Below are 57,671 nucleotides of genomic sequence, written 5' to 3'. Positions count from 1 at the left end.
CCGGGTGATCATCCGGTTCGCGGGTGACTCGGGCGACGGTATGCAGCTCACGGGTGACCGGTTCACCTCGGAGACGGCGTCGTTCGGAAACGACCTCTCGACCCTGCCGAACTTCCCGGCGGAGATCCGCGCGCCCGCCGGCACCCTGCCCGGAGTGTCGAGCTTCCAGCTCCACTTCGCCGATCACGACATCCTCACACCAGGTGACGCGCCGAACGTGCTGGTGGCGATGAACCCGGCCGCGCTGAAGGCCAACCTCTCCGATGTGCCGCGCGGGGCGGAAATCATCGTCAACACCGACGAGTTCACCAAGCGCCCGATGGCCAAGGTCGGCTATGACCAAAGCCCACTGGAGGACGGCTCGCTGGACGGCTATCACGTCCATCCGGTGCCGCTCACCACACTGACCATCGAGGCGCTGAAGGAATTCGGCCTGTCCCGCAAGGAGGCCGAGCGCAGCAAGAACATGTTCGCGCTCGGGCTGCTGTCGTGGATGTACCACCGGCCGACGGAGGGCACCGAGAAGTTCCTGCGGCAGAAGTTCGCGAAGAAGCCGCAGATCGCCGAGGCGAACGTGGCCGCCTTCCGGGCGGGCTGGAACTTCGGCGAGACCACCGAGGACTTCGCCGTCTCCTACGAGGTGGCCCCGGCCACCAGGGCCTTCCCGACCGGCACCTACCGGAACATCTCCGGAAACCTGGCGCTGTCGTACGGGCTGATCGCGGCCTCCCGCCAGGCGGATCTGCCGCTGTTCCTGGGGTCGTATCCGATCACCCCGGCCTCGGACATCCTGCATGAGCTGTCCAAGCACAAGAACTTCGGTGTGCGCAGCTTCCAGGCCGAGGACGAGATCGCCGGGATCGGCGCCGCGCTGGGCGCGGCCTTCGGCGGCTCCCTCGCCGTGACCACCACCTCCGGCCCGGGCGTGGCGCTGAAGTCGGAGACCATCGGGCTCGCGGTGTCGCTGGAGCTGCCGCTGCTGGTCATCGACATCCAGCGCGGCGGCCCCTCCACCGGGCTGCCCACCAAGACCGAGCAGGCCGATCTGCTGCAGGCCATGTACGGGCGCAACGGCGAGGCCCCGGTGCCGATCGTGGCCCCCAAGACCCCGGCCGACTGCTTCGACGCAGCGCTCGACGCCGCCCGGATCGCCCTGACCTACCGCACTCCGGTGTTCCTGCTGTCGGACGGCTATCTGGCCAACGGCTCGGAGCCCTGGCGGGTGCCGGATGTCGACGAGCTGCCCGACCTCCGCGTCCAGTTCGCGACCGGCACCAACCATGTGATGGCCGACGGCACCGAGGTCTTCTGGCCGTACAAGCGCGACCCCAAGACCCTGGCCCGCCCCTGGGCCGTGCCGGGAACGCCCGGTCTGGAGCACCGGATCGGCGGAATCGAGAAGCAGGACGGCTCGGGGAACATCTCCTACGACCCGGCCAACCACGAGCACATGGTCCGCATCCGCCAGGCCAAGGTGGACGGCATCACGGTGCCGGACATCGAGGTGGACGACCCGACCGGCGACGCCCGCACCCTGGTCCTGGGCTGGGGGTCGACGTACGGCCCGATCACCGCCGCGGTGCGCCGCGTCCGCGGCGCGGGCGACCGCATCGCCCAGGCCCATCTGCGCCATCTCAACCCCTTCCCCGCCAACCTCGGCAAGGTGCTGGAGGGTTACGAGAAGGTGGTGGTGCCGGAGATGAACCTGGGTCAGCTGGCGACGCTGCTGCGCGCCCGCTATCTGGTCGACGCCCGCTCCTTCACCCAGGTCCGCGGGCTGCCCTTCAAGGCCGAACAGCTCGCCACCGCCCTCAAGGAGGCCATCGATGACTGACACCCTCGCCGAGGGCGCGGCATCGGCTCGAAGCGCGCTCTCCCTGGTGCCCAAGAGCGACACCAAGCAGACGATGAAGGACTTCAAGTCCGACCAGGAGGTCCGCTGGTGCCCCGGCTGCGGTGACTACGCGGTCCTCGCCGCCGTCCAGGGCTTCATGCCCGAACTGGGCCTGGCGAAGGAGAACATCGTCTTCGTCTCCGGCATCGGCTGCTCCTCGCGCTTCCCGTACTACATGAACACCTACGGGATGCACTCCATCCACGGCCGCGCCCCGGCCATCGCCACCGGTCTGGCCGCCTCGCGGCAGGATCTGTCGGTGTGGGTCGTCACCGGTGACGGCGACGCGCTGTCGATCGGCGGCAATCACCTGATCCACGCGCTGCGCCGCAATGTGAACCTGAAGATCCTGCTCTTCAACAACCGCATCTACGGCCTGACCAAGGGGCAGTACAGCCCCACCTCCGAGGTCGGCAAGATCACCAAGTCGACCCCGATGGGCTCCCTGGACGCGCCGTTCAACCCGCTGTCGCTCGCGCTCGGCGCCGAGGCGGGCTTCGTGGCCCGCACCATCGACTCCGACCGCAAGCACCTGACCGAGGTGCTGCGGCAGGCGGCGGCCCACCCGGGCACCGCGCTGGTGGAGATCTACCAGAACTGCAACATCTTCAACGACGGCGCCTTCGAGGCCCTGAAGGACAAGGACCAGGCCCAGGAGGCCGTGATCCGGCTGGAGCACGGGCAGCCGATCCGCTTCGGCGTCGACCAGGCCAAGGGCGTCGTCCGCAACCAGAGCACCGGCGACCTCGAAGTGGTCACCGTCACCGCGGAGAACGAGCACCAGGTGCTGGTGCACAACGCCCACGCCACCTCGCCCACCACGGCGTTCGCGCTGACCCGGCTCGCCGACGCCGACACGCTCCACCACACCCCCATCGGGGTGCTGCGCGATGTGGACCGCCCGGTCTACGACACCCTGATGTCCCACCAGCTCGACAACGCCGTGGAGCTGAAGGGCAAGGGCGACCTCGGCGCGCTGCTCGCGGGCGGCGACACCTGGACCGTCGTGGGCTGACCCCCAGCGGGCCCCGCCCCGCCGACGGGCACCTTCGTACAGTCGGCGGGCACATTCGTACATACGGGCACAGGCGGGTGCCCGGCCGGAGCGTCTGACCACGCCCCGGCCGGGCACCCGCTCTGCTATCCGCATGGCCGACCCCGCCGCCCCGATCCAGCCGCCCGACCGCCCCGCCTACCGACTCAAGCGGCGGCTGCTCGGCCCGCCCCTGGTGTCCGAGCGGATCCGGCGCGAGAAGCTGGGCAACCCGGCCGCGCTGGGCGTGCTGGCCTCCGACTGCATCTCGTCGACGGCGTACGGCAGCGAGGAGATGCTGCGGGTGCTGGTGCCGGTCATCGGGGTCGCGGCGTTCACCCTGATCCTCCCGGTGACCGGGGCGATTCTGCTGGTGCTGCTGCTGGTCACGCTCTGCTACAGCGATGTGGTGACGATCTACACCCGGGCGGGCGGCTCGTATGTGGTGGCGCGGGAGAACTTCGGCCCGGACATCGCCCAGATCGCCTCCGTGGCGCTGCTGGTGGACTACATCGTCACCGTCGCGGTCCAGGTTTCGGCGGGCACCAACGCGATCATCTCGTTCGCCCATCTCGTCGGCGGCACCTGGACCGGTATCGACCACCTCCAACTGCCCCTCAGCGCCCTGGTGATCCTGATCCTCGCCTACGGCAATCTGCGCGGACTGCGCGAGGCCGGGCGGGTCTTCATGGTGCCCGCCTACCTGTTCATCGTCGCCATCGGCCTGATGCTGGTCGTCGGCGTGGTCCGCGGGCTCACCGGGCGGCTTCCGCACGCCGATGTACACGCCGCAGGCGCCGTGCCCCTCGGCACCTCGGGCAGCGGCTGGCTCTACGGCGCCTCGCTCTTCATCGTGCTGCGCTCGTTCGCCAACGGCGGCTCCTCGCTGACCGGGCTGGAGGCGATCTCCAACAGCGTCTCGGTCTTCCGTGATCCCAAGGGCCGCAACGCCCGCCGCACGCTGATCACCATGAGCTGCATTCTGGGCACGCTGGTCCTCGGGGTCTCCGCCCTCGCCCACTTCACCCACGCCATCCCGTACCGGGACGGCACCCCGACCGTCCTCGCGCAGGAGGCCCATCTGGTCTTCGGCGGCGGGGTGGTGGGCGCCCTGGGGCTGGCGTTCGTCCAACTGGCGACCGCGCTCATCCTCTACACGGGCGCCAACACGCCGTTCACCGGCTTCCCCTTCCTGGCCAGCTTCGTGGCCGAGGACCGCTTTCTGCCCCGGCAGCTCACCCGGCGCGGCCACCGGCTGGCCTTCTCCAACGGGATCATCGCGCTGGCCGTGGTGGCTTTGGCGCTGCTGGTGGTCACCAAGGCCAATGTGGACCGGCTGGTGGCGCTGTACGCGATCGGAGTGTTCACCGCCTTCACCATGGCCGGGGCCGGGCTGACCGCCTATCACCTGCGGCGCCGGGAGCCGGGCCGCGGCTGGAAGATCGCGGTCAACCTCACCACCGCGGCCGTCTCCGCCACCGTGGTGCTGATCTTCGGGATCACCAAATTCGCCGAGGGCGCCTGGCTGGTCGTGGTGGTCTTCCCCCTCGGGGTCTGGGCGCTGATCCGGATCAACCGCGAGTACCGCGCGGAGGCGGCCGCACTGGAGGCGGTGCCGCGCCCCGGGGACGACGTCCCGCACTGGCGGCGCCATGTCGTCTTCGTCCTGGCGGACAGCATCGACCTCGCGACGGTCAAGGCGCTGCGCTACGCCCATGAGCTGCGGCCCGACGAGGTCCGCGCGGTGCACTTCATGGTGGACGAGAGCCATGCCCGCCGGCTGATGGCGCGGTGGGAGGCCACGGCGGGGGTGACGGTGGCGCTGGAGGTCGTGGCGTGCCCGGACCGGCGGCTGCGCCATGCGGTGATGGAGCTGGCGGCCCGTACCACCGAGGACGGGCAGACCGCGCTGACCCTGCTGGTGCCGCGCCGCACCTATGCCTCCCCGCTGGGCAAGCTGCTGCACCGGGGCACGGCGGAGTCGCTGGCGAAGGCGCTGGAGCAGCTGCCGGGAGTCGCGGTGACGATCCTGCCGTTCGCCGTCAGCCTCGCGGCACGGGAGCGTGAGGCCCCGGAGTGACGCGGTTCCGGCCCCGGACTCCGACTCGGCCCCGGCCCGGACTCGGCCCCGGCCCCGGCCCCGGCCCCGGCCCCGGGATGAACACACTTACTTAACCGGAAGTACCTTTCTATTGGTTAGCGCTTCCCTTAAGGTGGGTGCGCCGGCCCCGAACAGGCCCGAACAGGAGAGAGTCACACCTATGAGCATTGTCGTCACCGGAGCCACCGGCCACCTCGGCCGTCTCGTCGTCGAGGGGCTGCTGGAGAAGGTTCCCGCCGACCAGATCACCGCGGTCGTGCGCGACACCGCGAAGGCCGCCGACTTCGCCGACCGCGGTGTACGGCTGCACGAGGCCGACTACAACCGGCCCGAGACGCTCGCCGGTGCCTTCGCCGCGGGCGACAAGGTGCTGCTGATCTCCGGCAGCGAGGTCGGGCAGCGCGGTCCGCAGCACCAGGCCGTCGTAGACGCCGCCAAGGAGACCGGTGTCGCGCTGCTCGCCTACACCAGCGTTCTGGGCGGCCCCGCCGCCGACTTCACCCTGGCCGACGAGCACAAGGTCACCGAGCAGGCGATCACCGACTCCGGTCTGCCGTACGCCCTGCTGCGCAACGGCTGGTACAACGAGAACTACACCGAGAACCTCGCCCCGGTTCTGGAGCACGGCGCCGTCGTGGGCGCCGCCGGCGAGGGCCGGGTCGCCTCCGCCTCGCGCGCCGACTACGCCGCGGCCGCCGTCGCCGTTCTGACCGGTGAGGGCCACGAGGGCAAGGCGTACGAGCTGTCCGGCGACACCGCCTGGAGCTTCGCCGAGTACGCCGAGGTGGTCGCCGAGCAGACCGGCAAGGAGATCGTCTACGGCGCCGTCTCCCCGGCGGAGTACCAGACCATCCTCACCGGCGCGGGCGTCCCCGAGCCGCTCGCCGCGATCCTCTCCGATGTCGAGGCGGCCATCGAGCGCGGCCGACTGGCCGCCACCCCGGGCGATCTGTCCCGGCTCATCGGCCGCCCGACCACGCCCATCGCGGACTCGGTCGCGGCCGCGCTGAAGGGCTGACCGGCCCCGTACGCACCACGGCCCGCCTGTCATCACCGGCATCCGGCCTGTCATGACCGTCATGCGATACGGGAATGACAGGCGGGCCTCACCAGCGCTACCTTCGGACCCTCGGAACGGGCCCGCCCTGGGCTCGCCATGCCGTCGGGGAGGGTGCCGTGACGCCGCAGGACCAGCAGGAGCGCGCCGATCGCGCCGGTCTCCTCTACGGCTTCGCGGCATACGCCTTCTGGGGGCTGGTGCCGCTCTTCTGGCCGCTGCTGGAGCCCGCCGGCGCGGTGGAGATCCTCGCCCACCGGATGGTGTGGTCGCTGGCGGCCGTCGGTCTGGTGCTGCTGGCGCTGCGCCGCTGGAGCTGGATACGGCCGCTGCTGCGGGAGCCCCGACGGCTGGGCATGATCGCGCTCGCCGCGACCGTGATCTCGATCAACTGGGGCCTGTACATCTGGGGCGTCAACAGCGGCCATGTGGTGGAGGCCGCGCTCGGATACTTCATCAACCCGCTGGTCAGCATCGCCTTCGGGGTGCTGCTGCTGCGTGAGCGGCTGCGGCCCGCGCAGTGGGCGGCGGTCGGCGTCGGGACGGTGGCCGTGGCCGTGCTGGCGGTGGGTTACGGCAAGCTGCCGTGGATCGCGCTCACGCTCGCCTTCAGCTTCGCGACGTACAGCCTGGCCAAGAAGCGGGTCGGGCTGGACGGGCTGGAGTCGCTGGCCGCCGAGACCGCCGTACAGTTCCTGCCCGCGCTGGGCTTCCTGGTCTGGCTCGGGGCGCGTGGCGACAGCACGTTCGCGAGCGAGGGCGCCGGACATGCGGCGCTGCTGGCGAGCTGTGGCTTCGTCACGGCGCTGCCACTCATCTGCTTCGGGGCCTCGGCCGTGCGGCTGCCGCTGTCGACGATCGGGATGCTGCAATACGTGGCGCCGACCTTCCAGTTCGCCCTCGGCATCACCGTCTTCCACGAGACGATGCCACCCGAACGGTGGGCAGGCTTCTCCCTCGTCTGGCTCGCCCTCGCGCTGCTCACCTGGGACGCGCTGCGCACCGCGCGGCGGGCGCGGCGGGAGCTGGCCAACGCCGCCGCGCGGGCGGCCGCGCTGTCGGCGACAGTGGAGGGCGGTGTCGTTCCGGAGGCGGGTGTCCTTCCGGAGGCCGGTCTCGTTCCCGAAGCCGGTCTCGTTCCCGAAGCCGGTCTCGTTCCGGAGACCGTCGTCTCGGATGTCGCCATAGTCGCCACAGCGGATGCCGCTGTATCGGACGTCGCCGTATCGGATGCCGCCGTGCCCGATGCCCGGCCCGGATCGATATCCGGCGGGTGATGTCCGGTTCCCGCCCTTGACGCGGAGTCAGCCGCACCCGGAGCATCAGCCTCGCGTCATCGCCACTTCACCGAACCGCAGGTTTCACCGCTCCATCGCCCCCACGGGCACGTGCACCACACAGCGTCACGTCATTCCGTCCTGTCCCCGTTCGGAACCGGAGCCCCCCATGTCGTCATGCGCTGAACGCCGCCCCCGAAGATCCCTGATACGCCGGACGGCCGCCATGGCCGCCGCCGGTACGGCCGTCGCCGCCCTGGTGTCGGCCGCCCCGGCCACCTCCGCCTCCGCCGCCGCATCGGCCCGGCCCGCGGCGGACGCCCGTACGGCCCTGGCGGTGCCGGACATCTCCGTGGCCAATGTGAAGGCCCATCTGACCCAACTGCAGTCGATCGCCACCGCCAACGGCGGCAACCGCGCCCATGGCCGCCCCGGCTACAAGGCGTCTCTCGACTACATCAAGGGCAAGCTGGACGCCGCCGGTTACACCACCACCGTGCAGCAGTTCACCTCCAGCGGTTCCACCGGCTACAACCTCATCGCCGACTGGCCCGGCGGCGACACCAACAACGTGGTGTTCTCCGGCGCCCATCTCGACTCGGTCACCGCGGGCCCCGGGATCAACGACAACGGCTCGGGCTCCGCCGGAACCCTGGAGACCGCGCTCACCGTCGCCCGCCAGGGGGCGAAGCCCACCAAGCATCTGCGGTTCGCCTGGTGGGGCGCCGAGGAGCTGGGGATGGTCGGCTCGCGCTACTACGTCAACAACCTGCCGTCATCCGAACGGGCGAAGATCGACGGCTATCTCAACTTCGACATGATCGGCTCGCCCAACCCCGGCTACTTCGTCTATGACGACGACCCCGGGATCGAGTCGGTGTTCAAGGCGTTCTTCTCCGCCAAGGGCGTTCCCACCGAGATCGAGACCGAGGGCGACGGGCGCTCCGACCACGCGCCGTTCAAGAACGTGGGCATCCCGGTGGGCGGTCTCTTCAGCGGCGCCGACTACATCAAGACCTCCGCCCAGGCCCAGAAGTGGGGCGGCACCTCCGGTCGGGCGTTCGACAGCTGCTACCACCGCTCCTGCGACACCACCAGCAACATCAACGACACCGCCCTGGACCGCAACAGCGACGCCATCGCCTACGCGGTCTGGACGCTCGGCGGCGCCTGATCCCGGATGACGTGCCGTGTTCGGCTCCGTCCTCGGCTCCAACCGGCTCAGGCCGTGATGTCCTTCGCGGTGAACCGGGCCCAGGCCGCCGAGCCGAACACGGCGACGTACAGCCCCTGCAGCCCCAGATTCTTGACCAGCTCATCCCAGTAGACCGGCTCGCGCAGGAGATCGGCGAAGCTGAGCCAGTAGTGCGGGAAGAGATACGGGTGGATCGCGTGCAGTTGCGGGATGCTGTCGAGGATCTGCGTGGTGACCACCAGCCCCACGGTCGTGGCCATGGCCGCGATCCCGCTGTTGGTGAGGGTCGAGATGAACAGGCCCACCGTCGCGATCCCCACCAGCGACAGGGCCACCAGGGCCGCCACGCCGAGGGCCCGGAGCAGCGCTTCCTCGAACGAGACGGTGATGCCCGAGATCAGCGTGACATCGCCGAGCGGGAACAGCAGCGCCCCCGTCACCAGGCCCGAGAGCGCCACGATCAGGGTCGCGATCAGGCAGAAGGCCATGGACGTGGTGAATTTGGCCAGCAGGAGACGGGTCCGTCCGGCGGGGGCGACCAGCAGATAGCGCAACGTTCCGGCGCCCGCCTCACCGGCGATGGCATCACCGGTGATCACGCCGATCACCATCGGCAGGAAGACGGGCAGCGTCGCCGCCAGTGACGCGAAGACCAGGAAGATCCCGTTGTTGGTGATCTGAGAGAAGAAGGCGGGGCCCTGCCCGTCTCCGCCACGGCCGCCGCCGAGGCCGCCGCCGTCGCTCGTCTCGATCTTCACGGCGACACCGATGAGGATCGGGATCAGCGCGAGCACCCCGAGCAGGGCCAGGGTCCGCCAGCGGCGGAGGGTGGTGGTCAGCTCGGAGCGGAAGAGCGCCAGGGCCCAGAGGGGGTTCGGGCGGGGCGCGTTCGGGGCCTTTCCGTCCGTCACGGTGGCCGGTACGCCGGTGTCAACCGTGTCCGGTGCGCCGAGGTCGACCGCCCCTGGTCCCTCAGCTCGCGACCGCGGCCCCAGTTCCTCAGCCCGCGACATCGAAGCCCTCCCCGGTCAGCGCGACAAAGGCGTCCTCGAGCGAGGCGCGCTCGGCCCCGAAGGCCCGGACCCGCACCCCCGCGCGGACGAGGGCGGCGTTGAGATCGGCCAGCTCCAGCGGTGCGTCATCCGCACCGGGGCCGGGCACCGGCAGCTCGCCGGAGACCCGCTCGTCCAGGATCACCAGATCCGTCACGCCGTACTCCTTCAGGATCCGGACCGCGTCCACCGGGTCCGGGGTGGTGACGACCAGCCTGCCGCGGCTGCCCGCCGCCAGCTCGGCCACCGTGCCCTGGGCGATCAGACGGCCCTGGGCCATCACGGCGGCATGCGTGCACACCTGTTCGATCTCGTCGAGGAGATGCGAGGAGAGGAAGACGGTGGTGCCTTCCTCGGCCAGTTCGCGCACCAGGGAACGGATCTCGCGCATGCCCTGCGGATCGAGGCCGTTGGTCGGCTCGTCCAGGACCAGCAGCTCACGCGGCTGGAGCAGCGCGGCGGCCAGGCCCAGGCGCTGCTTCATGCCGAGCGAGTAGGCGCGGGCCTTCTTCCCGGCCGCGGCGGCCAGCCCGACCCGGTCCAGGGCGGCCTCGACGCGGGGGACGCGGGTGCGGGGGTCGGCCGTGGGGTCCGCGGCGTCGTAGCGCAGCAGATTGTCGCGGCCGGTCAGAAAGGGGTAGAGGGCGGGGCCCTCGATGAGGGCGCCCACCCTGGGCAGCACGCTCCGGGCGGCGCGCGGCATCGGCTCGCCGAGCAGCCTGGCTCTGCCCGAGGTGGGCTCGATCAGGCCCATGAGCATGCGGATCGTCGTCGTCTTCCCCGAGCCGTTGGGCCCGAGGAAGCCGAAGACGCTGCCACGCGGCACGGACAGGTCGAGTGCGTCGACCGCGAGCTGTCCGCCCCGGTAGCGCTTGGTGAGCCCGCGGGTTTCCACCGCGGTGTCGTCCCCCTCGGTGGACCGCTGCTCCACGGGCTCCCCTTCGTTATGCGTCGTGTTCTACGCCGTGCGCGCCCAGCGCCTCACTTGGCCGCGTTGGCGGCCTTGACCAGGGCGTCCTTGTCGACCGCGCCGACGAACACCTTGCCGTCGTCGGTGAGCAGCGCGTTGACCAGACGGGTGCTGACCACCGTGCCGGAGCCGAAGTCGCCCTTGACCTCCTTGCCGAAGCCGCCGAGGAGTCCGGACGCCGCACCCGGGCCGCTGTCGCCGCCGGGGGTCGTGGACGCCGCGCCGCCGGGGGTGTCGAGCCGGGCGACCGAGTCCCAGCCCTTACCGACGACGTTCAGCCCGGACAGGGCGCCCTGGGCGTCCTTGAAGTCCTTGGTGCCGAACTCCTTGTTGCCGAAGTCCTTGGAGCCGAAGTCCTTGGCCTCGGGCCGGCCGGCCTTGGGCTCCTCGGTGACCTTGGCGCCCTTGGGCGGGGTGAAGTCGAAGGTGCCGGCCTTGGGCTTGCCGAAGTCGACCTTGGTGTAGCCGACGTCGATGGCCGCCTTGCCGCCGCTCTTCGGGGAGAGCGTGAACTTCAGCGGGACACCGTTGTCCGCGTCCACCGCGATACGGACGGATCCGATCGTGGAGTCGCTGTTCGCCTTGGGCTTGATCAGCAGGTCGTACGCGTCCCGTCCGGCGACCCGGGAGGTGCCGTCGACCGTCACATCCGTGGTGTCGTCCACGGAGGCGAGCACCGTCTTGGCGATCTCCTGGGGCGTGGCGCCCCGCAGGTCCTTCGGCAGCTCCTGCCGGTGGTCGCCCTTGGCCTTCGCCTCCTTGGGGGCGGTGGCGTGGTAGGCGGAGTTGCTCCCGCTGTCGTACGCCCAGATCTCGTCGCCGTTGTGGATCATGCTGTACTCGGCGGCGTTCTCGACGATCGACACCCGCTGCTTGTCGGGGCCGTCGGTGGCCACCCGCAGGGTGTGGGAGCCGGAGACCAGCTCCATCAGCCGGGAGTCGGGCGAGGCGGACGCCTCGCCGCCCTGCGCCCCGCCGAGGTCGGCGAGGGAGCCGCCGCCGGGGAGCGAGGGGATGCCCAGGTCGGTGGTGATCTTCACCGAACCGGACATCTGCTGGGCGTCCGATGCCGCCATCTTGCTGATCAGCTCTTGTGCCGAGATCTTCGGCAGGTCGGGGTCACCGGTGCTGGCCAGCGCCGGGACCAGCCCTATGGTCGCCGCCGCGATGCCCGCGACCGCGACCGGGGCGGCGTACCGGGCGGCCTTCTTCCCCCGGGATGGCCGCTCGTCATCCCAGAAGCCGTCGTCGGCGACCTGTGTCGGTCGGATCCGTGCCATGTGTGCTCTACCTCCGTCGTCGGCGGCGGTTCGTCAGCTTGCACTCGTCCACCCTCTCGGGCCATTGTCACCCGATCCCGCCATGTGGTGGTCTTTTCATCCCACCAAATCGTGTGACGTGGCGCGTCAGCCCGCAGGATCACCTAGGTGTACTGCTCGGGGATGACGCCGCTCCCCCGGGAGTCAGGGTCGGCTCCCCCGGAGCCGGGTGGTGGTCGGGGCGGAGCGGGCGCCGGGCGGGCGTCAGCCGACCCGATGGGCGGGGCTGGGCGGGGGCGTCAGCCGGCCGGTGGGCGGGGGCTCGGCGGGGGCCAGCCGGCCGGTGGGCGGGGCGTCAGCCGGCCCGGTGGACCACCGCGTCGCACAGCCCCTCGAGGGCCGCCTTCGCCGGGCCCTCGGGCAGCGGCGCCAGCATCGAACGGGCCTCCGCCGCATAGCGGACCGTGACCCGGCGGGCCTGCTCCAGCGCCGGATGGGCGCGCAGCCGCCGCAACACCTCGGCATGGCGCGCGTCATCGGTGAGGTCCCCCGCGAGCAGCTCGCACAGCTCGCGGTCCTCGGCCGAAGCGGTCGCCTCGGCCCGCTCCCGCACATAGAGCACGGGCAGGGTGGCCACGCCCTCGCGCAGATCGGTGCCGGGGGTCTTGCCGGACTCATGGCTGTCGCTGGCGATGTCCAGCACATCGTCGGCGAGCTGGAAGGCCATGCCGAGCCGCTCGCCGTACTGGGTGAGGATGCTGACGATGGACTCGTCGGCGCCCGACATCATCGCGCCGAACCGGCCGGAGACGGCGATCAGCGAGCCCGTCTTGCCGGCCAGCACATCCAGATAGTGCTCGACCGGGTCACGGCCGTCGCGGGGGCCCGCCGTCTCCAGGATCTGGCCGGTGACCAGCCGCTCGAACGCCTCGGCCTGGATCCGCACCGCCTCGGGGCCGAGATCGGCCAGGATGTGCGAGGCCCGGGCGAAGAGGAAGTCGCCGGTGAGGACCGCCACCGAGTTGCCCCAGCGGACGTTGGCGCTGGAGACGCCGCGCCGCACCTCCGCCTCGTCCATCACATCGTCGTGGTACAGCGTCGCCAGATGGGTGAGCTCGACGACCACGGCCGAGGGCACCACTCCGGGTGCGTGGGGATCGCCGAACTGCGCGGCCAGCAGCACCAGCAGGGGCCGGAACCGCTTCCCACCGGCCCGCACCAGATGCTGGGCGGCCTCGGTGATGAAGGGCACTTCGCTCTTGGTGGCCTCCAGCAGGCCCTCTTCGACCGCCGTCAGCCCGGCCTGGGTGTCGGCTTCCAGAGTCCGGTCCCGCACGCTCAGCCCCAAGGGCCCGACGAAGCTCACGGGGTACTCCTGTCTGCCTACGAATGGCGCGAATGTCGATGTGTCGCTGCCTCCACCAACAGGCAGCGTATCCGGTCGGGTATCGATCACTGTGGGCGCCTTCCCGCCTTGTGCGCCTCTCACCGTTCTCTCCCGAACCGGCTACTTCACATCGCAGTACCGCGATCGCAGCAGATCATTCACCCCCCGGCCCCCGACAAGTCAGCCAACCCGACCCGCTGACGGGCCGGCCGACCCGGCCTGCCGACCGGTCAACCGACCCGAGCAGGGGCCGATCAACCGGGCCGACCCACCAACCGGTCACCCGGGCCGACCCGCCGCCCGGGCAGCCGACCCGGGCACGGGCCGGGGCAGCCAACCCGACCCGCCAACCGGTCAACCAGCCCGGCACGCCAACCGGGCAGGCGACCCGTCCCGCCGACCGGTCAGCCGACCCGGCCACGGGCCGGTCAGCCAACCCAGCCCACCGACCGGTCGACTGAGCCCCGCCCGCCGACTGGTCAGCCGACCCGGCCACGGACCGGGGCAGCCAACCGGGCACGCCAACCCGGCACGCCGACCCGGCACGCCGACCAGGCAGCCGACCCGGCCACGGGCCGGTCAGCCAACCCAGCCCACCGACCGGTCGACTGAGCCCCGCCCGCCGACTGATCAGCCGAGCCGGCCCGCCAACCCGTCAACGGGCCCGGCCACAGTCCGATCAGCCGACCCGACCCCCGCCCGGTCAGCCAACGCCGCTACGGGCCGGGGCAGCCCACGAGCCGGGGACAGCCACGAGCCGGGGACGGCCATCAGTCGAGGCGGGCCATCGGCCGGGACGGGCCATCTGCCAGGGCGGGCCATCGGCCGGGACGGGCCACCGGCCGGGATGGGCCAGGAGCCAGGAGCCAGGAGCCAGGGCAGGCCATCAGCCGGGGCGGCCATCGGCCGGGGCAGGCCGATGGCCGTTGGCTCGGCAGCCGCTCATCCGCGCGCGGCGGCCACCGCCTTCGCCAGCCGTGGCGACGCGTACTCCGTGCCGCAGACGAACCGCATCACCGGACCGAAACTCGCCGCCGCGGGCAGCCCGGTGAAGTAGAGCCCCGGGACCGAGGAGCCGTACCCGGCGTCGAGCCAGGGTCCCCCGGCGCCGGTGACCAACTCGGAGCGGAGCGCGGGCCCGAGGAAGTCCAGCGCGGCGACGCTCATCCGGTAGCCCGTCGCGGCCATCACATGGTCGGCGGCCAGCTCACCGACCCGGCCGCTCCCGTGCAGGCTGAGCACCGGCCGGCCGTCGGCCCGTACGGTGACCCGGCTGATCCGCCGCCCCTGGGTGACCCGCACCCGCCCGGCGAACCGATCCCTCAGCCACCAGGCGCCCTTGGGCCCCAGCACCCTGCGGACCAGATACTCCCGGGTCGGTGCGGGCAGCCGCCGGAAGCCCACGGCGTGGTACGACAGCGCGTACAGCGACCAGGCGCGGCCGAACGGCGACTCGGGCCGCAGCCTGGGCTGGTGGTCCGGCGGGGAGCCGAAGGCGACCGCGCGCGGTCCGCGGGCCACCACCCGCACGGCGGCGCCCGCCTCGGCCAGCAGCACCGCGCTCTCCAGCGCCGACTGCCCGGCCCCGACGACCACCACCTCACGCCCCTGGAAACGCCCCAGGTCGCGGTGTTGCGAACTGTGCGAGACGGGGCCGCCGGGAGCAGGCCCGTCCGGTACGGCGGCGGCCAGCTCATGGGGAAGGTGGGCGAGCCCGCTGAGCCCGCTGGCGACGACGACGGCGCGCGCCGTGAACTGCTCCCCCGAGTCCAGCTTCAGCTCGAACCGGCCGCCCCGCCGGTCGACCGAGACCACCCGCACCCGCTCCAGCTCCGGCACCAGCCGCTCCTGGAACCACAGTCCATAGGCCGAGAAGGTCTCGACGGGGATGAGGTCCCAGTCCGACTCATAGCGCGGGCCGCCCATCGCATGGCAGAAGTCCAGCAGGGTGTGCCCCGGCTGCGGCGCGTCGATGTTCGAGGCGACCGGTGTGGACTTGAGCAGCATGCCCGCGGGCATCCGCTCGCGCCAGCTCACCATCGGATCCCCGAAGACGCGGACCGGCAGCCCGCGGGCGCGCAGATGAGCCGCGGTCGACAGACCGTACGGACCGGCCCCGATGACCACTACCGGATCGTTCATGAATCCCCCCAAGGTGTTCAGCCAAGGTGTTCAGCGTTCACTTGGCGCGCCACAGCCGGTACAGCTGGGCCGCGCCGGGCCGCAGCGAGCGGGCCAGCATGGTGAAGAACGGCTTCATGTCGTCCCGAGCGGCCCAGGCGAGCTCGGTCCCGCTCGCCCTCGCCGGGGCGTGCGGGGTGGTGTATCCACTGCGGCGATAGGCGAGCAGTGCGGGCAGGTCGATGTTCTCGACCGTGAACCGGCGGTCCGGCCGCTGCCCGGCCCCGGGGACCGCGCGCCCCGTCAGATCGAGATGCTGGGCCCGGACGACATCGATCCCCGCGGCGCTCTCGAAGAGCCGGAACTGGGCGCCCATCCGCGGATTGAAGTCCAGCAGCTTGTACCGTCCGTCGCGCCGGTCGAAGCGCCAGTCCAGGTCGACGATGCCGCTGAAGCCGATCCGCTGGACGAACTGGGCCGCCATCCGCGCCAGCTCCTCGTTCTCCACTACATAGGCGCATGCCGTCATCCCCGCGTGCGGCGGCCAGGACCGCACCTTGACCCCGGTGAACATCGCCAGCGGTGTGCTCCGGGAGTCGAAGTACCCATGCACGATCCAGTCCTCGGCGTCCTCGCGCGGCAGATACTCCTGCAGGACCACCCCGGGCCGCGGCCCCCACCGCCGCGCCAGCTCCATCAGCTCTCGCGGGCCCTCGATCCGGGTGGTGCCGCCCACCGCGGGCTTCTTCCGCCGCTCGAACGCCTCCCGGTTCTTGGCGACCACCGGAAACCGCGCGCTCGCCGCGAACGCCTTGACGTCGGCGTAGGTGTCCGGGAAGGCGCCCTCGGGCGTGGGCACCCCGTGCTTGACGCACAGCTCGTGCAGCCCCTGCTTGCTCGCCAGCCGCCTGGGCAACTCGGGCTCGGCGCGCGGGAAGAGGAAGCCGCCCTCCCCGGCGAGCCGATCCGCGTGCTCGGCGATCAGCACCGCCGCTTCCTCGTCCGTGGGCAGCAGAACCGTCGGCCGGCCGATCGCCCGGCCTATCCGCAGCAGCCCCTCCACCAGCCGCTCCGGCCGCTCGCTGCCGGTGGTCGGCCAGACGAAGGCCCTCGCCAGATAGCGTGAGAGCGCCGCCGGGGTCCAGCGGTCCTCGGTGACCGCGTACATGGGGACGCCGAGACGCCCCAGGGACCGGATGGCGCCGACGCCACCGTGATGCAGTGGATAGTGGCCGATCTTCACGACCAGAGCGGGTACGGAACGGTCCACCGCGAATGGCACGGCACTGCTCGCCACGAGCCCCCCTCGGTCACCGCAGCGCAGTGGCCCCCCCACTGTGCGTGACCCCGAAGAAGGACGCTACTTCGGAATCGCCGCCTCCAGCAAGGATTTTCCGGACATTGCCATCTCTTTAGGGAGTAGCCGACACGGTGCCACCTTCCTTTCTTCCCCGCACTCCCCTCGCCTTAGGGTGTGCTGCACCCCCAGCAGTGACCAGGAGAAGGCGAGGCAGCCCCGATGCCGCAGCGATCCCCGCTGGACCTGCCCGAAGGCGACCCCTTCGGCCCGCACAACCTCCCCTATGGCGTCTTCACCACGCCGCACGCTCCTCATCTGCGGAAAATCGGGGTGCGCTACGGAAACCATGTGCTGGACGCCGGCGCCGCCGCGGCCGCGGCCGCCTCTCCGCACGCCGAACAGCTCGGCGCCGACACCCTCAACCCGCTGATGGCCGCGGGCCGCCCGGTCTGGCAGGCCGTCCGCGCCGAGGTGCTCGACTGGCTCACCGACCCGGCGCACCGGTCGACCATCGAGCCGCTGATGCACCCCCTCCCCACCGTCGCGCTCCATCTCCCCTTCGAGGTGGCCGACTACGCCGACTTCTATGCGAGCGAGCACCACGCGACCAACGCGGGCAGGGTCTTCCGCCCCGACGGCGACGCGCTCACCCCCAACTGGAAGCACATGCCGATCGGCTACCACGGCCGGGCCGGCACCATCCTCGTCTCGGGCACGCCCATCGTCCGCCCGCAGGGCCAGCATCTGCCCCCGGCCGATACCTCCGCACCACACGCTTCCTCCCCCACTCCGGTCTTCGGCCCCTCCCTGCGCCTCGACTTCGAAGCGGAGGTGGCCTTCGTCGTCGGCGCCCCTTCCACTGTTAATACACCGGTGCCCCTCTCCGGGTTCCACGACCACGTCTTCGGCGTCTGTCTGCTCAACGACTGGTCCGCACGCGACATCCAGGCATGGGAGTACCGCCCGCTCGGCCCCTTCCTCGGCAAGTCCTTCGCCACCTCCCTCGCCGCGTGGGTCACCCCGCTGGAAGCCCTCACCGCCGCCCGTACCAGCCCGCCCGTCCGCGACGTCCCGCTCCTCCCCTACCTGGACGACAGCGCGGCCGAGCCCGGCGGGCTCGATCTGCGCCTCGAGGTCGCCCTCAACGGCCACACGGTCTCCCGCCCGCCCTTCTCCGCCATGTACTGGACCGCGGCCCAGCAGCTCGCGCATCTGACGGTGAACGGCGCCTCGCTGCGCACCGGCGACGTCTTCGCCTCCGGCACGGTCAGCGGCCCCCGCCCGGACGAGCTCGGCTGTCTCCTCGAACTCACCTGGGGAGGCCGCCGGCCCCTGCGTCTCCCCGACTCCACCCGGACGTTCCTGGAGGACGGTGACGAGGTGACCATCACGGCCTGGGCACCGGGCCCGCAGGGGGTCCGTATCGGCCTGGGCGAGGTGACCGGCCAGGTCGTCCCGGCCACGCCCTGACACGGCTGCTAATTTGTCGTGCTCCCGCCCTGACGATCGAGGAGAGACACGTGAACAAGGCAGTGGGCATCGCCGGCACGGTGGCGGCGGCCGCCCTGCTACTGACCGCATGTGGCAGTGACGGAGGCGACGACAAGAAGGACACCTCCAAGGACCCCTCCTCCGCGTCGAGCGCCCCGGCGGAGGGGGGCGCGGACGCGAAGGTCTCCGGCACCTATGTGGCGAAGTCCGGTGACGAGGCCGTCATCCTGTCCATCAGCGGCAAGCAGGCCGTCCTGATGGCCGGCAAGCACATCTGCAACGGCGAATACGCCGACATGGGCGGGAAGATGCTCATGCTCAAGTGCGCCGACGGCAACACCGAGCGCAGCGCGGGCAAGGTCGCCCTGGGCGCGGACGGCAAGACCCTCACGGTCGACTGGGACGCGCTCGCCAAGAACGACACCTTCGTCAAGGCGACCTCGCCCAGCGACCTTCCCTCGGGCCTGCCGACGTCGCTCCCCTCCGGCATCCCGACCGATCTGCCGAGCGGCATCCCGACCGACCTCCCGACCGGCTGAAGCACGGCTCAGGACTTCGTCCGGCGCCCCGGGCCCCCGGCGCACCACCGCGCCGGGGGCCCGCCGCGCACAGTGGCGGATCTTGCCGCCCCTGCGACGAAACCGCAGGCGGCAGCGGTACGAAAGCCACCGTCAGGTGGCGCAACACTTCGGCAACACCATCGGCCCGGCCCCGTCGGTATGGTCCCCGTACGACCCCGCCGACCAGCAAACCCCGGAGCCGGCCGATGCCAGCCGAACGCCCCCGCGAGCACGCCCCGCCGGTCGCCGCCGCGCGCCGCCGGCGGCTCCGCGCCGACCGGGCACGGCAACTCGCCGATCTCCTCCGCCACCAGGTCCTCACCGGTGGCTTCCCCGGAGGCGTTCTCCCCCTGGAGGACGCGCTCGGCCAGGACTACGGTGCCTCCCGCAACACCGTGCGCCAGGCGCTCGACCTGCTGCGCGCCGAGCGCCTGGTGGAGCGGCAGCCCGGGGTGGGCACGGTCGTCGTCGCCGAGAAGTACCCGCACGGCCTCGACCGGCTGATGGGCCTGGCCGAGACCCTTCATGAACACGGCCGGGTCACCAATGAGGTGCGCACCGTCGGCCCCGTCCCCGCGCCCGCCTGCGTCGCCGACCGGCTGCGCGTCCCCGCCCGTACCGATGTCCTCTACGTCGAGCGGCTGCGCAGGCTCGGCGGACTCCCGCTCTCCCTCGACCTCACCTACCTCCCGATGGACATCGGCGCCGACCTGATCGGCGCCGACCTGGAGAACACCGATGTCTTCCGGCTGGTCGAGAAGATCACCGGACAGGCCCTGGGCACCGCCGAGATCACCATCGAGGCCGTCAACGCCGACGCCCACTCGGCCGCCGTTCTGCAGGCCCCGCGCGGTGCGGCGGTCCTGATGCTGGAGCGGCTCACCCATCTGTGCGATGGACGCCCGGTGGACCTGGAGTTCATCCGGTTCCGCGGCGACCGGATCACCATGAGCGGCCAGTTGCGCCGCGCCGCCTGAGCCCTCCCCTACCACCTCCCCCGCGACGACCGTTCCCCCGCAACCACCTTTCGCCCCTTCACGCCCTTTCTGGAGACAGCCATGCCTCTGGCGCCCCAACGTGCCGATGTGCCCGTGACGATCGACGAGTCCAAGTGCATCGACGGCTGCACCCTGTGCGTGGACATGTGCCCCCTCGACTCCCTCGCGATCCACCCCGACAGCGGTAAGGCGTACATGCACGTCGACGAGTGCTGGTACTGCGGCCCGTGCGCCGCCCGCTGTCCCACCGGCGCGGTCACGGTCAACATGCCCTATCTCCTGAGGTGAAAGGCCCCTCGATGCAGCGCACGACCCTTCCGTCGGCCCTCGCCGCCGGCGCCCTGCTGCTGTCCCTCACGGGCTGCGGCGGGAACGCGGAAGCGGGCGGCAAGACCGTGACCGTCACCGTCGGCTACCAGTCCAAGACCATCAACACCGTGACCGCGGGCACCCTGCTGCGCTCGCTCGGCTCCTTCGAACGCGAGCTGCGCGCCCTCGGCCGCCGCGACGGCCATACGTACAAGGTGAAGTGGGAGGACTACGCCACCGGAGCGCCCATCACCGCCCAGATGATCGCCGGTAAGGTCGACATCGGCTCGATGGGCGACTTCCCGCTCCTGATCAATTCCGGGCGCGGCACCCAGCTGAACGCACCGACCCGGCTCGTCTCCGTCACCGGCTACAACCTGCGCGGCGGCCTCAATACGGTCCTCACCGCACCCGGCTCCAAGCTGCGCGCCCTGTCCGGGCTGCGCGGCAAGAACGTCTCCACCAGCGTCGGCTCCGCCGCGGACGGCACGCTCGTACGGGCTCTCCAACAGGCGGGCATCGACCCCGAGGACGGTATCCACAAGCTCAACCAGCAGCCCGCCGTGGGGGCCTCGGCCCTCGAAGCGGGCAGCGCGGACGCCCTCTCGCAGTTCGTGGCCTGGCCGGGGCTGCTCGCCTTCCAGGGCAAGGCCAAGGCGCTGTACGACGGCGCCCGGCTGAACCTCCCCACCTTCCACGGGGTCACCACGCGCAAGGCGTTCGCCGAGCAGCGCCCGGCCGTCGTCCAGGCGTTCCTCGCCGCCCAGATCGACGCCACCCGCTATCTGCGCGCACACCCTCTCGACGCCACCCGTAAGGTCGCCACCGCGACCGGGCTGCCGCCCGAAGTGGTCTATCTCTACAACGGCACCGGGGGCATCGCGACCTTCGACCCCACCCTCAAGCCACGGCTGACCGCGGCGCTCGAGAAGGACGTCCCGGTGCTGCGCGCCGCCAAACTGGTGGGCCCAGTCGATGTGCCGTCCTTTGTCGACGACCGCTATCTCAAACGGGCGTACGGAAGCGCCGGCGCCTATGCGAAGGCGCTGCGCGCCACCCCGCCCGCCTCGCCGAACCAGCTCTGGCTCAAGGGCGAGGTCCGGCTCCGCACCTTCGCGACCCCCGCCGAACTGCTGCGCTTCGCCGGAAGCCACCGCGACCGCGTCCGGGCCGCCTACGTGCCCGACGCGACCACCGGCACCCGGTGGTTCGCGGACCGGGCGATCTGGGTCCGCAACGGCCGCGATCTGCGGGCCTTCGTCACCCCGGACAACGCCCGTACCTGGGTCGCCGCCCACCCCGGCGCCCGCACGATCAGCTACCCCGCGGCACTGGCGGCAGCCCGATGAGCGCGCCCGCCTCGCCCGTGAGGACCCGCCCGGCCCCGGGAGCCCCCGGAGCCCGGGCCGCCACCGCGCCCCGGCCGCTGCGGCGCCGTCCCTGGGTCCGCTATGCCCTGCGCACCGGTTCGTTGCTGGCCGCCCTCGGCCTGTGGCAGCTGCTCACCACCCTCGACATCAATCTGTGGCTGCGTTTCGCACAGTTCCCCTCCGCCACCGATGTGGTCCGGGAGTTCGCCGACCGTCTCGGCACCGGCGCCTACTGGCAGGACCTCACCGACTCCCTCACCCGCATCCTCACCGGTTTCGCACTCGCCGCCGTCCTGGGCGTGGCGGTCGGCACCGCCATCGCCCGCTCCCCTCTCGTCTCCGATCTGCTCGGCCCCGTCCTCGAGGTGTGCCGTCCGATCCCGGCCATCGCGCTGGTGCCCGTGGCGATCCTGATGTTCCCCAGCAATGAGCAGGGGATCGTCTTCATCACCTTCACCGCCGCCTTCTTCCCGGTCATGGTGAGCACCCGGCACGCGGTCCGCGCGCTGGCCCCCGTATGGGAGGAGGCGGTGCTGACCATGGGCGGCGGGCGCGGGCGCGTTCTGGTCTCCGTCGTCCTGCCGGGGGCGCTGCCCGGCATCCTCGGCGGGCTCTCCGTCGGCATCGGCGTCTCATGGATCTGTGTGATCTCCGCCGAGATGATCTCCGGCGCCTACGGGGTCGGCTACCGCACCTGGCAGGACTACACGATCGTCGACTACCCGGGCGTCTTCGTCGGCATGACCACGATCGGCGTGCTCGGCTGGCTCACCTCCACGGCGGTCGAGCTGGCCGGGCGGCGGCTGACCCGATGGCTGCCCCGTACGGAGACCACCGGCCGGCCGGCGCCCTCGCGCAAGGAGGCAGCCGCCCCGTGAGCACATCCGACGTCACCACCACCCCGGCCCCGCCGACCGCCGAGGCCGCCCCACCGGGTGTACGGCTGCGCCTGGAGGACGCCGCCCTCGGCCGCCCCGGCGCACCCGTCCTCCAGGGTCTCGATCTGGAGGTCGCGCCCGGTGACATCCTTACGGTCGTCGGCCCGTCCGGATGCGGCAAATCCACCCTGCTGCGCACGCTCACCGGGCTGCTGCCGGCGCTCGGCGGGCGGGTCACCCAGGACGGCACGCCAATCACCCGGCCGGATGCCGACCGGGCGCTGATCTTCCAGGAGGACGCGCTGCTGCCCTGGCGCACCCTGCGCGCCAACGTCGAACTCCCGCTCGCCATAAGGGGCGTACCGCGCACGGCGCGCCGCGAACGGGCCGCGGGCTGGCTGGAGCGCGTCGGGCTCGCCGAGCACACCGGGCGGCTTCCGCACCGGGTCTCGGGCGGCCAGCGGCAGCGGGCCCAGCTCGCCCGGGCGCTCGTCGGCGCGCCACGCGCCGTCCTCATGGACGAGCCGTTCGGCGCCCTCGACGCACAGACCCGCGCCGGGATGCAGCGGCTGCTGGTCGAGGTGCTGGAGGGCACCCGCGCCACCGTCGTCTTCGTCACCCACGACGTGGACGAGGCGCTGTTCCTCGGCGACCGGGTGGCGCTGCTGGGCGGCGCGGAGGGCGGCGGCCGGGTGCTGGACATCCCGCATCCGCGCGAGCGCGCCGCCCATGACGCGGCGGCGACCGTCGCACTGCGGCGTCAGGTCCTCGAATCCCTCGGCATGTGACTCGAATCCCTCGGTATGCGAAAGGCCCAACTCCGTGAACACAAGGGAGCACAGGGAAGACAGGGAGCACAGGGAGACCGCCGCGCCCATGGAGATCCCCGCCCTCGACGCGGCCGAGGAGCTGTCCTGCGACGTCCTCGTCATCGGCGGCGGCACGGCCGGCACCATGGCGGCGCTCACCGCCGCCGAGCACGGCTCCTCCGTCCTCCTCCTCGAAAAGGCGCATGTCCGCCACTCGGGCGCGCTCGCCATGGGCATGGACGGCGTCAACAACGCCGTCATCCCCGGCCGGGCCGAACCCGATGACTACGTCGCCGAGATCACCCGCGCCAACGACGGCATCGTCGACCAGTCCACCGTCCGCCAGACCGCGACCCGCGGCTTCGCCATGGTCCAGCGGCTGGAGCGGTACGGCGTGAAGTTCGAGAAGGACGAGCACGGCCAGTACGCGGTCCGCCAGGTGCACCGCTCCGGCTCGTACGTCCTGCCGATGCCCGAGGGCAAGGACGTCAAGAAGGTCCTGTACCGGCAGTTGCGGCGGCGTGAGATGCGCGAGCGGATCCGCATCGAGAACCGGGTGATGCCGGTCCGGGTCCTCACCGCCGGCGGCCGGGCCGTCGGCGCCGCCGGATTCCACACCCGCACCGGCCGCTTCGTGACCGTACGCGCCGGTGCGGTGATCCTGGCCACCGGCGCCTGCGGCCGGCTCGGCCTGCCCGCGAGCGGCTATCTCTACGGGACGTACGAGAACCCCACCAACGCGGGCGACGGCTACGCCATGGCGTATCACGCCGGGGCCGAGCTGACCGGGATCGAATGCTTCCAGATCAATCCGCTGATCAAGGACTACAACGGCCCGGCCTGCGCCTATGTCGCCAATCCCTTCGGCGGCTACCAGGTCAACCGGCACGGTGAGCGGTTCGTCGACTCCGACTACTGGTCGGGGCAGATGATGTCGGAGTTCGCGGCGGAGGTGGCGAGCGAGCGCGGCCCGGTCTACCTCAAGCTCAGCCATCTGCCGGAGGAGTCGGTGGCCGCGCTGGAGTCCATCCTGCACTCCACCGAACGCCCCACCCGCGCCACCTTCCACGCGGGGCGCGGCCATGACTACCGCACTCATGACGTGGAGATGCACATCTCCGAGATCGGGCTGTGCGGCGGCCACTCGGCCTCGGGGGTACGGGTCGACGCTCACGCCCGGACCACCGTCCCGGGACTGTACGCGGCCGGTGACCTGGCCTGCGTACCGCACAACTACATGATCGGTGCCTTTGTCTTCGGCGACCTGGCGGGCGCGGACGCCGCCCGATACAAGGCGTACCAGGGCGAACTGCCCCCGGACCAGCTCGCCGACGCGCATGAGCTGATCTACGCCCCGCTGCGGAACCCCGAGGGGCCGCCGCAGCCGCAGGTCGAGTACAAGCTCCGGCGCCTGGTCAACGACTATGTGGCCCCGCCCAAGAGCGGCGCCAGGCTGTCGCTCGCGATCGAGGCGTTCGAGCGGATGCGCGGGGACATCGCCACGATGGGCGCCGGTACGCCCCATGAGCTGATGCGCTGCGCCGAGGTGACCTTCATCCGCGACTGCGCGGAGATGGCCGCGCGTTCCTCGCTGGCCAGGACGGAGAGCCGGTGGGGGCTCTATCACGAGCGCACGGACCATCCGCTGCGCGACGACGAGGGCTGGCTGCACCATCTGGATCTGCGCAAGTCGGCGGCGGGGGCGATGGAGTTCACCGCGCGTCCGGTCGAGCCGTATCTCGTCCCGGTGGCGGAGTACGCGCCCACGGGTGGGCCGTCCCGCCCGCTCGGCGAAGTGCGGCCGGAGCAGGTGGCCACGGCGGGGCCGCGCGAAAGCGCTCCGCGGGCGGGGGCGGGACGGTTGGATGAAGACCGTAAGGAGGGCACGGACGCCCCGGCCGCCCGCTCGGCCGTCTCCGCCGCCTCCCCGCGCATCCTCGAACTGCTCGCCCTCGCCGAGGAGCAGCCGGAACTCCCCGCTCTCCAGCCCTATCTGGCCGACCCCGACCCCGCGGTGCGCCGGGCCGCCGTCGCCACCCTGACCGAGACCGCACCACCGGGCACGGGCCCGGCCCTCGCGGCGGCCCTGGCCGATACGGACGGCGGCGTACGCGCCGATGCCGCGGCCTCGCTGCGGGAGCTGGTCGAGGTACTGCCCCCGGACGCCGCTTTGCGTGAACCCCTGGTCCACGGGCTGGATGTGGCCGATCCGGTGGTACGGGCGGCGGCGCTGGACGTCCTGCGCGCGCTGGGCCTCGGCGACTCGGAACTGTTCGCCCGGGCGCTGACGGACGCGGCGATCGGGGTCCGTATCCAGGCCGTACGGGGGCTGGTGTCGGTGGACGCGCTCACCGCGCTGGAGCCGGGAGCCGCGGACGCGTCGCGAGAGGTGCGGGTGGCGACGGCGGGGGCGCTGGGCACCCTGGCCCCCGGCGGCCGGGCGGCGGACGCCCGGCGGCTGCTCACGCCGCTGCTGCGGGACCCGGACGCCCTCGTACGGGCCGCCGCCCTGGAGGCCCTGGCCTCGGCGGGGTGTCCCGCGCCGCTGGACGCCGAGGCGGTGGCGGCGCTGGGCGACTCCGCTTGGCAGGTGCGCAAGGGGGCGGCGACGGCGCTGTCCGCTGCCGCACCGCAGCTTGGCGTCCCGGCGCTGGCGCGGGCCTTGGCCGACGCGCATGCCGATGTGCGGAAGGCGGCGGTGCTGGCGTTGCTGCCGCTGGCGGAGCGGGAGGTGGGGGCGGCGCGGGAAGCGCTGTCCTCGGTTCGGTCCGACCCGGACGCGGATGTCCGCGCGTACGCGGCCAAGGCGACGGCTTAGCGTCGGCGCCTGCGACGGGCTCGCCCCCACCCCGCCCCTTCCCGAACCAGGGGGCTGCGCCCCCAGCCCCCGCCGGGGCTCCGCCCCGGACCCCGCTCCTCAATCGCCGGAGGGGCTGGAATTGTGTCCCTGCCAGGGCGGGGTCCAGGGGCGCCGCCCCTGGGTTCGGGAAGGGGCAGGGTGGGGAATTGCTCCGGCCGGGCGCGGGCACCGTCGTGGTGTCCGCGCCCGGCCGGGGTTCGGGGCGCTGAGTGCCCTGGGTCGGGGTGAGGGAGGGCTATCGGACGAAGACCCCCGCCTGGCTCGCCAGATCCAGGAAGTACTGCGGGGCGACGCCCAGGACCAGCGTGACCGCCACGCCGATCGCGATGGCCGACGAGGTCAGCGGGCTGGGCACGGCCACGGACGGGCCGTCCGTGCGCGGCTCGCTGAAGAACATCAGCACGATCACCCGGATGTAGAAGAACGCGGCGATCGCCGAGGAGATCACACCAACCACGACCAGCGCGCCCGCCCCACCGTCGGCCGCCGCCTTGAAGACCGCGAACTTCCCGGCGAAGCCGCTGGTCAGCGGGATACCGGCGAAGGCCAGCAGGAAGACCGCGAAGACCGCGGCCACCAGGGGCGAACGGCGGCCGAGCCCGGCCCACTTGGACAGGTGGGTGGCCTCGCCGCCCGCGTCCCGCACCAGCGTGACCACCGCGAAGGCGCCGAGGGTCACGAAGGAGTACGCGGCGAGGTAGAAGAGGACGGAGGAGACGCCGTCGGGCGTGGTGGCGATGACACCGGCCAGGATGAACCCGGCGTGGGCGATCGACGAGTACGCCAGCAGCCGCTTCACATCGGTCTGGGTGACGGCCACGATCGCACCGCCCAGCATGGTGACGATGGCGACGCCCCACATCACCGGCCGCCAGTCCCAGCGCAGCCCCGGCAGCACGACATACAGCAGCCGCAGCAGCGCGCCGAAGGCCGCGACCTTGGTGGCCGCCGCCATGAAGCCGGTCACCGGGGTCGGGGCGCCCTGGTAGACGTCGGGAGTCCACATGTGGAACGGCACGGCGCCGATCTTGAACAGCAGCCCCATCAGCACCATCGCCCCGCCGATCAGCAGCAGCGCGTCATTGCCCATGGTCCCGGCGAGGGCCGGGGTGACGTTCCTGACCTGGCCGTCGACGACGTCCGCGATCCCGGAGTAGGTGACCGTGCCCGCGTAGCCGTACAGCAGGGCGATGCCGAAGAGCAGGAACGCCGAGGAGAAGGCGCCCAGCAGGAAGTACTTGACGGCGGCTTCCTGCGACAGCGCGCGATGCCGCCGGGCGAGGGCGCACAGCACGTACAGCGGCAGGGAGAAGACCTCCAGCGCCACGAAGAGCGTCAGCAGATCGTTGGCGGACGGGAAGACCAGCATGCCGCCGACCGCGAAGAGGACCAGCGGAAAGACCTCGGTGGTGGTGAAGCCCGCCTTGACGGCGGCCTTTTCCGCGTCGCCGCCGGGCACGGCGGCGGCCTGCGCCGCGAAGGAGTCGACGCGGTTGCCGTGCACCAGCGGATCCAGCCGCCGCTCGGCGAAGGTGAACACCGCCACCAGCGCCACCAGGAGAATGGTCCCCTGCAGGAAGAGCGCCGGTCCGTCGACCGCGATCGCGCCCATGGCCGCGACGTGGGCCTTGCTGGTGCCGTAGTCCCCGGCGGCGAGGCCGATGACGGCGGCGAAGGCTGCGGCGAGGGCGACGACGGAGACGAACACCTGCGCGACGTACCGCTGGCGGCGCGGCAGGAGCGCCTCGATCAGGACGCCGACGATCGCGGCACCGAGCACGATCAGCGTGGGCGACAGCTGGCCGTACTCGATATCGGGCGACGGGATCTTGTCGGGCGCCGCCGCCGCTGTTGTCCACAGGCTGTGGACAGTGGCCGCGTGGGTCACTTGGCACCTCCGGAAGCACCGTCGTGGGAAGCACCGTCGGACTTCGGGCTGTAGTTGAACCAGCCCGCGTCGGTGACGGGGTGATCGGGCCTGGGATCCTTCTTGTCCACCACGGACATCGTGTGGTCGACCGCCGGGTTGACGATGTCGGCCAGCGGCTTCGGATAGACGCCGAGGAAGACCAGCAGCGCGATGAGCGGGGCCACGACGACCAGCTCACGCACCCGCAGATCGGGCATGGAGCGCACCTCGGCCTTCACCGGACCGGTCATGGTGCGTTGGTAGAGGATCAGGACGTAGAGCGCCGCCAGCACTATTCCGACGGTCGCGATCACGCCGAACACCGGGTAGCGGCTGAACGTGCCGACCAGGACCAGGAATTCGCTGATGAACGGCGCAAGTCCGGGCAGCGAGAGGGTGGCGAGCCCGCCGATCAGGAAGGTGCCGGCGAGCACCGGGGCGACCTTCTGCACACCGCCGTAGTCCTCGATGAGCCGCGAACCGCGCCGGGTGATCAGGAATCCGGCCACCAGCATCAGCGCGGCCGTGGAGACGCCGTGGTTGACCATGTAGAGCGTGGCGCCGCCCTGGCCCTGGGTGGTCATCGCGAAGATGCCCAGGATGATGAAGCCGAAGTGGGAGATCGAGGCATAGGCGATCAGCCGCTTGATGTCCCGCTGGCCGATCGCCAGCAGCGCCCCGTAGATGATGCTGATGAGCGCCAGGATCATGATCGCCGGGGTGGCCCACTTGCTGGCCTCCGGGAAGAGCTGGAGGCAGAAGCGGAGCATCGCGAAGGTGCCGACCTTGTCGACGACCGCGGTGATCAGCACGGCGACCGGGGCGGTGGCCTCCCCCATCGCGTTGGGCAGCCAAGTGTGCAGCGGCCACAGCGGCGCCTTCACCGCGAAGGCGAAGAAGAAGCCGAGGAACAGCAGCCGCTCGGTGCTGGACGCCATGTCCAGATGGCCGCCCGCCCGCGCCTGGACGATCTCCTGCAGCGAGAAGGTGCCGGTGCCGAGCTGATCGGCGGTGACCGCATACAGACCGACCACCGCGGCCAGCATGATCAGCCCGCCCGCCAGGTTGTAGAGCAGGAACTTCACCGCGGCGTACGAGCGCTGAGTGGCCGTCTCCTCCTCGGAGCGGCCCCCGGCCCGGTCCCCGAAGCCCCCGATGAGGAAGTACATCGGGATCAGCATGGCCTCGAAGAAGATGTAGAAGAGGAAGACATCGGTGGCCTCGAAGGAGATCACCACCATCGCCTCGACCATCAGGATCAGCGCGAAGAAGCCCTGGGTCGGCCGCCAGCGGCTGTTGGGCCGGGCGCCTTCCAGCGGATCGGCGTCATGCCAGCCCGCCAGGATGATGAAGGGGATGAGCACCGCGGTGAGCGCGATCAGCGCGACCGCGATCCCGTCCACGCCCAGTTCGTAGCGGACGCCGAAGTCCTTGATCCAGGCATGGGATTCGGTGAGCTGGAAGTGGGCGCCGCCGGGATCGAAGCGGACCAGCACGACCGCGGCGAGGGCGAGCGTGAGCAGGGAGAAGCCCAGCGCCACCCACTTGGCGGCGGCGCGCTGGGCGGCGGGCACGGCGGCGGTGACGACCGCGCCGAGCGCGGGCACCACGGCCGTGGCCGTCAGCAGGGGAAATGACATGACTCAGACCGCCCTCATCAGCAGGGTCGCGGCGATGAGCACCGCCGTACCGCCGAACATCGAGACCGCGTACGTTCGGGCGTAGCCGTTCTGCAGCTTCCGCAGCCGGCCGGAGAGTCCGCCGACTCCGGCCGCGGTGCCGTTGACCACCCCGTCGACCAGCTTGTGGTCGACATAGACCAGACCGCGGGTCAGGTACTGGCCGGGTTTGACGAGCGCGACATGGTTGAAGTCGTCCTGCAGCAGATCGCGCCGGGCGGCGCGGGTGAGCAGGGAGCCGCGGGGGGCGGTGCGCGGCACCGACCGGCGTCCGTACTGCGCCCAGGCGAGCGCGACACCGATCAGCAGCACCACCATCGTCCCGCCGGTGACCGCCGCGGCGCTGAGCGGGGAGTCGCCGTGGCTGTGGCCGGTGACCGGCTCCAGCCACTTCAGGAACGAGTCGTTGAGGCTGAACAGCCCGCCCGCGAAGACCGATCCCACGGCCAGGACCATCATGGGGATGGTCATGGACGAGGGCGACTCGTGCGGATGCGGCTCCTGGCCGGCCTCGTCGGGCACCCAGCGCTTCTCGCCGAAGAAGGTCAGCAGCATCACCCGCGTCATGTAGTACGCGGTGATGGCCGCGCCCAGCAGGGCCGCGCCGCCGAGGATCCAGCCCTCGGTGCCGCCCTTGGCGAAGGCCGCCTCGATGATCTTGTCCTTGGACCAGAAGCCGGAGAGCCCCGGGAAGCCGATGATCGCGAGATAGCCGAGCCCGAAGGTGACGAAGGTGATCGGCATGTACTTGCGCAGGCCGCCGTACTTGCGCATGTCGACCTCGTCGTTCATGGCGTGCATGACCGATCCGGCCCCGAGGAAGAGCCCCGCCTTGAAGAAGCCGTGGGTCACCAGGTGCATGATCGCGAAGACATAGCCGATCGGGCCGAGCCCGGCGGCCAGGATCATGTAGCCGATCTGCGACATGGTGGACCCGGCCAGGGCCTTCTTGATGTCGTCCTTGGCGCAACCGACGATCGCACCGAAGAGGAGCGTGACCGCGCCGACCGTGACCACCGCGGTCTGGGCGTCCGGGGCGTTGTCGAAGATTGCGCCGGAGCGGGTGATCAGATACACGCCCGCGGTCACCATCGTCGCCGCGTGGATCAGGGCCGAGACCGGAGTCGGGCCCTCCATCGCGTCCCCGAGCCAGGACTGCAGCGGCACCTGGGCCGACTTACCGCAGGCGGCGAGCAGCAGCATCAGCCCGATCGCGGTGAGCTTGCCCTCGCTCGCGTGGTCCGCGTTCGTCAGCACCGGGGCGAAGGTGAAGGTCCCGAAGGTCGTGAACATCAGCATGATCGCGATCGACAGGCCCACATCGCCGACGCGGTTGACGATGAACGCCTTCTTCGCCGCCGTCGCCGCGCTGGGCTTGTGCTGCCAGAAGCCGATCAGCAGGTACGAGGCGAGGCCGACGCCCTCCCAGCCGACGTACAGCAGCAGGTAGTTGTCGGCGAGGACGAGCAGCAGCATGGCCGCGAGGAAGAGGTTGAGATAGCCGAAGAAGCGGCGGCGGCGCTCGTCGTGCTCCATATAGCCGATCGAATAGATGTGGATCAGCGTGCCCACACCGGTGATCAGCAGGACGAAGGTCATGGACAGCTGGTCGAGCTGGAAGGCGACGTCCGCCCGGAAGCCGCCCACCGGGATCCAGCTGAAGACCTTGCTGTGCAGGGCCCGGTCGTGCTCGCCGCGGCCGAGCATCTCGGCGAAGAGCACGGCGCCGATCACGAATGAGGCGGCGGCGAGCACCGTGCCGATGTAGTGGCCCTTGCCGTCCAGCCGCCGCCCCCCGCACAGCAGCAGGGCAGCGCCGAGAAGCGGCGCCGCGACAAGCAATCCGATGAGGTTCTCCACTTGAACGCGACCCCTTCTAGAGCTTCATCAGGCTGGCGTCGTCGACCGAGGCCGAGTGGCGGGAGCGGAAGACGGACACGATGATCGCGAGACCGACCACGACCTCCGCCGCGGCCACGACCATCGTGAAGAACGCGATGATCTGGCCGTCGAGATTGCCGTGCAGCCGGGAGAAGGTGACGAACGCCAGGTTGCACGCGTTCAGCATCAGCTCGACGCACATGAAGAGGACGATCGCGTTCCGCCTGATCACGACACCGGCCGCACCAATGGTGAACAACAGGGCGGCCAGGTAGAGGTAGTTGACCGGATTCACTTGGCGACTCCCCTCGAGTTCGCGCTGGCCGCGTTCTCACCGTTCTGGCCGTTCTCGCCGTTCTCCGGCTCGGCGGCGTCCTCGGCCTTCTTGCCGGTGTCCTTGGCCTTACGGCCCAGCCAGCGCTGCGAGCGCTGCTCCAGCGCCGCCAGCTCGGCCAGCGCCTCGCTGGAGACGTCCCGGATCTGACCGCGGCCGCGCAGCGTCGCGTTGACGGTGAGCTCGGACGGGGTGCCGTCGGGCAGCAGACCGGGGATGTCCACCGCGTTGTGCCGCGCGTACACGCCGGGGGCGGGCAGCGGCGGCACGTTCCGCCCGATGCGCACCCGCGCCTCGGACTGCTCGCGCTGGGTGCGGGCCCGCTCGGTGCGCTCGCGGTGGGTCAGCACCATCGCGCCGACCGCCGCGGTGATCAGCAGCGCGCCGGTGATCTCGAAGGCGAAGACGTACTTGGTGAAGATCAGTGCCGCCAGGCCCTCCACATTGCCGCCGGCGTTGGCCTGACCCAGGCCGTTCCACGTCTTCAGCGAGGCATTGCCGATCCCGGCGCACAGCAGGATGCCGAAGCCGAGCCCGCACAGGGCGGCGAGCCAGCGCTGGCCCTTCAGGGTCTCCTTGAGGGAGTCGGCCGCGGTGACACCGACCAGCATCACCACGAAGAGGAAGAGCATCATGATCGCGCCGGTGTAGACGACGATCTGGACGACGCCCAGGAAGTACGCGCCGTTGGCGAGGTAGAAGACCGCCAGGACGATCATGGTGCCCGCCAGGCAGAGGGCGCTGTGCACGGCCTTGCGCATCAGGATCGTGCACAGCGCGCCGATCACGGCGACGGTGCCGAGCACCCAGAACTGGAGGGCCTCACCCGTGGAGGTGGTGGAGGCCGCAGCGGCCAGAGTGCCGCTCATGCCTGCACCCCCTGCTGCCGGTCCTGCGACTCCTCGTCCCCCGCGGCCTGGTCGGACGGGGTCTCGCCCTTGCTGACCGCGACCTGCCGGGAGGTGCCGGGCGCGGCCTCGGTCACCAGACCCCGGTAGTAGTCCTGCTCGTCGGTGCCGGGGTAGATGGCGTGCGGGGAGTCGACCATCCCGTCCTCGAGGCCCGCGAGCAGCTCTTCCTTGGTGTAGATGAGCGAGGTGCGGCTGCGGTCGGCGAGCTCGTACTCATTGGTCATGGTCAGCGCCCGGGTGGGGCACGCCTCGACGCACAGGCCGCACAGGATGCAGCGCAGATAGTTGATCTGATAGACGCGGCCGTAGCGCTCACCCGGGGAGTAGCGCTCCTCGTCGGTGTTGTCCGCGCCCTCCACATAGATCGCGTCGGCGGGGCAGGCCCAGGCGCACAGCTCGCAGCCGATGCACTTCTCCAGCCCGTCCGGATGCCGGTTGAGCTGGTGGCGTCCGTGGAAGCGGGGCGCGGTGGGCTTCTTCTCCTCTGGGTACTGCTCGGTGAGCCGCTTCTTGAACATGGCCTTGAAGGTCACGCCGAAGCCGGCCACCGGATTCTGGAAGTCAGACACCGTCGGCCTCCTTTCCGTCACTGGCAGTGTCGGGGCCACCACTGACAATCAACTCGCGCTCGGTGCGCGGACGTCGGCGGGGCACGGGCGGCAAGGTCTGGCCGGGCAGCGGCGGCACCGGGAAACCTCCCGCCATCGGATCGAAGGCGGGCTCCGGTCCCTGTTCCGCTCCGGCCTCGGCCTCGGTCGCCGAACGGTCGCGGAAGAAGTCGACCACGAAGGACAGCAGCAGCAGCGCGATCACCGCGCTGCCCACGTACAGCACGATGTCCTGGTAGTCGTAGTTCTCGTTGCGCAGCGCCCGGACGGTGGCGACCAGCATCAGCCAGACCATCGAGATCGGGATGAGCACCTTCCAGCCCAGCTTCATGAACTGGTCGTAGCGCACGCGCGGGAGCGTGCCGCGCACCCAGATGAAGACGAACAGCGAGGTGACGACCTTGCCGACGAACCACAGCATCGGCCACCAGCCGTGGTTGGCGCCTTCCCAGAAGGTGCTGATCGGCCAGGGCGCCCGCCAGCCGCCGAGGAAGAGGGTGACGGCGACCATCGAGACGGTGACCATGTTGATGTACTCGGCGAGCATGAACATCGCGAACTTGATCGACGAGTACTCGGTGTTGAAGCCGCCGACCAGGTCGCCCTCGGACTCCGGCATGTCGAACGGCGCCCGGTTGGTCTCACCGATCATCGAGACGATGTAGATGAGGAACGAGACCGGCAGCAGCACCGCGTACCAGCGGTCGTGCTGCCCTTCGACGATCTGCGAGGTCGACATCGACCCGGAGTAGAGGAAGACCGCCGCGAAGGAGAGCCCCATCGCGATCTCGTAGCTGATCATCTGGGCGCAGGAGCGCAGGCCGCCCAGGAGCGGATACGTCGATCCGGAGGACCAGCCCGCGAGCACGATGCCGTAGATGCCGACCGAGGCGGTGGCGAGGATGTAGAGGACGGCGATCGGCAGATCGGTCAGCTGCATCGCGGTGCGATGGCCGAAGATCGAGACCTCGCCGCCCGAGGGGCCGAACGGCATCACCGCGACCGCCATGAAGGCGGGGATGGCCGCGACGATCGGCGCCAGGACGTAGACCACCTTGTCCGCGCCCTTGACGACCACGTCCTCCTTGAGCATCAGCTTCACGCCGTCCGCGAGGGACTGCAGCATGCCCCAGGGGCCGTGGCGGTTGGGCCCGATGCGCAACTGCATCCAGCCGACCACCTTGCGCTCCATGACGATGGAGATCAGCACCGTCACCATCAGGAACGCGAAGCAGAAGACGGCCTTGATCAGGACCAGCCACCACGGGTCGGTGCCGAACATCGACAGGTCCTCTGCGGCGAGATACCTCACTGGGTCACCTCCGTCGCGGGGGCAGTGATCGTGACGACATCACCGGGACGGGCTCCTAGATCGCGGTGGACACCGCCGCCGACGGAGGCCAGCGGCAGCCAGACCACCCGGTCGGGCATCGGAGTGATGCTCAGCGGCAGTTGGACCGAGCCGGCCGGGCCGCTGACGCGCAGGATCTGACCGTCCTCGACGCCCGCCTCGCCCGCCGTGGCGGCCGACAGACGGACCACGGCCGCGTGGCGGGTCCCGGCCAGCGCCGGATCGCCCTCCTGCAGCCGGCCCTGGTCGAGCAGCAGCCGATGGCCGGCGAGCACCGCCTCGCCCTCGGCCGGCCGGGGCAGCGGGCCGCCCGTCTCCAGCGAGGCGGTGGCGCGCGGGCCCTGCCAGGCGCCGAGCCGGGTCATCTCGGCGCGTACGGCCTCGACATCCGGCAGGTCCAGGGGCGCGTCCAGCGCGTCGGCCAGCATGTGCAGCACCCGGGCGTCCGAAAGCGTATGACGGCCGGTCATCTGGTCGGGTTTGAGCGCCGCCTCGAACGGCCGGGCCCGCCCCTCCCAGTTGAGGAAGGTGCCGGACTTCTCGACGACCGCCGCGACCGGCAGCACCACATCGGCCAGTTCGGTGACCTCCGAGGGCCGCTGCTCCAGGCTGACCACGAAGTCCACCGCGTCCAGGGCCTCCAGCGCCCGCGCCGGATCGGGCAGATCGGCGACCTCGACGCCCGCGATGAGCAGCGCGCCGAGCCCGCCGACCGCCGCGGCCTCGATGATCTGGCCGGTGTCCCGGCCCACCTGGTGCGGAAGGTCGCTGGTGCCCCAGACGGAGGAGACCTCCTCGCGGGCCCGCGGGTCGTGGGCCGGACGGCCGCCGGGCAGCAGCCCGGGAAGGGCGCCCGCCTCGATCGCGCCCCGCTCCCCCGCCCGGCGCGGAATCCAGGCGAGTGTGGCCCCGGTGGCGGCGGCGGCCCGTACGGCGGCGGTCAGCCCGCCGGTCACGGACGCCAGCCGCTCGCCCACGATGATCACCGCGCCCTCTTCGCGCAGCGCCTCGGCGGCCCGCTCCCCGCTCTCGTCCAGACCGGTGCGGCCCGCGATGGCGTCCAGCCACTCCGGCTCGGTGCCGGGGGCGGCCGGCAGCAGGAGGCCTCCCGCCTTCTGCAGGCCCCGGGTCGCGTGGGTGGCCAGCGAGAAGGTGCGCTGTCCGTGCTTGCGGTGCGCCTTGCGCAGCCGCAGGAAGACGCCGGGCGACTCCTCCTCGGACTCGAAGCCCACCAGCAGCACGGCCGGGGCCTTCTCCAGCGTGGCGTAGGTGAGCCCGCCGCCGTCCAGGTCACGGCCCCGGCCCGCGATATGGGTGGCCAGGAAGTCGGCCTCCTCATCGCTGTGCGTACGGGCCCGGAAGTCGATGTCGTTGGTGTCCAGGGCGAGCCGCGCGAACTTCGCGTAGGCGTACGCGTCCTCGACGGTCAGCCGGCCGCCGGTGAGCACGCCGGTGCGGCCGCGGGCCATCCCCAGCCCCTCGGCCGCCGCGTCCAGCGCCTCGGGCCAGCTCGCCGGCTCCAGCTTCCCCGTCTCGCGGTCGCGCACCAGCGGCGTGGTGAGCCGCTCGGGCAGCTGCGCGTAGCGGAAGCCGAAGCGGCCCTTGTCGCAGATCCACTCCTCGTTGACCTCGGGGTCGTCCGCCGCCAGCCGCCGCATGACCTTGCCGCGCCGGTGGTCGGTGCGGGTCGCGCAGCCGCCCGCGCAGTGCTCGCACACGCTGGGCGAGGAGACCAGGTCGAAGGGGCGGGAGCGGAAGCGGTACGCCGCCGAGGTCAGGGCGCCCACCGGGCAGATCTGGATGGTGTTGCCGGAGAAGTACGACTCGAACGGGTCGCCCTCGCCGGTGCCCACCTGCTGCAGCGCGCCCCGCTCCAGCAGCTCGATCATCGGGTCGCCCGCGACCTGGTTGGAGAAGCGGGTGCAGCGCGCGCACAGCACGCAGCGCTCGCGGTCCAGCAGCACCTGGGACGAGATCGGGACCGGCTTGGCGAAGGTGCGCTTCTGCCCCTCGAAGCGGCTGTCGGCCTGTCCGGCGCTCATCGCCTGGTTCTGCAGCGGGCATTCACCGCCCTTGTCGCAGACCGGGCAGTCCAGCGGGTGGTTGATCAGCAGCAGCTCCATCACCCCGCGCTGTGCCTTCTCGGCCACCGGCGAGGTGAGCTGCGTCTTGACGACCATCCCGTCGGTGCAGGTGATGGTGCAGGAGGCCATCGGCTTGCGCTGGCCCTCCACCTCGACGATGCACTGGCGGCAGGCGCCGGCCGGGTCGAGGAGCGGATGGTCGCAGAACCGCGGGATCTCGATGCCGAGCAGTTCGGCGGCACGGATGACCAGCGTCCCCTTGGGGACCGAGATCTCGATCCCGTCGATGGTGACGGAGACCAGATCCTCTCGCGGCACCGCCGCCTCCCCGCCCGACGAGGGTGCGTTGGTGGTCACGGTCATGCGTTCACCCCCAGGTGAGTGGAGCGCGGCTCGTCGGCCCAGACGGTCGACTTGGCCGGGTCGAACGGACAGCCTCCGCCGGTGATGTGCTGCTCGTACTCCTCGCGGAAGTACTTCAGCGAGGAGAAGATGGGGCTGGCCGCGCCGTCGCCGAGGGCGCAGAAGGACTTGCCGTTGATGTTGTCGGCGATGTCGGCCAGCTTGTCGAGGTCGTCCATGCGCCCCTTGCCGGCCTCCAGGTCGCGCAACAGCTGCACCAGCCAGTACGTGCCCTCGCGGCAGGGTGTGCACTTGCCGCAGGACTCATGCGCGTAGAACTCGGTCCAGCGGGTCACCGCCCGCACCACGCAGGTGGTCTCGTCGAAGCACTGGAGCGCCTTGGTGCCCAGCATCGACCCGGCCGCGCCCACGCCCTCGTAGTCCAGCGGGACGTCCAGGTGCTCCTCGGTGAGCAGCGGGGTGGACGAGCCGCCCGGGGTCCAGAACTTCAGCCGGTGGCCGGGGCGCATCCCGCCGCTCATGTCGAGCAACTGGCGCAGGGTGATCCCGAGCGGGCCCTCGAACTGTCCGGGGTTGGCCACATGGCCGGACAGCGAGTAGAGCGTGAAGCCCGGGGACTTCTCGCTGCCCATCGAACGGAACCATTCCTTGCCCTTGTTGAGGATCGCGGGAACAGAGGCGATGGATTCGACGTTGTTCACCACAGTGGGGCACGCGTACAGACCGGCGACCGCGGGGAAGGGGGGCCGCAGCCGGGGCTGGCCGCGGCGTCCCTCCAACGAGTCCAGCAGCGCGGTCTCCTCACCACAGATGTACGCGCCGGCGCCCGCGTGCACGGTGATGTCGAGACCGGGAAGTCCGTCCACCCCGAGCTTGTCCCGCCGCCGTTCCGCCGTACCGAGGTAGCCCGCCTCGTACGCCTCGCGAACGGCCTCGTGCAGCCGCCGCAGCACGGGGACGGTTTCGCCGCGCAGATAGATGAAGGCGTGCTCGGAGCGGATGGCATGACAGGCGATGACCATGCCCTCGATGAGCGAGTGCGGATTGGCGTAGAGAAGGGGGATGTCCTTGCAGGTGCCCGGTTCCGACTCATCGGCGTTGACGACGAGATAGTGCGGCTTGCCGTCGCCCTGCGGAATGAACTGCCACTTCATCCCGGTGGGGAAGCCGGCGCCGCCGCGTCCGCGCAGACCCGCGTCCTTCACCAGCGCGATCACCGCGTCGGGGTCCATGGCGAGGGCTTTGCGCATGCCCTCGTAGCCCTCGTGCCGCAGATAGGTGCGCAGGGCCCAGGAGTTCGGCTGGTCCCAGAAGGCGGAGAGCACGGGTGCCAGCAGCTTCTCGGGGCTGTGCCCATTGATCTCGGTTGTCACGGTCATCACTCCCCCTCCTCGGCGACCGGACCTGCGGGGTGGTGCGGATCGGAGGCGGAGGTCCGCTGCGGCGCGTCATGCGAGCTGGGATGCGTCGGCGGCGCCTCGTCCTGCGGGGCGTCCGCGGACCTCGGCGAGACGACCCGGCCGGGCGCGGCCTCCCCCTTGGCCAGCCGCAGCCCGACCAGCGAGGCGGGGCCCGCGGAGCCGCCGGCCTCGACGGCGCCCGGACGGGCGTCGGGGAAGCCGGCCAGGATCCGGGCGGTCTCCTTGTAGGTGCACAGCGGCGCGCCCCGGGTCGGCTCGACGGTCCGGCCCGCCCGCAGATCGTCGACCAGCCCCTTGGCGGACTCGACGGTCTGGTTGTCGAAGAACTCCCAGTTGACCATCACCACGGGTGCGTAGTCGCAGGCCGCGTTGCACTCGATGTGCTCCAGGGTGACCTTGCCGTCCTCGGTGGTCTCCCCGTTGCCCACGCCCAGGTGGCTCTGCAGCTCCTCGAAGATCGCGTCGCCGCCCATCACCGCGCACAGGGTGTTGGTGCACACCCCCACCTGGTAGTCGCCGGAGGGCTTGCGCCGGTACATCGTGTAGAAGGTGGCGACGGCGGTGACCTCGGCGGTGGTCAGCCCCAGCACCTCGGCGCAGAACCGCATGCCGGTGCGGGTGACATGGCCCTCCTCGGACTGCACCAGATGCAGCAGCGGCAGCAGCGCGCTGCGGCTGTCCGGGTAGCGGGCGATCACCTCCCGGGCGTCCGCCTCGAGCCGGGTGCGTACCTCGGCGGGGTAGTCGGGGGCCGGCAGCTCCGGCATCCCCAGCTGAACATCACTCACCGGTCCACTCCTCCCATCACGGGGTCGATGGACGCGACAGCCACGATCACATCGGCGACCTGACCGCCTTCGCACATCGCCGCCACGGCCTGCAGATTGGTGAAGGACGGGTCGCGGAAGTGGACGCGGAACGGGCGGGTGCCGCCGTCGCTGACCATGTGGGCGCCCAGTTCCCCCTTGGGCGACTCGATCGCCGCGTACGTCTGTCCGGGCGGCACCCGGAATCCCTCGGTCACCAGCTTGAAGTGGTGGATCAGGGCCTCCATGGAGGTGCCCATGATGTTCTTGATGTGGTCCAGGGAGTTGCCGAGGCCGTCCGGGCCGAGCGCGAGCTGCGCGGGCCAGGCGATCTTCTTGTCCGCGACCATCACCGGACCCGGCTCCAGCCGCTCCAGGCACTGCTCGACGATCCGCAGCGACTGGCGCATCTCCTCCAGCCGGATCAGGAAGCGGCCGTAGGCATCGCAGGTGTCGGCGGTCGGCACCTCGAAGTCATAGGTCTCATAGCCGCAGTACGGATCGGTCTTGCGCAGATCGTGCGGCAGCCCGGTGGCACGCAGTATCGGGCCGGTCACGCCGAGCGCCATGCACCCGGCGAGGTCGAGGTAGCCCACGTCCTGCAGCCGGGCCTTGAAGATCGGGTTCCCGGTGGCGAGCTTGTCGTACTCGGGGAGGTTCTTGCGCATCGTCTTGAGCAGGGCCCGGATCTGGTCGACCGCCCCCGGCGGCAGGTCCTGGGCGAGCCCGCCGGGCCGGATGTACGCGTGGTTCATCCGCAGGCCGGTGACCAGCTCGAAGATGTCCAGGATCAGCTCGCGGTCGCGGAAGCCGTAGATCATGATGGTGGTCGCGCCGAGCTCCATACCGCCGGTGGCGATGGCCACCAGATGCGAGGAGAGCCGGTTGAGCTCCATCAGCAGCACCCGGATGACCGTCGCCCGGTCCGGGATCTGGTCCTCGATGCCGAGCAGCTTCTCGACGCCCAGGCAGTACGCCGCCTCGTTGTAGAAGGGCGTCAGATAGTCCATGCGCGTCACGAAGGTGGTGCCCTGCGTCCAGTTCCGGAATTCGAGGTTCTTCTCGATTCCGGTGTGCAGATAACCGATTCCGCAGCGGGCCTCGGTGACCGTCTCGCCGTCGATCTCCAGGATCAGCCGGAGCACCCCATGGGTGGAGGGGTGCTGGGGACCCATGTTGACGATGATCCGCTCGTCGTCGGACTTCGCCGCGGCGGCCACGACCTCGTCCCAGTCGCCGCCGGTGACGGTGTAGACGGTGCCTTCGGTCGTCTCGCGCGCGGACGCGGAAGGCGTTGCGTGGGGGGCAGTCATCAGCTGTACGACCTCCGCTGGTCCGGAGCAGGGATCTGGGCGCCCTTGTACTCGACGGGGATGCCGCCGAGCGGGTAGTCCTTGCGTTGCGGGAAGCCCTGCCAGTCGTCGGGCATCATGATCCGCGTCAGCGCGGGATGACCGTCGAAGATCAGGCCGAAGAAGTCGTAGGTCTCGCGCTCATGCCAGTCGTTGGTCGGATAGACATCGACGATCGACGGGATGTGCGGATCGCTGTCGGGGGCGCTCACCTCCAGCCGGACCACCCGGCCATGGGTGAGCGACCGCAGATGGTAGACGGCGTGCAGCTCGCGGCCCTTGTCGCCGGGGAAGTGCACCCCGCTGACGCCGGTGCACAGCTCGAAGCGGAGCGCCGGGTCGTCGCGCAGGGTCCGGGCGACCCGCGGGAGGTGCTCGCGGGCGATGTGGAAGGTCAGCTCACCGCGGTCCACGACGGTCTTCTCGATCGCGTTCTCCGGGAGCAGCGACTGCTCCTCGAGCGCGCCCTCGAGTTCGTCGGCGACCTCGTCGAACCAGCCCCCGTACGGCCGGGTGGCCTGGCCGGGCAGCCGTACGGGGCGCACCAGCCCGCCGTAGCCGGTGGTGTCGCCGCCGTTGTTGGCGCCGAACATCCCGCGCTGGACGCGGACGGGCTCGCCCTGGTCGCCGCGGTGGCCGGGGAGGTTCTCAGCGTTGAGGTCCTTGTCCGGGTTGACCCCATTGCCCCCGGGATTGACCCCATTAGCCTCAGTCAACGCCTTTCCCCTCCGTTCGCTTCTCCGCCCACGAGGCGCAGAGGTGCGGCCTTCGTCGCCGTCTGCGGCCCGGTGGGCTCGTGTGCGTCGCTCACCGAAGAAGCCCCTTCATCTCGATCAGCGGCAACGCCTTGAGCGCCGCCTCCTCCGCCTCACGGGCCGCACGCTCGCGATTGACGCCGAGCTTCTCCTCGCGGATCTTCTGGTGCAGCTTGAGGATCGAGTCCATGAGCATCTCGGGGCGCGGCGGACAACCGGGCAGATAGATGTCGACCGGGACGATGTGATCGACGCCCTGCACGATCGCGTAGTTGTTGAACATCCCTCCGGAGGAGGCGCAGACGCCCATGGAGATGACCCACTTCGGGTTCGGCATCTGGTCGTAAACCTGGCGCAACACCGGGGCCATCTTCTGGCTGACGCGCCCGGCGACGATCATCAGATCGGCCTGGCGGGGCGAGCCGCGGAAGACCTCCATGCCGAAGCGCGCGAGGTCGTAGCGCCCGGCACCCGTGGTCATCATTTCGATGGCACAGCAGGCCAGACCGAAGGTGGCCGGGAAGACGGAGGACTTACGGGCCAGCCCGGCGGCCTGTTCCACGGTGGTGAGCAGGAACCCACTCGGGAGCTTCTCTTCGATACCCATGCGATGTTTCCCCTATCTCCTCTTGAGCCCCTTTAGTCCCACTCCAGGCCACCGCGCCGCCATACGTAGGCATAGGCCACGAAGACGGTGAGCACGAAGAGGAGCATCTCCACGAGCCCGAACAGGCCGAGGGCGTCGAAGGTGACGGCCCAGGGGTAGAGGAAGACGATCTCGATGTCGAAGACGATGAAGAGCATCGCCGTCAGGTAGTACTTGATGGGGAAGCGCCCACCGCCGGACGGATGCGGAGTCGGCTCGATGCCGCACTCATAGGCCTCGAGCTTGGCCCGGTTGTAGCGCTTGGGGCCGATGATCGCGGCCATGAGCACCGAGAAGATCGCAAAACCTGCCCCGAGGGCTCCCAGTACGAGGATGGGCGCGTATGCGTTCACCGTCCTCGCTCCCTTCAGTCGACGATGACTGTTTGGCGGACCGCACGGACATGCCGGTCGCCCCACGAAGATCGCGCACATGTGAGGCAGTTCACAAGCCCGTTTCGCCTGCATCCTATGCCCGTCGGTCTGTGATCTGCGACACGGGGTACGACAACGTCTTTGTGATCTCCACCACCTGACGAAGGATCATGAAGTCGGATGAGCGGTGATCTTGTACGTGAAGCATCCGAACGACCACGAGAAGTGACATTCGGAGACGTCATCACAGGTGAGCGCGTTGCGCTCCTACCAAGACATGGTACATACATGCAAATTTGCGATGGGCTTCGTCGCCTGATAAGCGTCCGCCATCCTCATGGGTGACTCTCATCCCGGGCGTCGACCGATCACGGGTCGATCACCGATTGATCACCGGCTCGCGCACGCGTTCACGAGCGGCTCGGAGCGAGTGAGGTATCCCACGCCCGAACCGGTTGTGGATCTAGATTTCCCGGGAACCCTTTGTACGCGGGCCGCATCGGTGGTAGATCGCCCGCAGACACCGCATGGCCGCCAAATGCCGTGCGTAGAGACATGATCGAGAAATTCGGGCATGGCTGCCGACGGGGCCACGAAGATCGTTTGGTCCGATTTTTGGGCGTGTGCACGTCAAATGTGGCGCACCCCACTTTTGTTGATCTGGGCCTTAGGGCCCTGGTAGCCAGGGACCTATGTCCCCAGTCGCACACATACCCAGCCACCGGAAGCCCCGCCGTGCCGCGTCCACGCGTGCACTCCGCGCAGGGATGACCGGTGGCTTCCTCACCCTCGCGGTGGCCGGTGCCGCCGTGCCCGCCTCCGCCACGGAGTCCAAGGCCGCCCCGGCCGAGTCCACCCTGGAAATGCCGACCGTCAGCGCCACGCTGGCGAGCACGGCCGCCCAGACCGCCGACGCCACGCAGCAGGCCGCGTCCGACTACGAGCTCCAGGCACAGCAGGAGCAGGCGGAGGCCCACGCGAAGATCGCCGCCAAGAAGGCCAAGGCGGAGGCCGACCGTAAGGCGAAGGAAGCCCGGGAGGCGGCCCGTAAGGCGGCCGCCAAGCGTGCGGCCGAGGCCAAGTCCCAGGCGGCGAAGGCATCGCGCTCCGCCGAGCGCACCACGCTGTCCACCACCAGCGTCAGCAACGCCACCGGCAACGCCGCCACGCTGATCAGCTTCCTGAAGGCGCAGCTGGGCAAGGCGTATGTGCTCGGCTCCAGCGGTCCGTCCTCCTACGACTGCTCCGGGCTGACCCAGGCCGCCTTCAAGCAGGTCGGCGTGAGCCTGCCGCGGGTCTCGCAGGACCAGTCCACCACCGGCACCCCGGTCTCGCTGGACTCCCTGCAGCCGGGCGACCTGCTCTACTGGGGCAGCGCAGGCAGCGCGTACCACGTCGGCGTCTACGTCGGTGGCGGCAACTTCATCGGCGCCCAGAACTCGAGCACCGGGATCGTCGAGCGCCCGCTGGACTACGACATGCCCACCGGGGCCGTGCGCGTCCTGTAAGGCGGCGCACGGCCTGGCGGCGCGTCCTGCAAGGGCGCACCTCCCGTCATATGGGCCTGGGGCCGCCGTTCCCACCGTGGACGGCGGCCTCACGACCCCATCGCGCGCCTACTGCGCGTAGACCTTCTCCAGGAACTCGCCGAGGAGGTCGTCACTGAGGTGGTGGGCCAGATCCGCCTCGGAGATCATTCCGACCAGCCGCTTGTTCTGGTCGATCACCGGCAGCCTGCGGATCTTGTGCTCCTCCATCTCCCGCAGGACGTCCGTGACATCGGCGTCCGCGGAAATCCAGCGCGGAGTGCCCTTGGTGAGCGCCCCGACGGGCGTCCCGGACGGGTCGGCGCCCTCCGCGATGCATCCGACGACGATGTCGCGGTCGGTCACGATGCCGCACAGCCGATCGTTGCTGTCGCTGACCGGCAGGGCCCCCACGCCGAGCTCCCGCATCAGCTGGGCGGCACGCAGCACCGTCTCGTTCTCCGGAAGCCACTGCGCGCCCGGGTGCATGATGTCCGCTGCCTTCGTCATGGTGTACCTCCTGCCAGGCCCACCGGCGGTGGAACAGGCCCTGTGAGCCCCATCGATCCGGCGTCACCGCGGCTGGCGCGCACGGCGCCCCCTGCCTTCATTGTCACCACCGCTCCACGGCGACGTCATGTCGAGCCCGGCGGCGGCCGTCGGTGCCCGGTGCCAGACTGAGTAACGAGGCAATCCCGGACAGAACGAGGCAATCGCCAGCAGAACTTCCCGCGTCTTCGCGCTCGACCGTCGAAGGAGCGCCCATGCTCACCACCGATTACGTCCCCGGCGCCCCCAACTGGCTCGATCTGGGCTCCCCCGACACCGAAGCGGCCGTGGCCTTCTACGGCTCCCTGATGGGCTGGCGCTTCGAGTCGGCCGGCCCCGAGGCAGGCGGGTACGGCTTCTTCACCCTGGGCCGCAAGACCGTCGCCGCCGTCGGGCCGCTCACCGAGGAGGGCGCACGGTCCGCCTGGACGCCGTATTTCCACACCCGTGACGCCGAGGAGACCGCGCGGACCGTCGAGCAGTCGGGCGGCACGGTGCGGCTCGCTCCGTTCGACGTCTTCGAGGAGGGGCGGATGGCCCAGTTCACCGACCCCGGCGGGGCCCGCTTCGCCATCTGGCAGCCCGGCAGGACGGCGGGGCTGGACGCGGTCAACGACCCCGGCACTTTGTGCTGGACCGAGCTGCACTCCCCCGATCCCCCCAGGGACCTGGCCTTCTACCGCAAGGTCTTCGGCTGGGACGCCGAGGAGATGTCCTTCCCCGGCGGGGCGTACACGGTGCTGATGACCACCGGCGCCGGCCGGGAGGGCTCCTTCGGCGGCGTCGCCCAGCTCCAGGAGGGGCATTCGACACCCCCGCAGTGGCTGCCGTACTTCGAGGTGGCGGACTGCGACGCGGTGGTGGCCAAGGGACAGGACCTGGGCGGTTCGGTGCTGATGCCGGCCATGTCGGCCGAGGGGATCGGCCGGATGGCCTGGCTGGCGGATGTGGTCCGGGCGCCGTTCGGCGTCATCGCGAGCGGCGGCCCGGGCGCCTGAGCGCTCCGCTGGAAGTGCCCCAATACGCCGTCGGCCGTCTGCGGCGCCGCCGTGGCTGGTCGCTCCCCGCGGCGGAGCCGCATATTGATTCAGCCCCGCGCCCCTTCCGGGCGCTGGCCGCCCTTCGGTCGAGCCGAGGTCCTTACGGGGCCGTCAGGCTCGCGGGGTCACCTTGGTGAGGCCGTTGATGATGCGGTCCATCGCGTCGCCGCCCGTCGGATCCGTCAGATTCGCCAGCAGCTTCAGGGTGAACCGCATCAGCATCGGATGCGTCAGCCCGCGCTGCGCCGCCAGCTTCATGACCTTCGGATTGCCGATCAGCTTCACGAACGCCCGGCCCAGCGTGTAATAGCCGCCGTAGGTGTCCTTGAGGACCTTCGGGTAGCGCTGGAGGGCCAGTTCGCGCTGGGGGGCGGTGGCGCGGGCATGGGCCTGGACGATCACGTCCGCGGCGATCTGTCCGGATTCCATCGCATAGGCGATGCCCTCGCCGTTGAACGGGTTGACCATGCCGCCCGCGTCACCGACGAGCAGCAGCCCGCGGGTGTAGTGCGGCTGCCGGTTGAAGGCCATCGGGAGGGCGGCGCCGCGGATCGGGCCGGTCATGTTCTCCGGGGTGTAGCCCCAGTCCTCCGGCATCGAGGCGCACCACGCCTTGAGGACCTCGCGCCAGTCGAGCTCCTTGAAGGAGGACGAGGTGTTGAGGACGCCCAGGCCCACATTGCTCGTGCCGTCGCCCATGCCGAAGATCCAGCCGTAGCCGGGCAGCAGCCGGTCCTGCGCACCGCGCCGGTCCCACAACTCCAGCCAGGACTCCAGGTAGTCGTCGTCATGGCGGGGCGAGGTGAAGTACGTCCGCACCGCCACGCCCATCGGACGGTCCTCGCGCCGGTGCAGCCCCATGGCGAGCGAGAGCCGGGTGGAGTTGCCGTCGGCGGCGACCACCAGGGGCGCGTGGAAGGTGACGGGCGTCTTCTCCTCGCCCAGCTTCGCGTGGACCCCGGTGATCCGGCCGGTGCGCTCGTCGGTGATCGGGGCGCCCACATTGCAGCGCTCGTACAGCCGGGCCCCGGCCTTCTGCGCCTGCCGCGCCAGCTGCTCGTCGAAGTCGTCGCGCTTACGGACCAGGCCGTAGTTGGGGTACGCGGCCAGATCCGGCCAGTCGAGCTGCAGCCGCACCCCGCCGGCGATGATCCGCAGGCCCCGGTTGCGCAGCCAGCCCGCCTCCTCGGAGATGTCGATGCCCATGGCCACGAGCTGCTTGGTGGCGCGCGGGGTCAGGCCGTCACCGCACACCTTCTCGCGCGGAAAGGCCGTCTTCTCCAGCAGCAGCACATCCAGCCCCGCCTTGGCGAGGTGGTACGCGGTGGTGGAGCCGGCCGGCCCGGCGCCGACGACGATCACATCGGCGCTGCGCTCCGAGATCCCAAAGGACGCGCTCTCGGTGGGTGCGGTCTCGCTCACGCGGGGTCTCCCCAAGCCTCGGTAACGGCGTGCCGGTCACGCCGGGCACTGGACACCTGCAGTCTATGGGGGGCGCAACTCCGGCACTCGCGAAGGGGCGCGAAGGGGCACAAGGAGCCGTCCCCCGCGGCCCGGCCGGTGACCGCCCGTCGCCGCCTTACGGCTCGTAGGCCGCCGTTACGGCTCGTACGGCCGCTCCTACGGCTCGTACGCCGCGTTCGTGGCCGCCTTACGGCTTGTACGCCCGGTGGAGGGCCACCACGCCGCCGGTGAGGTTGCGCCAGGCCGGCCGATCCCAGCCCGCCGCCCGCAGCCGGGCGGCGAGACGGGGCTGGTCCGGCCAGGCGCGGATGGACTCGGCGAGGTAGACATACGCGTCCGGGTTGCTGCTGACCGACGTCGCGATCGGCGGCAGCGCGCGCATCAGATACTCGCTGTAGACCGTGCGGAACGGCTCCCATGTGGGGTGGCTGAACTCGCAGATGACGACCCGTCCGCCGGGCCGGGTCACCCGCAGCATCTCGCGCAGCGCCCCCTGCGTGTCCTGGATGTTGCGCAGCCCGAAGGAGATCGTGACGGCGTCGAAGACCCCGTCCGCGAAGGGCAGCCGGGTCGCGTCGCCCGCGGTCAGCGGCAGTCGCGGATGGCGCTTCTTGCCCTCCCGGAGCATCCCGAGCGAGAAGTCGCACGGCACCACGTACGCGCCCGCCGCCAGGAAGGGCAGCGAGGACGTCCCCGTACCGGCGGCGAGGTCGAGCACCCGCTCACCGGCGCGCGCGTCCACGGCCCGGGCGACCGCCTTGCGCCACAGTCGGGCCTGCCCGAGCGACAGCACATCGTTGGTGAGGTCGTATTTGGCCGCCACGCCGTCGAACATGGCGGCGACTTCGTGCGGCTGCTTGTCCAGGGATGCTCGGCTCACGCCCCCATTGTTCACCTCCCGCGCCCCGTGCCCCCGCCCGGGGCCCGGCGTGCCTCAGCGGCGCCGGTGCACCAGCCGCCCCGCCACCACCGTGGCCAGGCACGCGCCGTCCGCGTCGAAGACGGCCAGGTCCGCGCGGCCGTCCGGGGCGAGGACGGGCGGCCGGGGCCGGTCCAGGACGGCGATGCCGCCCCGGTGGGCGGCCGCGCGCAGCTCGGCGTCGCCGAGGTGGTGCGCGAGAACGGCGGTCGCGCCCTGCCGCAACAGGGCGTGGATCCGCTCCCGCGGGCTGGGCGCGTCGGGCACCGGGCCCTCGTGGACGAGGGCCGGGCCGAGCTCCCCGGGCCACTCCCGCACCCGGGCCCGCGGATAGGCCCGCCGCAGCTCCTCCAGGGGGCCGATGGCCGCGATGCGGTCGCCGTCGACCGCGACGGCGGCCTCGTGCAGCGGCGCCGCGTCGTCGGGGGTGTACCGGACGACGGGCGCCGCGTGGAGCGTGAGCATCAGGACGCCTGGATCACCGTCAGCTCGGGGTGGGCCGTGCCACCGTCGATCGCCGTCGAGGACAGATGCGAGACGACATGGTCGTCGACCGGGTCGTTCGCCGGGTCGTCGTGCACCACCAGGTGCTCGTACGTCGTCGCGCGCTGCGCGGGGACCCGGCCGGCCGCGCGGATGAGGTGGAGCAGCTCCATCCGGTTGGAGCGGTGGCGGGCGCCCGCCGAGGAGACCACGTTCTCCTCCAGCATCACCGAGCCGAGGTCGTCCGCCCCGTAGTGCAGGGCCAGCTGGCCGGCCTCCTTGCCGACGGTCAGCCAGGAACCCTGGATATGGGCCACGTTGTCGAGGAAGAGCCGGGCGATGGCGATCATCCGCAGGTACTCGAAGACGGTCGCCTGCGTCTGGCCCTTCAGGTGGTTGTTCTCGGGCTGGTAGGTGTACGGGATGAAGGCGCGGAAGCCGCCCGTACGGTCCTGCACATCGCGGATCATGCGGATGTGCTCGATCCGCTCGGCGTTGGTCTCGCCGGTGCCCATCAGCATGGTGGAGGTGGACTCCACGCCGAGGTTGTGGGCGATCTCCATGATCTCCAGCCAGCGCTCGCCGGACTCCTTCAGCGGTGCGATGGCTTTGCGCGGCCGCTCCGGCAGCAGCTCGGCGCCCGCGCCCGCGAAGGAGTCGAGACCGGCCGCGTGGATACGGCGGATGGCCTCCTCGGCCGAGACGCCCGAGATCCGCGCCATGTGCTCGACCTCGGACGCCCCCAGCGAGTGGATCACCAGCTGCGGGAACGCCTTCTTGATGGCCGAGAAGTGCTTCTCGTAGTACTCCACGCCGTAGTCCGGGTGGTGGCCGCCCTGGAACATGATCTGCGTGCCGCCCAGCTCGACGGTCTCCGCGCAGCGCCGCAGGATGTCGTCGAGATCGCGGCTCCAGCCCTTCGCCGTGTCCTTCGGGGCGGCGTAGAAGGCGCAGAACTTGCACGCCGTGACGCAGACGTTGGTGTAGTTGATGTTCCGTTCGATGATGTACGTCGCGATGTGCTCGGTGCCTGCGTAGCGACGGCGCCGGACCGCGTCGGCGGCGGCCCCCAGCGCGTGCAGCGGAGCCGAGCGGTAAAGGTCGAGCGCCTCTTGTGGGGTGATCCGACCCCCGTCGGCGGCGCGGTCGAGGACTACCTGCACCTCTGCGTTTGCGGTCACCGGGGCGTACCTTTCGGAGGTTTATGGGTGGACCGACCCAGCGTACGCCAGCGCCTGCACGCCAGTACGAGTACGTGGCGGGCACATCAGTGCACCCCGCCCCCGCTCATTCGAGCTTGCGCAGAGTGCCCGTGGGGTCACCCGCCTGGTCATCCTTCGCCTTGTAGCTGAGCGCGCCGTCGGAGGTGAGGGTGAACTGCTCGTCCGTCGAGGCGTCGCTGCACCCCTGCTGGGGCTCGGAGCCCTTCAGACGCGCGTCGAGGTGGAGTTGTTTCGGAGCCGCCGAGACCAGCTTCCAGGTGCTGTCGCAGCGCAGCACCGACAGCTTGACCCGGCCGCTGGCGACGTCCTGCCCGGTCCGCCCCTGCCGGAAGGTGATGGTCAAAGTGCCCACCGGGATACCCGAGTCGGAGGTCAGATCGCCCTGCCAGGTGCCGAGGAACGCCTTGGGCACGGCACCCTTCCCGGAGCCGTCGTGCGCTCCGTCTCCCGGGTTCCGTCCGGTGGCGGAGGGGCGGGGGTCCGCAGCGCCCTGGTCCTTGTTGTCGCCGGAGCCGCCGGGCAGCACCTTGAAGAGCACGGCGGCGGTCGTCGCGACGGCCAGCGCGCCCGCGACGGACAGCACCAGCGTGCAGCTCAGCGCCTTGGGGCGCTTCTTACCGCCGACGGCCGCGGAGAGCGCGACACTGCGGTCGCCCGGTTTCGACGACGGCGGGGAGGGGGGCGGAGGTCCGGTCTGGTCCTTCGGGGGCAGCCCGTTGGCGTACGACGGGTCGGGCGGGCCGAAGGCGCCCAGCAGGGGTGAGGCCGGGGCCGGGGTGGGCGGCGGGGTCGGGGAGTCCGCGGCGGGCGGCTGGGTGGTGGAGGGCCCGGCGGCGGGTGGCTCCGTGGCCGACGGCTCGGCCGAGGACGACCCTATGGATGACGGCCCTATAGCGGACGGCCCTATAGCGGACGGCCCTATAGCGGACGGCCCTACGGCGGGCGGCTCGGCCACGCGCGGCGGGGCCACGGCCTCCGCCTCCAGGTCGAGCAGCTCCACCACCTGCCGGCTCACCCGCTCCACCAGCGCCCCCGGCAGCCAGCCCGGCCGTGCGAGCCCCGAGGCGCCGTCCTCCGGGGCGAGGCGCAGCACGATCCGCTCGGGGGTGGGGCGGTCGGCCGGGTTCTTGGCGAGGCACGCGGCGACCAGATCGCGCAGCTTCCCCGTCAGCTCGGGGCCGAGCCGGGGCTCGTCGTGCACCACCTTGTAGAGCAGCGCGGCCGAAGTGTCGCCCGGGAACGGCGGCTTGCCGGTCGCCGCGTACGCCAGCACCGCGCCCAGGGAGAAGACATCGGCCGCGCCCTCGACGCCCTCGCCCAGGATCTGCTCGGGCGCCATATAGCCGGGCGAGCCGATGGAGGCGCCGGTCGAGGTCAGCGACACCGTGCCCTCGGTGGCCCGGGCGATGCCGAAGTCGATCAGACGCGGACCGTCGAGCGCGAGCAGCACATTGGACGGCTTGACGTCGCGGTGGACCAGGCCGAGGGCGTGCACCGCGGCCAGTGCCTCGGCGAGCCCCGCGCCCAGGGCCCGCACCGCCGACTCGGGCAACGGCCCCTCGTCGGACACCGCCTGGTTGAGCGGAGGGCCCGCCACATAGCCGGTGGCCACCCACGGAATGCGCGCCTCCGGGTCGGCGTCCAGGACCGGCGCGGTAAAGGCGCCGCCGACCCGGCGCGCGGCGTCGACCTCACGCCGGAAGCGGGCGCGGAACTCCTCGTCCAGCGCGAAATGGGCGTGCACAACCTTCACCGCTACCGTGCGCCCGCCCGCGCTGCGCCCCACAAAGACCCGGCCCATCCCGCCCGAACCGAGCCGTCCTAGCAGCCGGTACGCGCCGATGACCTGCGGATCGTCCGCTCCCAGCGGATCCATCGCGTTGCCTCCCCCTCCGTGCGCCGGTCCAGCTTAGGGGGTGTTCCCGCCATCCACGCAGGTCGGTGCGGTCCGGAAGGTCAGGTCAGATCGAGTCAGGTCAGGTCAGGTCAGGTCAGCAGATCGACCCGGACGTCCGCCGGGTATCCGGTCGTCGGACCCGTACGGCGGGCGAACTCCGCGATGCCCTGCAACTGCTCCGCACCGAGGCTGAAGTCGAGGGTGGTGAAGTAGCGCTCCAGCACCGACGCCTCGAGCTGCTCCCAACGCGCCGCCTGCTCGGCGACCTTGCCGACCTCCTCCAGGGAGAGGTTCCGCGACTCCAGGAACGCCTGGTGCACCCCCCGCACGATCTCCGGCTCCCGCTCCAGGTACTCGCGGCGGGCCGCCCACACCGCGAAGACAAAGGGGAGCCCGGTCCACTCCTTCCACATCTGCCCCAGGTCGTGGACCTGAAGGCCCAGCCGGGGCGCGTCGTGGAGATTGGCCCGCAGCGCGGCGTCGCCGATCAGCACCGCCGCCTCGGCCTCCTGCATCATCAGGCTGAGGTCGGGCGGACAGGTGTAGTAGTCGGGAGCGAGCCCGTACCGCTCGGCGAGCAGGAGCTGAGCCAGGCGCACGGAGGTGCGCGAGGCGGAACCGAGTGCGATGCGCGCCCCGTTCAGCTGCTCCAGCGGCACCTGCGAGACGATCACGCAGGACATCACGGGCCCGTCGCAGCCCACCGCGATGTCGGGGAGCGCGACGAGATCGTCCGCATTGCGCAGATACTCCACCAGGCTGATCGGGCCGATGTCGAGATCGCCACGGACCAGCAGGTCGTTGAGGGCGTCGGGAGATGCCTTGGTGAGCTCGAAATCCAGGAGCGATCCGGTCCTGGCAAGGCCCCAGTACAACGGCATGCAATTGAGGTACTGGATGTGCCCCACTTTTGGCCGGGTGAGCCGATGGCCGACAGAGGGCCTGATGCTTTCGGAGGCGTCCTGGGTACTCCGCGAGGGGGAACTCGGTGAATTGTCCACGTCTCGGAGGCTAGCCCCGCTCACCCCCGGGAATGGCGGCGGGGTGGTCGACCGGCCTTGCGCTGACCGACCGGTAAGCGCTCGACCTGCGATCTTATCCATCCTGGAAGCCAGGGAAACCCCTCGTTTTCGTGATCTTCGGCTCTTTCCTCGTGCACACGGAGCGTGCTAGGCTCGCCGCAAGTTGCAGTTTGGTTTCCTTGCAGTACAGAGCCTGCGGAGCATGTAACCGCGGGCTTTTGTAGTTTTCAGACTTCTTGCAGGTTCTGGAGCAGGGCAACCCTTTGGCCCAAGGAGGGCTTATGGCTACCGGAACCGTCAAGTGGTTCAACGCCGAGAAGGGCTTCGGCTTCATCGCCCAAGACGGCGGCGGCCCCGATGTCTTCGTTCACTACTCCGCGATCAACGCGACCGGCTTCCGTTCTCTTGAGGAGAACCAGGCCGTGACCTTCGACGTCACTCAGGGTCCGAAGGGCCCCCAGGCGGAGAACGTCAGCCCCGTCTGATCCAACAGCACCACCTAAGGAGCCCTGCTCCCCGCCTGGCGGGGAAGCGGGGCTCCTGCCTTTCTGCCTCTTCTCCGCCTTCTCCGCCTTCTCCGCCTTCTCTGGCTTCTCTGGCTTCTCTGCCTGCGCTGCCTTTCCCGGAGGCCCGCGGGGACGGTCAGTCCTCCAACAGCCGGAAGTCGGCGAAGTCGAAGCCCGGGGAGACCACACAGCTCACCAGGACCTCCTCGTCCGCCGCCGGACGGGCCGACTGCCAGGTGCCCGGCGGGACGACGGCCTGGGGGCGCTGGCCGGAGGCGATATCGGGGCCCAGGACCAGCTCCGTGGAGGCCGCCTCCGGGCCGTCGCCCGTACCGCCCAGCCGGAGCCGCAGCGGGCCGCCGCTGTGCCACAGCCACAGCTCGGCCGAACGCACCACATGCCAGCGGGACTCCTCACCGGGACTCAGCAGGAAGTAGATCGCCGTGGCCGTCGCGCGCTCGCCCTCGTACCCCGGCGGCCGCACCGTGACGTCGCTGCGCCAGGTCTCCCGGTACCAGCCGCCCTCCGGATGGGGCTCGAGACCAAGCCATTCGGCTGTCGCGGGCCGCCGGGTCGTGGTCATGTCCCTCACCGCTTTCACAGGTCCGTCCGGGCCGTCGAGGATAGCCCGTAAGGCGCTCGCGCCGTCCTCAACTCACGGCGCTCACGCCCTCCTGAAGGGGCTCAGGCCGTCCTTAAGGTGCTCACGCCGCGTAGGGGCCCAGCGACGCACCGCTGACGCAACGCCCCGATCGGGCTACGGTTTTGACCATGGGGCGCGGGCGGCGGACGGTGACGGTGCACCATGTACGGGCCGCGCTGCGCGGTGCGCAGCGGCTCGGCCTCGACACGGTCCCCCTGCTGCAACGGGCCCGGATACCCCCGCTGTTGCTCACCGACGACCGCGCCCGCGTCTCCCCCGAGCAGTTCGCCCGGCTGGTGCGCGCCCTGCACCGGGCCACCGGGGACGAGTTCCTGGGGCTGGGGACCATCCGCAGCCGCCCCGGCACCTTCGCGATGATGTGCTACGCCTCGCTGGGCTGCCCCGACCTCGGCACGGCGGTGGAGCGCGGGGCCCGCTTCTACCAGCTCTTCCCCGGCGGACCCAATCTGGCCCTGGAGCGCGGCGCGGGCCACGGCCGGGAGGCGGTGTTGGCCCTGCGCGGCGGGCTGGGCCCGCATGCCGACGGCCTTACGGAGGCCGAGCACCACATCGTGGCCGAATGGCTCATGCTCATCTGGCACCGGCTCGCCGGCTGGCTGATCGGGCGGCGAATCCCGCTGCTGTGGGCCCAGTTCGCCTATCCCCCGCCCCCGTACGCCGACGACTACGAGCCGCTCTTCGGCTGCCCGCCCCGCTTCGGCGCACCGCGCACCGCGGCCGGATTCGACCGGCGCTGGCTGACCGCCCCCGTCGTCCAGGACGAGTCCACGCTCCAGACGCTGCTGCGGCACGCGCCCGCCGGGCTGCTCAGCCGCCGCGCCTACGGGACGACCGTCGCCGAGCAGGTGCGGCACGCGCTCACCGGGGCGCTACGGGCGCGCGGCGGCCCGGCGATGAGCCCACGCGACCGGCGCACCGCGCGGCTCCCGGAGCTTCCCGAGGTCGCCGCCCGGCTGGCGGTCAGCCCGGCGACGCTGCGGCGGCGGCTACGGGAGGAGGGCACGTCCTTCCAGGAGCTCAAGGACACCGTGCGGCGTGACGAAGCGGTCAGCAGCCTGACCGAAGGGGTCGAACCCATCGCCGACCTGGCCGCACGGCTGGGCTTCTCCGAGGACACGGCGTTCCACCGGGCGTTCCGCCGCTGGACCGGGTCAACCCCGGGCGCATACCGACATGAGACATGGAGTCAGCAAATCTGAGCGCCGCGGTCAGCCACAGACATTCCGCCCGTCCTTACGGTCCTCCCACAGCGACTCGGCACCACCAGAGCGCCCCCGCACCGTTGGGAGAGCCGTATGCGCATCCGCACCACCGTGCTCGCCACCCTCGCCGCACTGGCCCTGGCCTCGGCGCCACCCGCCGCCGCGGCCGTATCGGGCGCCCCGGCCGCCGGCACCGGCAGACCCGGTGACATCGTCACCTCCGCTCCCACCGCCTTCCGGAGCCTGCCCGGGGTGCCGACCGCGACCAGGGCATGGCACATCACCTACCGCTCGACCACCGCCACCGGCCGCCCCGACGTCGTCTCCGGCACGGTCGTCGTCCCCGACGACGGCAAACAGGGCCCCCGGCCGCTCCTCACCTGGGGCATCGGCGCCGTCGGCCTCTCCGACGACTGCGCGGTCTCCGGCCGGTTCCCGCAGGGCACCTCGATCGAGGCCCAGCTGATCGACCTCGCGCTGCGCCGCGGCTGGGCCGTCGCGGTCACCGACTACGAGGGCCTGGGCACCCCGGGCGACCACACCTATACGGCCGGCCGGTCCGAGGGCCATGCCGTCCTGGACGCGGCGCGCGCCGCCCAGCGCCTTCCGGAGGCGGGGCTCTCACCGGACGCTCCTGTCGGCATCATGGGCTACTCCCAGGGCGGCCAGGCGGCCGGCTGGGCCGCCGAACTGCACGCCTCCTACGCCCCCGAGTTGCGGCTGAAGGGCACGGTCGCCGGAGGCGTGCCCGCCGATCTCCCCACGACGCTCGACTACAACGACGGCGGAGCCGGCGCCGGGCTCGCCCTTATGGCGCTCACCGGACAGGACGCGGCGTTCCCCGCGCTGCGGCTCGACGCGTACCTCAACGACCGGGGCCGCGGCTATGTGGACTTCATGAAGCGGAACTGCGTGGCCCTCAGCACCATCGCGGGACTCTTCCAGCGCATGTCCGAGGTGACCGTAAGGGACCCGCTCGCCAGCCCGGCCTGGCAACTCGCGCTGCGGTCCTCGTACTTGGGCACCCGCTCCCCCGACCGCCCCGTCTACCTCTACCAGGGCTTGGTGGACGAGCTGATCCCGTACCGGGTCGGCGAGGCGCTGCGCACCCGCTGGTGCGCCCGGGGCGTGCCGGTGGAGTGGCAGGACTATCCGCTCGACCATGTCACCACGGCGCTGACCGGGATCCCGGCGGCCCTGGACTGGATGGCCGGGCGGCTGGCGGACGAGCCGACGCGGGGCAACTGCACCGCCTGACGCCCGCCCGAGGCCACACCGACCCGCGTCTCAGCCGATCCGCGCCTCAGCCCACCCGGGCCCCAGCCGACCCGAACGCCCCAGCCGACCCGAACGCGTCAACCGACCCGAACGCGTCAACCGACCCGCTCGGGCGACCATCCCGTCCCCTGGAGCAAATTCCCCAGCCCGGCCCAGGCGAAGTTCATCAGGGTGGCCGCGGCCTCCTTGGCCGAGTGCCCGCCCGCTCTCCCGTCCCCCGCCCAGTCCGCGAGCGATTCGGCCGCGCCCACCAGCGCGTGCGCGAGCCCGGACACCTCGGTGCCCGCGAGGGTCCGGGCGCGCGCCGCGCCGCGGGCGTGCTCCCGCGCCGCCGCCCCTATCAGCTGCGTCACGAACTCCACGATCTCCGCCCGCATCGCGGCCACTTCGCGCGCGTAGGGCTGCCCATGCGTACGGGCCTGCACATGCAACAGCGTCCAGCCGTCGGGATGTTCGGCCGCATGCGCGAAGAAGCCGCTCAGCCCGCTCCACAACTGCCGGTCGGCGGGCGCGTCCCGCTCCACGGCGGCGCGCACCGCGGTCACCAGCGCCGCGGCCTCCCGCCGTATGCACGCCGTGAACAGCTCTTCCTTGGAGTTGAGATAGAGATAGACCAGCGGTTTGGAAACCCCGGCCAGCTCGGCGATGTCGTCCATCGAGGCGTTCTGATAGCCGCTGCGCGCGAAGGCCCGTACCCCCGCGTCCAGCATCTGCTGCTCCCGCACCGCCCGTGGTACGCGCTTGCTCCCCGTCGCCCCGCCCACGCAGGCCGCCCCCTTCGATCGTGCCCCCGCACACATATCGCGGTTAAGCCTACGTGGGACCACTGTCGGCGCTCTTGCCACGGCCGCCCGTCGACATCAAAGTTTCAACTGACCACGCACTGTGCCCCGTTCAGCTCCGTACGCAGCACCGCGAAGGAGAACGAACGATGCCGAACCGCCGCAGAGCCGTCGCCGCGCTCACCGCGCTGGCCGCCGCACCGCTCCTGACATCCACCGCCGAAGCCCGCTCCCGGGAGCCCGGCTCCTCGAAGGACCGTCCCGCGGAAGCCCTTGCCGGACGCCGGACGCCCGCCCGCGCGCGCCTCATCGCCGCGGACCGCGTCGGCGAGCGCGTCCTCGACCTGACGATCGACTCCCCCGCCCTGGGCCGCGAGGGCCATGCCCGCGTCCTCCTCCCCACCGGCTACGACGGCCGGCCCCACCACCGCTGGCCCGTCCTCTACCTGCTCCACGGCTGCTGCGACCCGGGCCCCGGCTGGGAGGCGTGGACCCGCAACACCGATGTCGAGGCCATCACCGCCGGCACCCCGGCCCTGATCGTCTCCCCCGAGGGCGGCCCCGCCGGCTTCTACTCCAACTGGTGGAACGGCGGCCACTACGGCCCGCCCGCCTGGGAGACCTTCCACCTGGCCGAGTTGCGCCCCCTCCTGGAGCGCGCCCTACGGGCCAACGGCCGCCGCGCGGAAGAGGCGGGGGTGGCGGGCGGCTTCGGCGCCCT

At 71.0% G+C, this 57,671-nt stretch carries 49 protein-coding genes (1 of these 49 running past the window's edge); 20 read left to right on the top strand and 29 right to left on the bottom strand.

Annotation, left to right across the window (positions count from 1 at the left end; all coding sequences use genetic code 11):
• The 6 genes from J5X86_RS05730 to J5X86_RS05705 all read left to right on the top strand — a co-directional run.
• Positions 1–1,834, top strand: the 3' portion of a protein-coding gene (locus J5X86_RS05730; protein ID WP_208515724.1) for a 2-oxoacid:acceptor oxidoreductase subunit alpha. It extends 119 nt beyond the left edge of the window; the window shows 1,834 of its 1,953 coding nt (coding positions 120–1,953); its start codon lies off the left edge, out of view; it ends in the stop codon at positions 1,832–1,834.
• Entirely contained in the window at positions 1,827–2,909 is a 1,083-nt protein-coding gene (locus J5X86_RS05725) for a 2-oxoacid:ferredoxin oxidoreductase subunit beta (RefSeq protein ID WP_208515723.1), read from the top strand. Before J5X86_RS05730 ends, J5X86_RS05725 begins: the two co-directional genes overlap by 8 nt.
• A 133-nt stretch (positions 2,910–3,042) precedes the next feature.
• Positions 3,043–5,007 (top strand): APC family permease, encoded by a 1,965-nt coding sequence (locus tag J5X86_RS05720; protein WP_208515722.1) that lies wholly within the window; start codon positions 3,043–3,045, stop codon positions 5,005–5,007.
• A 181-nt stretch (positions 5,008–5,188) separates the two neighbouring features.
• Positions 5,189–6,046, top strand: a complete 858-nt coding sequence (locus J5X86_RS05715; protein ID WP_208515721.1) for an SDR family oxidoreductase — start codon at positions 5,189–5,191, stop codon at positions 6,044–6,046.
• Between the two features lie 158 nt (positions 6,047–6,204).
• Positions 6,205–7,362, top strand: a complete 1,158-nt coding sequence (gene rarD, locus J5X86_RS05710) for an EamA family transporter RarD (RefSeq protein ID WP_208515720.1) — start codon at positions 6,205–6,207, stop codon at positions 7,360–7,362.
• A gap of 226 nt (positions 7,363–7,588) precedes the next feature.
• Entirely contained in the window at positions 7,589–8,536 is a 948-nt protein-coding gene (locus J5X86_RS05705; protein WP_243979610.1) for a M28 family metallopeptidase, read from the top strand.
• Between the two features lie 47 nt (positions 8,537–8,583).
• Here the strand turns inward: J5X86_RS05705 and J5X86_RS05700 are convergent, their stop codons facing one another.
• The 6 genes from J5X86_RS05700 to J5X86_RS05675 all read right to left on the bottom strand — a co-directional run bounded on the left by J5X86_RS05700 (position 8,584) and on the right by J5X86_RS05675 (position 16,643).
• Positions 8,584–9,570 carry an ABC transporter permease gene (locus tag J5X86_RS05700; protein ID WP_208515718.1) on the bottom strand — a complete coding sequence of 329 codons (987 nt, stop codon included), beginning with the start codon at positions 9,568–9,570 and terminating at the stop codon, positions 8,584–8,586.
• Positions 9,557–10,540 carry an ABC transporter ATP-binding protein gene (locus J5X86_RS05695; protein WP_208515717.1) on the bottom strand — a complete coding sequence of 328 codons (984 nt, stop codon included), beginning with the start codon at positions 10,538–10,540 and terminating at the stop codon, positions 9,557–9,559. Before J5X86_RS05695 ends, J5X86_RS05700 begins: the two co-directional genes overlap by 14 nt.
• A gap of 50 nt (positions 10,541–10,590) precedes the next feature.
• On the bottom strand, positions 10,591–11,859 hold the full coding sequence (locus tag J5X86_RS05690) for a DUF2092 domain-containing protein (RefSeq protein ID WP_208515716.1): 1,269 nt from the start codon (positions 11,857–11,859) through the stop codon (positions 10,591–10,593).
• A gap of 334 nt (positions 11,860–12,193) precedes the next feature.
• Positions 12,194–13,204, bottom strand: a complete 1,011-nt coding sequence (locus J5X86_RS05685) for a polyprenyl synthetase family protein (RefSeq protein WP_208515715.1) — start codon at positions 13,202–13,204, stop codon at positions 12,194–12,196.
• A gap of 963 nt (positions 13,205–14,167) precedes the next feature.
• Positions 14,168–15,367: an FAD-dependent oxidoreductase gene (locus J5X86_RS05680; protein WP_208515714.1), complete on the bottom strand. Its 1,200-nt coding sequence runs from the start codon at positions 15,365–15,367 to the stop codon at positions 14,168–14,170.
• Between the two features lie 37 nt (positions 15,368–15,404).
• Complete coding sequence (locus J5X86_RS05675; RefSeq protein ID WP_240450647.1) at positions 15,405–16,643, bottom strand: ATP-grasp domain-containing protein; 1,239 nt, start codon at positions 16,641–16,643, stop codon at positions 15,405–15,407.
• Positions 16,644–16,865: 222 nt separating this feature from the next.
• Here J5X86_RS05675 and fahA point away from each other — a divergent pair, with 222 nt between their 5' ends.
• The 8 genes from fahA to J5X86_RS05635 all read left to right on the top strand — a co-directional run bounded on the left by fahA (position 16,866) and on the right by J5X86_RS05635 (position 25,879).
• Positions 16,866–18,116 (top strand): fumarylacetoacetase, encoded by a 1,251-nt coding sequence (fahA, locus tag J5X86_RS05670; RefSeq protein ID WP_078642866.1) that lies wholly within the window; start codon positions 16,866–16,868, stop codon positions 18,114–18,116.
• A gap of 50 nt (positions 18,117–18,166) precedes the next feature.
• Positions 18,167–18,676, top strand: a complete 510-nt coding sequence (locus tag J5X86_RS05665) for a hypothetical protein (protein WP_208515713.1) — start codon at positions 18,167–18,169, stop codon at positions 18,674–18,676.
• Between the two features lie 227 nt (positions 18,677–18,903).
• Complete coding sequence (locus J5X86_RS05660; protein ID WP_208515712.1) at positions 18,904–19,674, top strand: GntR family transcriptional regulator; 771 nt, start codon at positions 18,904–18,906, stop codon at positions 19,672–19,674.
• Between the two features lie 81 nt (positions 19,675–19,755).
• Positions 19,756–19,983 (top strand): ferredoxin family protein, encoded by a 228-nt coding sequence (locus J5X86_RS05655; protein ID WP_014054080.1) that lies wholly within the window; start codon positions 19,756–19,758, stop codon positions 19,981–19,983.
• A gap of 11 nt (positions 19,984–19,994) precedes the next feature.
• Complete coding sequence (locus J5X86_RS05650) at positions 19,995–21,353, top strand: ABC transporter substrate-binding protein (protein ID WP_208515711.1); 1,359 nt, start codon at positions 19,995–19,997, stop codon at positions 21,351–21,353.
• Positions 21,350–22,252, top strand: coding sequence for an ABC transporter permease (locus tag J5X86_RS05645; protein WP_243979609.1), 903 nt, complete (start codon positions 21,350–21,352; stop codon positions 22,250–22,252). Before J5X86_RS05650 ends, J5X86_RS05645 begins: the two co-directional genes overlap by 4 nt.
• Entirely contained in the window at positions 22,249–23,040 is a 792-nt protein-coding gene (locus J5X86_RS05640) for an ABC transporter ATP-binding protein (RefSeq protein ID WP_208515710.1), read from the top strand. Before J5X86_RS05645 ends, J5X86_RS05640 begins: the two co-directional genes overlap by 4 nt.
• Before the next feature lie 88 nt (positions 23,041–23,128).
• Positions 23,129–25,879: a fumarate reductase/succinate dehydrogenase flavoprotein subunit gene (locus tag J5X86_RS05635; protein WP_208515709.1), complete on the top strand. Its 2,751-nt coding sequence runs from the start codon at positions 23,129–23,131 to the stop codon at positions 25,877–25,879.
• Positions 25,880–26,156: 277 nt separating this feature from the next.
• Here the strand turns inward: J5X86_RS05635 and nuoN are convergent, their stop codons facing one another.
• The 14 genes from nuoN to J5X86_RS05565 all read right to left on the bottom strand — a co-directional run bounded on the left by nuoN (position 26,157) and on the right by J5X86_RS05565 (position 42,374).
• Positions 26,157–27,809, bottom strand: coding sequence for an NADH-quinone oxidoreductase subunit NuoN (nuoN, locus tag J5X86_RS05630; protein ID WP_208515708.1), 1,653 nt, complete (start codon positions 27,807–27,809; stop codon positions 26,157–26,159).
• Complete coding sequence (locus J5X86_RS05625) at positions 27,806–29,470, bottom strand: NADH-quinone oxidoreductase subunit M (protein WP_208515707.1); 1,665 nt, start codon at positions 29,468–29,470, stop codon at positions 27,806–27,808. The genes nuoN and J5X86_RS05625 overlap by 4 nt, the downstream gene beginning before the upstream one ends.
• 3 nt (positions 29,471–29,473) lie before the next feature.
• Positions 29,474–31,369, bottom strand: a complete 1,896-nt coding sequence (nuoL, locus tag J5X86_RS05620; RefSeq protein WP_208515706.1) for an NADH-quinone oxidoreductase subunit L — start codon at positions 31,367–31,369, stop codon at positions 29,474–29,476.
• Between the two features lie 16 nt (positions 31,370–31,385).
• Complete coding sequence (gene nuoK / locus J5X86_RS05615; RefSeq protein WP_014054072.1) at positions 31,386–31,685, bottom strand: NADH-quinone oxidoreductase subunit NuoK; 300 nt, start codon at positions 31,683–31,685, stop codon at positions 31,386–31,388.
• Complete coding sequence (locus J5X86_RS05610) at positions 31,682–32,593, bottom strand: NADH-quinone oxidoreductase subunit J (protein ID WP_208515705.1); 912 nt, start codon at positions 32,591–32,593, stop codon at positions 31,682–31,684. The genes nuoK and J5X86_RS05610 overlap by 4 nt, the downstream gene beginning before the upstream one ends.
• Positions 32,590–33,204 carry an NADH-quinone oxidoreductase subunit NuoI gene (nuoI, locus tag J5X86_RS05605; RefSeq protein ID WP_208515704.1) on the bottom strand — a complete coding sequence of 205 codons (615 nt, stop codon included), beginning with the start codon at positions 33,202–33,204 and terminating at the stop codon, positions 32,590–32,592. Before nuoI ends, J5X86_RS05610 begins: the two co-directional genes overlap by 4 nt.
• Positions 33,197–34,525, bottom strand: a complete 1,329-nt coding sequence (gene nuoH / locus J5X86_RS05600) for an NADH-quinone oxidoreductase subunit NuoH (RefSeq protein WP_208516115.1) — start codon at positions 34,523–34,525, stop codon at positions 33,197–33,199. The genes nuoI and nuoH overlap by 8 nt, the downstream gene beginning before the upstream one ends.
• Positions 34,526–34,551: 26 nt before the next feature.
• Positions 34,552–37,041 (bottom strand): NADH-quinone oxidoreductase subunit G, encoded by a 2,490-nt coding sequence (locus J5X86_RS05595; RefSeq protein ID WP_208515703.1) that lies wholly within the window; start codon positions 37,039–37,041, stop codon positions 34,552–34,554.
• Entirely contained in the window at positions 37,038–38,420 is a 1,383-nt protein-coding gene (gene nuoF / locus J5X86_RS05590) for an NADH-quinone oxidoreductase subunit NuoF (protein ID WP_059145045.1), read from the bottom strand. Before nuoF ends, J5X86_RS05595 begins: the two co-directional genes overlap by 4 nt.
• The gene (gene nuoE / locus J5X86_RS05585; RefSeq protein ID WP_208516114.1) at positions 38,420–39,229 is read right to left on the bottom strand and encodes an NADH-quinone oxidoreductase subunit NuoE; all 810 of its coding nucleotides are present in this window, start codon (positions 39,227–39,229) and stop codon (positions 38,420–38,422) included. The genes nuoF and nuoE overlap by 1 nt, the downstream gene beginning before the upstream one ends.
• Positions 39,230–39,246: 17 nt before the next feature.
• Positions 39,247–40,581 carry an NADH-quinone oxidoreductase subunit D gene (locus J5X86_RS05580; RefSeq protein WP_208515702.1) on the bottom strand — a complete coding sequence of 445 codons (1,335 nt, stop codon included), beginning with the start codon at positions 40,579–40,581 and terminating at the stop codon, positions 39,247–39,249.
• Entirely contained in the window at positions 40,581–41,336 is a 756-nt protein-coding gene (locus tag J5X86_RS05575; RefSeq protein WP_208515701.1) for an NADH-quinone oxidoreductase subunit C, read from the bottom strand. The genes J5X86_RS05580 and J5X86_RS05575 overlap by 1 nt, the downstream gene beginning before the upstream one ends.
• 91 nt (positions 41,337–41,427) lie before the next feature.
• Positions 41,428–41,982 (bottom strand): NADH-quinone oxidoreductase subunit B family protein, encoded by a 555-nt coding sequence (locus J5X86_RS05570; protein ID WP_059145049.1) that lies wholly within the window; start codon positions 41,980–41,982, stop codon positions 41,428–41,430.
• Positions 41,983–42,014: 32 nt separating this feature from the next.
• A complete protein-coding gene (locus J5X86_RS05565) occupies positions 42,015–42,374 on the bottom strand; it encodes an NADH-quinone oxidoreductase subunit A (protein ID WP_014054062.1) in 360 nt (119 codons plus the stop codon).
• Between the two features lie 713 nt (positions 42,375–43,087).
• Between J5X86_RS05565 and J5X86_RS05560 the strand changes: the two genes are divergently transcribed.
• On the top strand, positions 43,088–43,903 hold the full coding sequence (locus J5X86_RS05560) for a C40 family peptidase (protein WP_208515700.1): 816 nt from the start codon (positions 43,088–43,090) through the stop codon (positions 43,901–43,903).
• A gap of 108 nt (positions 43,904–44,011) precedes the next feature.
• On the opposite strand, the gene J5X86_RS05555 is transcribed toward J5X86_RS05560, so the two are convergent.
• The gene (locus tag J5X86_RS05555; protein WP_208515699.1) at positions 44,012–44,431 is read right to left on the bottom strand and encodes a CBS domain-containing protein; all 420 of its coding nucleotides are present in this window, start codon (positions 44,429–44,431) and stop codon (positions 44,012–44,014) included.
• Between the two features lie 254 nt (positions 44,432–44,685).
• Between J5X86_RS05555 and J5X86_RS05550 the strand changes: the two genes are divergently transcribed.
• Positions 44,686–45,468 (top strand): VOC family protein, encoded by a 783-nt coding sequence (locus J5X86_RS05550; RefSeq protein WP_208515698.1) that lies wholly within the window; start codon positions 44,686–44,688, stop codon positions 45,466–45,468.
• Between the two features lie 153 nt (positions 45,469–45,621).
• Here the strand turns inward: J5X86_RS05550 and J5X86_RS05545 are convergent, their stop codons facing one another.
• From J5X86_RS05545 to J5X86_RS05520, 6 genes are all read right to left on the bottom strand, one after another.
• A complete protein-coding gene (locus tag J5X86_RS05545) occupies positions 45,622–46,932 on the bottom strand; it encodes a geranylgeranyl reductase family protein (protein WP_203348500.1) in 1,311 nt (436 codons plus the stop codon).
• Between the two features lie 229 nt (positions 46,933–47,161).
• A complete protein-coding gene (locus J5X86_RS05540; RefSeq protein WP_208515697.1) occupies positions 47,162–47,854 on the bottom strand; it encodes a demethylmenaquinone methyltransferase in 693 nt (230 codons plus the stop codon).
• Positions 47,855–47,908: 54 nt separating this feature from the next.
• Complete coding sequence (locus J5X86_RS05535) at positions 47,909–48,358, bottom strand: hypothetical protein (protein ID WP_208515696.1); 450 nt, start codon at positions 48,356–48,358, stop codon at positions 47,909–47,911.
• Positions 48,358–49,557 (bottom strand): cyclic dehypoxanthinyl futalosine synthase, encoded by a 1,200-nt coding sequence (gene mqnC, locus J5X86_RS05530; RefSeq protein ID WP_093463758.1) that lies wholly within the window; start codon positions 49,555–49,557, stop codon positions 48,358–48,360. The genes J5X86_RS05535 and mqnC overlap by 1 nt, the downstream gene beginning before the upstream one ends.
• Before the next feature lie 106 nt (positions 49,558–49,663).
• Entirely contained in the window at positions 49,664–51,475 is a 1,812-nt protein-coding gene (locus J5X86_RS05525) for a serine/threonine-protein kinase (RefSeq protein WP_208515695.1), read from the bottom strand.
• 110 nt (positions 51,476–51,585) lie between these two features.
• On the bottom strand, positions 51,586–52,443 hold the full coding sequence (locus tag J5X86_RS05520) for a menaquinone biosynthesis protein (protein ID WP_308124471.1): 858 nt from the start codon (positions 52,441–52,443) through the stop codon (positions 51,586–51,588).
• A gap of 356 nt (positions 52,444–52,799) precedes the next feature.
• On the opposite strand from J5X86_RS05520, the gene J5X86_RS05515 reads away from it, so the two are divergent.
• Positions 52,800–53,003: a cold-shock protein gene (locus J5X86_RS05515; RefSeq protein ID WP_014054052.1), complete on the top strand. Its 204-nt coding sequence runs from the start codon at positions 52,800–52,802 to the stop codon at positions 53,001–53,003.
• A gap of 157 nt (positions 53,004–53,160) precedes the next feature.
• Here the strand turns inward: J5X86_RS05515 and J5X86_RS05510 are convergent, their stop codons facing one another.
• On the bottom strand, positions 53,161–53,607 hold the full coding sequence (locus J5X86_RS05510; protein ID WP_208515693.1) for a cupin domain-containing protein: 447 nt from the start codon (positions 53,605–53,607) through the stop codon (positions 53,161–53,163).
• Between the two features lie 188 nt (positions 53,608–53,795).
• Here J5X86_RS05510 and J5X86_RS05505 point away from each other — a divergent pair, with 188 nt between their 5' ends.
• Entirely contained in the window at positions 53,796–54,887 is a 1,092-nt protein-coding gene (locus J5X86_RS05505) for an AraC family transcriptional regulator (RefSeq protein ID WP_208515692.1), read from the top strand.
• 96 nt (positions 54,888–54,983) lie between these two features.
• Entirely contained in the window at positions 54,984–56,147 is a 1,164-nt protein-coding gene (locus J5X86_RS05500; protein ID WP_208515691.1) for a lipase family protein, read from the top strand.
• Between the two features lie 116 nt (positions 56,148–56,263).
• Here the strand turns inward: J5X86_RS05500 and J5X86_RS05495 are convergent, their stop codons facing one another.
• Positions 56,264–56,878, bottom strand: a complete 615-nt coding sequence (locus tag J5X86_RS05495) for a TetR/AcrR family transcriptional regulator (RefSeq protein ID WP_208516113.1) — start codon at positions 56,876–56,878, stop codon at positions 56,264–56,266.
• Between the two features lie 221 nt (positions 56,879–57,099).
• Here J5X86_RS05495 and J5X86_RS05490 point away from each other — a divergent pair.
• Positions 57,100–57,671, top strand: a 572-nt coding sequence (locus J5X86_RS05490) for an alpha/beta hydrolase family protein (protein WP_243979603.1), incomplete at its 3' end; no start/stop codon positions are given.

Origin of the sequence: Streptomyces sp. NEAU-YJ-81 (assembly GCF_017592595.1) — a bacterium.
GTDB classification, from domain to species: domain Bacteria; phylum Actinomycetota; class Actinomycetes; order Streptomycetales; family Streptomycetaceae; genus Streptomyces; species Streptomyces hygroscopicus_B.
Note: the sequence above shows the minus strand (reverse complement) of the source record. Positions and strands in the feature narration are given on the sequence as shown.

Coding starts and splice junctions, on each gene's coding strand:
- nuoE (WP_208516114.1), bottom strand. CDS start 39,229: ATGCCGGAGCTGCCGGCCCCCGACTACCCCGCCGAGGTACGCACCCGG.
- J5X86_RS05715 (WP_208515721.1), top strand. CDS start 5,189: ATGAGCATTGTCGTCACCGGAGCCACCGGCCACCTCGGCCGTCTCGTC.
- J5X86_RS05725 (WP_208515723.1), top strand. CDS start 1,827: ATGACTGACACCCTCGCCGAGGGCGCGGCATCGGCTCGAAGCGCGCTC.
- J5X86_RS05550 (WP_208515698.1), top strand. CDS start 44,686: ATGCTCACCACCGATTACGTCCCCGGCGCCCCCAACTGGCTCGATCTG.
- J5X86_RS05635 (WP_208515709.1), top strand. CDS start 23,129: ATGGAGATCCCCGCCCTCGACGCGGCCGAGGAGCTGTCCTGCGACGTC.
- J5X86_RS05515 (WP_014054052.1), top strand. CDS start 52,800: ATGGCTACCGGAACCGTCAAGTGGTTCAACGCCGAGAAGGGCTTCGGC.
- J5X86_RS05720 (WP_208515722.1), top strand. CDS start 3,043: ATGGCCGACCCCGCCGCCCCGATCCAGCCGCCCGACCGCCCCGCCTAC.
- nuoF (WP_059145045.1), bottom strand. CDS start 38,420: ATGACCGTGACAACCGAGATCAATGGGCACAGCCCCGAGAAGCTGCTG.
- fahA (WP_078642866.1), top strand. CDS start 16,866: ATGCCGCAGCGATCCCCGCTGGACCTGCCCGAAGGCGACCCCTTCGGC.
- J5X86_RS05660 (WP_208515712.1), top strand. CDS start 18,904: ATGCCAGCCGAACGCCCCCGCGAGCACGCCCCGCCGGTCGCCGCCGCG.
- J5X86_RS05555 (WP_208515699.1), bottom strand. CDS start 44,431: ATGACGAAGGCAGCGGACATCATGCACCCGGGCGCGCAGTGGCTTCCG.
- J5X86_RS05705 (WP_243979610.1), top strand. CDS start 7,589: ATGGCCGCCGCCGGTACGGCCGTCGCCGCCCTGGTGTCGGCCGCCCCG.
- J5X86_RS05570 (WP_059145049.1), bottom strand. CDS start 41,982: ATGGGTATCGAAGAGAAGCTCCCGAGTGGGTTCCTGCTCACCACCGTG.
- J5X86_RS05645 (WP_243979609.1), top strand. CDS start 21,350: ATGAGCGCGCCCGCCTCGCCCGTGAGGACCCGCCCGGCCCCGGGAGCC.
- J5X86_RS05560 (WP_208515700.1), top strand. CDS start 43,088: ATGTCCCCAGTCGCACACATACCCAGCCACCGGAAGCCCCGCCGTGCC.
- J5X86_RS05505 (WP_208515692.1), top strand. CDS start 53,796: ATGGGGCGCGGGCGGCGGACGGTGACGGTGCACCATGTACGGGCCGCG.
- nuoH (WP_208516115.1), bottom strand. CDS start 34,525: ATGTTCGGCACCGACCCGTGGTGGCTGGTCCTGATCAAGGCCGTCTTC.
- J5X86_RS05495 (WP_208516113.1), bottom strand. CDS start 56,878: ATGCTGGACGCGGGGGTACGGGCCTTCGCGCGCAGCGGCTATCAGAAC.
- J5X86_RS05595 (WP_208515703.1), bottom strand. CDS start 37,041: ATGACCGTGACCACCAACGCACCCTCGTCGGGCGGGGAGGCGGCGGTG.
- J5X86_RS05500 (WP_208515691.1), top strand. CDS start 54,984: ATGCGCATCCGCACCACCGTGCTCGCCACCCTCGCCGCACTGGCCCTG.
- J5X86_RS05690 (WP_208515716.1), bottom strand. CDS start 11,859: ATGGCACGGATCCGACCGACACAGGTCGCCGACGACGGCTTCTGGGAT.
- J5X86_RS05510 (WP_208515693.1), bottom strand. CDS start 53,607: ATGACCACGACCCGGCGGCCCGCGACAGCCGAATGGCTTGGTCTCGAG.
- J5X86_RS05525 (WP_208515695.1), bottom strand. CDS start 51,475: ATGGATCCGCTGGGAGCGGACGATCCGCAGGTCATCGGCGCGTACCGG.
- J5X86_RS05535 (WP_208515696.1), bottom strand. CDS start 48,358: ATGCTCACGCTCCACGCGGCGCCCGTCGTCCGGTACACCCCCGACGAC.
- J5X86_RS05625 (WP_208515707.1), bottom strand. CDS start 29,470: ATGTCATTTCCCCTGCTGACGGCCACGGCCGTGGTGCCCGCGCTCGGC.
- J5X86_RS05610 (WP_208515705.1), bottom strand. CDS start 32,593: ATGAGCGGCACTCTGGCCGCTGCGGCCTCCACCACCTCCACGGGTGAG.
- J5X86_RS05580 (WP_208515702.1), bottom strand. CDS start 40,581: ATGACTGCCCCCCACGCAACGCCTTCCGCGTCCGCGCGCGAGACGACC.
- J5X86_RS05655 (WP_014054080.1), top strand. CDS start 19,756: ATGCCTCTGGCGCCCCAACGTGCCGATGTGCCCGTGACGATCGACGAG.
- J5X86_RS05700 (WP_208515718.1), bottom strand. CDS start 9,570: ATGTCGCGGGCTGAGGAACTGGGGCCGCGGTCGCGAGCTGAGGGACCA.
- J5X86_RS05650 (WP_208515711.1), top strand. CDS start 19,995: ATGCAGCGCACGACCCTTCCGTCGGCCCTCGCCGCCGGCGCCCTGCTG.
- J5X86_RS05680 (WP_208515714.1), bottom strand. CDS start 15,367: ATGAACGATCCGGTAGTGGTCATCGGGGCCGGTCCGTACGGTCTGTCG.